The 53928-nt window shown below is 56.9% G+C and carries 50 protein-coding genes; 17 read left to right on the forward strand and 33 right to left on the reverse strand.

The features are described 5' to 3' along the window. Window positions 1-842: 842 nt before the first annotated feature. From ACT3TC_RS14540 to cbiE, 7 genes are all read right to left on the reverse strand, one after another. Window positions 843-1124 (reverse strand): BrnA antitoxin family protein, encoded by a 282-nt coding sequence (locus ACT3TC_RS14540; protein WP_444640516.1) that lies wholly within the window; start codon window positions 1122-1124, stop codon window positions 843-845. Then, entirely contained in the window at window positions 1045-1338 is a 294-nt protein-coding gene (locus tag ACT3TC_RS14545; protein ID WP_444640517.1) for a BrnT family toxin, read from the reverse strand. Before ACT3TC_RS14545 ends, ACT3TC_RS14540 begins: the two co-directional genes overlap by 80 nt. 161 nt (window positions 1339-1499) lie before the next feature. Next, window positions 1500-1940, reverse strand: coding sequence for a YtoQ family protein (locus ACT3TC_RS14550; RefSeq protein ID WP_444640519.1), 441 nt, complete (start codon window positions 1938-1940; stop codon window positions 1500-1502). Between the two features lie 70 nt (window positions 1941-2010). Next, window positions 2011-2775, reverse strand: a complete 765-nt coding sequence (gene cobF / locus ACT3TC_RS14555) for a precorrin-6A synthase (deacetylating) (RefSeq protein WP_444640521.1) — start codon at window positions 2773-2775, stop codon at window positions 2011-2013. Next, on the reverse strand, window positions 2772-3569 hold the full coding sequence (gene cobM, locus ACT3TC_RS14560) for a precorrin-4 C(11)-methyltransferase (protein ID WP_444640523.1): 798 nt from the start codon (window positions 3567-3569) through the stop codon (window positions 2772-2774). The genes cobF and cobM overlap by 4 nt, the downstream gene beginning before the upstream one ends. Beyond that, the gene (locus ACT3TC_RS14565; RefSeq protein ID WP_087106078.1) at window positions 3566-3973 is read right to left on the reverse strand and encodes a cobalamin biosynthesis protein; all 408 of its coding nucleotides are present in this window, start codon (window positions 3971-3973) and stop codon (window positions 3566-3568) included. Before ACT3TC_RS14565 ends, cobM begins: the two co-directional genes overlap by 4 nt. Next, window positions 3970-5178 (reverse strand): precorrin-6y C5,15-methyltransferase (decarboxylating) subunit CbiE, encoded by a 1209-nt coding sequence (gene cbiE / locus ACT3TC_RS14570; protein ID WP_444640525.1) that lies wholly within the window; start codon window positions 5176-5178, stop codon window positions 3970-3972. The genes ACT3TC_RS14565 and cbiE overlap by 4 nt, the downstream gene beginning before the upstream one ends. Here cbiE and ACT3TC_RS14575 point away from each other — a divergent pair. Continuing rightward, a complete protein-coding gene (locus tag ACT3TC_RS14575; RefSeq protein ID WP_444640527.1) occupies window positions 5177-5914 on the forward strand; it encodes a cobalt-precorrin-6A reductase in 738 nt (245 codons plus the stop codon). The genes cbiE and ACT3TC_RS14575 overlap by 2 nt on opposite strands. Here the strand turns inward: ACT3TC_RS14575 and cobJ are convergent, their stop codons facing one another. The 9 genes from cobJ to ACT3TC_RS14620 are packed head-to-tail and all read right to left on the reverse strand — an operon-like array spanning window position 5915 to window position 17847. Further along, window positions 5915-6664, reverse strand: a complete 750-nt coding sequence (gene cobJ, locus ACT3TC_RS14580; protein ID WP_444640528.1) for a precorrin-3B C(17)-methyltransferase — start codon at window positions 6662-6664, stop codon at window positions 5915-5917. It abuts the gene before it with no gap. Further along, window positions 6661-7422, reverse strand: a complete 762-nt coding sequence (locus tag ACT3TC_RS14585; protein WP_444640530.1) for a precorrin-2 C(20)-methyltransferase — start codon at window positions 7420-7422, stop codon at window positions 6661-6663. The genes cobJ and ACT3TC_RS14585 overlap by 4 nt, the downstream gene beginning before the upstream one ends. Further along, window positions 7419-8048 carry a precorrin-8X methylmutase gene (locus ACT3TC_RS14590; RefSeq protein WP_444640532.1) on the reverse strand — a complete coding sequence of 210 codons (630 nt, stop codon included), beginning with the start codon at window positions 8046-8048 and terminating at the stop codon, window positions 7419-7421. The genes ACT3TC_RS14585 and ACT3TC_RS14590 overlap by 4 nt, the downstream gene beginning before the upstream one ends. Next, the gene (locus tag ACT3TC_RS14595; protein WP_444640534.1) at window positions 8032-9207 is read right to left on the reverse strand and encodes a cobalamin biosynthesis protein CobG; all 1176 of its coding nucleotides are present in this window, start codon (window positions 9205-9207) and stop codon (window positions 8032-8034) included. The genes ACT3TC_RS14590 and ACT3TC_RS14595 overlap by 17 nt, the downstream gene beginning before the upstream one ends. Continuing rightward, a complete protein-coding gene (cobN, locus tag ACT3TC_RS14600) occupies window positions 9204-13049 on the reverse strand; it encodes a cobaltochelatase subunit CobN (protein WP_444640536.1) in 3846 nt (1281 codons plus the stop codon). The genes ACT3TC_RS14595 and cobN overlap by 4 nt, the downstream gene beginning before the upstream one ends. Next, window positions 13049-14161: a cobalamin biosynthesis protein CobW gene (cobW, locus tag ACT3TC_RS14605; RefSeq protein ID WP_444640538.1), complete on the reverse strand. Its 1113-nt coding sequence runs from the start codon at window positions 14159-14161 to the stop codon at window positions 13049-13051. The genes cobN and cobW overlap by 1 nt, the downstream gene beginning before the upstream one ends. After that, window positions 14148-15536, reverse strand: coding sequence for a cobyrinate a,c-diamide synthase (locus tag ACT3TC_RS14610; RefSeq protein ID WP_444640540.1), 1389 nt, complete (start codon window positions 15534-15536; stop codon window positions 14148-14150). Before ACT3TC_RS14610 ends, cobW begins: the two co-directional genes overlap by 14 nt. Next, window positions 15536-16129, reverse strand: a complete 594-nt coding sequence (gene cobO, locus ACT3TC_RS14615; RefSeq protein ID WP_444640542.1) for a cob(I)yrinic acid a,c-diamide adenosyltransferase — start codon at window positions 16127-16129, stop codon at window positions 15536-15538. The genes ACT3TC_RS14610 and cobO overlap by 1 nt, the downstream gene beginning before the upstream one ends. Further along, complete coding sequence (locus ACT3TC_RS14620) at window positions 16126-17847, reverse strand: AAA family ATPase (protein WP_444640544.1); 1722 nt, start codon at window positions 17845-17847, stop codon at window positions 16126-16128. Before ACT3TC_RS14620 ends, cobO begins: the two co-directional genes overlap by 4 nt. A 401-nt stretch (window positions 17848-18248) precedes the next feature. On the opposite strand from ACT3TC_RS14620, the gene ACT3TC_RS14625 reads away from it, so the two are divergent. Both ACT3TC_RS14625 and ACT3TC_RS14630 read left to right on the forward strand, forming a co-directional pair. Continuing rightward, entirely contained in the window at window positions 18249-19304 is a 1056-nt protein-coding gene (locus tag ACT3TC_RS14625; protein ID WP_444640545.1) for a FecCD family ABC transporter permease, read from the forward strand. Beyond that, window positions 19301-20065 (forward strand): ABC transporter ATP-binding protein, encoded by a 765-nt coding sequence (locus ACT3TC_RS14630; RefSeq protein ID WP_444640547.1) that lies wholly within the window; start codon window positions 19301-19303, stop codon window positions 20063-20065. Before ACT3TC_RS14625 ends, ACT3TC_RS14630 begins: the two co-directional genes overlap by 4 nt. Window positions 20066-20119: 54 nt before the next feature. On the opposite strand, the gene ACT3TC_RS14635 is transcribed toward ACT3TC_RS14630, so the two are convergent. Genes ACT3TC_RS14635 through cobT form a run of 7 tightly spaced genes read right to left on the reverse strand, consistent with a single transcriptional unit; the run spans window position 20120 to window position 25506 of the window. Further along, entirely contained in the window at window positions 20120-20551 is a 432-nt protein-coding gene (locus ACT3TC_RS14635; RefSeq protein WP_444640549.1) for a bifunctional adenosylcobinamide kinase/adenosylcobinamide-phosphate guanylyltransferase, read from the reverse strand. Then, on the reverse strand, window positions 20503-21156 hold the full coding sequence (locus tag ACT3TC_RS14640; RefSeq protein ID WP_444640551.1) for a histidine phosphatase family protein: 654 nt from the start codon (window positions 21154-21156) through the stop codon (window positions 20503-20505). Before ACT3TC_RS14640 ends, ACT3TC_RS14635 begins: the two co-directional genes overlap by 49 nt. Beyond that, window positions 21093-21863 carry an adenosylcobinamide-GDP ribazoletransferase gene (locus ACT3TC_RS14645; protein ID WP_444640553.1) on the reverse strand — a complete coding sequence of 257 codons (771 nt, stop codon included), beginning with the start codon at window positions 21861-21863 and terminating at the stop codon, window positions 21093-21095. Before ACT3TC_RS14645 ends, ACT3TC_RS14640 begins: the two co-directional genes overlap by 64 nt. Then, entirely contained in the window at window positions 21860-22396 is a 537-nt protein-coding gene (locus ACT3TC_RS14650; RefSeq protein WP_444640555.1) for a bifunctional adenosylcobinamide kinase/adenosylcobinamide-phosphate guanylyltransferase, read from the reverse strand. The genes ACT3TC_RS14645 and ACT3TC_RS14650 overlap by 4 nt, the downstream gene beginning before the upstream one ends. Next, window positions 22380-23501: a threonine-phosphate decarboxylase CobD gene (cobD, locus tag ACT3TC_RS14655; RefSeq protein ID WP_444640557.1), complete on the reverse strand. Its 1122-nt coding sequence runs from the start codon at window positions 23499-23501 to the stop codon at window positions 22380-22382. Before cobD ends, ACT3TC_RS14650 begins: the two co-directional genes overlap by 17 nt. Continuing rightward, window positions 23498-24463, reverse strand: coding sequence for an adenosylcobinamide-phosphate synthase CbiB (cbiB, locus tag ACT3TC_RS14660; RefSeq protein ID WP_444640559.1), 966 nt, complete (start codon window positions 24461-24463; stop codon window positions 23498-23500). The genes cobD and cbiB overlap by 4 nt, the downstream gene beginning before the upstream one ends. Further along, window positions 24460-25506 (reverse strand): nicotinate-nucleotide--dimethylbenzimidazole phosphoribosyltransferase, encoded by a 1047-nt coding sequence (cobT, locus tag ACT3TC_RS14665; RefSeq protein ID WP_444640561.1) that lies wholly within the window; start codon window positions 25504-25506, stop codon window positions 24460-24462. The genes cbiB and cobT overlap by 4 nt, the downstream gene beginning before the upstream one ends. Before the next feature lie 416 nt (window positions 25507-25922). On the opposite strand from cobT, the gene edd reads away from it, so the two are divergent. From edd to ACT3TC_RS14705, 8 genes are all read left to right on the forward strand, one after another. After that, window positions 25923-27815: a phosphogluconate dehydratase gene (gene edd / locus ACT3TC_RS14670; RefSeq protein ID WP_444640563.1), complete on the forward strand. Its 1893-nt coding sequence runs from the start codon at window positions 25923-25925 to the stop codon at window positions 27813-27815. 15 nt (window positions 27816-27830) lie between these two features. After that, window positions 27831-28745, forward strand: a complete 915-nt coding sequence (gene glk, locus ACT3TC_RS14675) for a glucokinase (protein WP_444640565.1) — start codon at window positions 27831-27833, stop codon at window positions 28743-28745. A gap of 41 nt (window positions 28746-28786) precedes the next feature. Beyond that, on the forward strand, window positions 28787-29749 hold the full coding sequence (locus ACT3TC_RS14680) for a carbohydrate kinase family protein (protein ID WP_444640567.1): 963 nt from the start codon (window positions 28787-28789) through the stop codon (window positions 29747-29749). A gap of 149 nt (window positions 29750-29898) precedes the next feature. Beyond that, window positions 29899-30615 (forward strand): FadR/GntR family transcriptional regulator, encoded by a 717-nt coding sequence (locus tag ACT3TC_RS14685; RefSeq protein ID WP_441679278.1) that lies wholly within the window; start codon window positions 29899-29901, stop codon window positions 30613-30615. Window positions 30616-30684: 69 nt separating this feature from the next. After that, window positions 30685-31833, forward strand: coding sequence for a galactonate dehydratase (gene dgoD, locus ACT3TC_RS14690; protein ID WP_193055084.1), 1149 nt, complete (start codon window positions 30685-30687; stop codon window positions 31831-31833). 51 nt (window positions 31834-31884) lie between these two features. Then, on the forward strand, window positions 31885-32877 hold the full coding sequence (locus ACT3TC_RS14695; protein WP_444640569.1) for a 2-dehydro-3-deoxygalactonokinase: 993 nt from the start codon (window positions 31885-31887) through the stop codon (window positions 32875-32877). Beyond that, entirely contained in the window at window positions 32874-33482 is a 609-nt protein-coding gene (locus ACT3TC_RS14700) for a 2-dehydro-3-deoxy-6-phosphogalactonate aldolase (RefSeq protein WP_444640571.1), read from the forward strand. Before ACT3TC_RS14695 ends, ACT3TC_RS14700 begins: the two co-directional genes overlap by 4 nt. Then, complete coding sequence (locus tag ACT3TC_RS14705; protein WP_444640573.1) at window positions 33482-34366, forward strand: SMP-30/gluconolactonase/LRE family protein; 885 nt, start codon at window positions 33482-33484, stop codon at window positions 34364-34366. Before ACT3TC_RS14700 ends, ACT3TC_RS14705 begins: the two co-directional genes overlap by 1 nt. Before the next feature lie 124 nt (window positions 34367-34490). On the opposite strand, the gene ACT3TC_RS14710 is transcribed toward ACT3TC_RS14705, so the two are convergent. The 8 genes from ACT3TC_RS14710 to gap all read right to left on the reverse strand — a co-directional run bounded on the left by ACT3TC_RS14710 (window position 34491) and on the right by gap (window position 42472). Continuing rightward, on the reverse strand, window positions 34491-36086 hold the full coding sequence (locus ACT3TC_RS14710) for a solute:sodium symporter family transporter (protein ID WP_444640575.1): 1596 nt from the start codon (window positions 36084-36086) through the stop codon (window positions 34491-34493). Window positions 36087-36367: 281 nt separating this feature from the next. Further along, complete coding sequence (locus tag ACT3TC_RS14715; RefSeq protein ID WP_172118281.1) at window positions 36368-37030, reverse strand: bifunctional 4-hydroxy-2-oxoglutarate aldolase/2-dehydro-3-deoxy-phosphogluconate aldolase; 663 nt, start codon at window positions 37028-37030, stop codon at window positions 36368-36370. Window positions 37031-37064: 34 nt separating this feature from the next. Further along, window positions 37065-37730, reverse strand: coding sequence for a 6-phosphogluconolactonase (pgl, locus tag ACT3TC_RS14720; RefSeq protein WP_444640577.1), 666 nt, complete (start codon window positions 37728-37730; stop codon window positions 37065-37067). A 1-nt stretch (window position 37731) separates the two neighbouring features. Next, window positions 37732-39237 carry a glucose-6-phosphate dehydrogenase gene (zwf, locus tag ACT3TC_RS14725; protein WP_172118283.1) on the reverse strand — a complete coding sequence of 502 codons (1506 nt, stop codon included), beginning with the start codon at window positions 39235-39237 and terminating at the stop codon, window positions 37732-37734. A gap of 393 nt (window positions 39238-39630) precedes the next feature. Continuing rightward, a complete protein-coding gene (locus tag ACT3TC_RS14730) occupies window positions 39631-40071 on the reverse strand; it encodes an anti-sigma factor (RefSeq protein WP_444640579.1) in 441 nt (146 codons plus the stop codon). Between the two features lie 19 nt (window positions 40072-40090). Then, window positions 40091-40654 (reverse strand): sigma-70 family RNA polymerase sigma factor, encoded by a 564-nt coding sequence (locus ACT3TC_RS14735; RefSeq protein ID WP_444640581.1) that lies wholly within the window; start codon window positions 40652-40654, stop codon window positions 40091-40093. A 112-nt stretch (window positions 40655-40766) separates the two neighbouring features. After that, complete coding sequence (locus ACT3TC_RS14740; RefSeq protein ID WP_444640583.1) at window positions 40767-41288, reverse strand: DUF3455 domain-containing protein; 522 nt, start codon at window positions 41286-41288, stop codon at window positions 40767-40769. Between the two features lie 179 nt (window positions 41289-41467). Beyond that, a complete protein-coding gene (gene gap, locus ACT3TC_RS14745; protein WP_444640585.1) occupies window positions 41468-42472 on the reverse strand; it encodes a type I glyceraldehyde-3-phosphate dehydrogenase in 1005 nt (334 codons plus the stop codon). A gap of 254 nt (window positions 42473-42726) precedes the next feature. On the opposite strand from gap, the gene pyk reads away from it, so the two are divergent. Together pyk and ACT3TC_RS14755 are read left to right on the forward strand one after the other, a co-directional pair. Then, a complete protein-coding gene (pyk, locus tag ACT3TC_RS14750) occupies window positions 42727-44205 on the forward strand; it encodes a pyruvate kinase (protein ID WP_193055091.1) in 1479 nt (492 codons plus the stop codon). A gap of 3 nt (window positions 44206-44208) precedes the next feature. Continuing rightward, the gene (locus ACT3TC_RS14755; protein ID WP_444640587.1) at window positions 44209-44682 is read left to right on the forward strand and encodes a methylglyoxal synthase; all 474 of its coding nucleotides are present in this window, start codon (window positions 44209-44211) and stop codon (window positions 44680-44682) included. An 18-nt stretch (window positions 44683-44700) separates the two neighbouring features. Here ACT3TC_RS14755 and cra read toward each other — a convergent pair whose 3' ends face one another. Next, window positions 44701-45681 carry a catabolite repressor/activator gene (gene cra / locus ACT3TC_RS14760; protein WP_444640589.1) on the reverse strand — a complete coding sequence of 327 codons (981 nt, stop codon included), beginning with the start codon at window positions 45679-45681 and terminating at the stop codon, window positions 44701-44703. A gap of 208 nt (window positions 45682-45889) precedes the next feature. Between cra and ptsP the strand changes: the two genes are divergently transcribed. The 4 genes from ptsP to pgi all read left to right on the forward strand — a co-directional run bounded on the left by ptsP (window position 45890) and on the right by pgi (window position 53366). Continuing rightward, window positions 45890-48784, forward strand: a complete 2895-nt coding sequence (gene ptsP / locus ACT3TC_RS14765) for a phosphoenolpyruvate--protein phosphotransferase (protein WP_444640591.1) — start codon at window positions 45890-45892, stop codon at window positions 48782-48784. Then, window positions 48784-49752 carry a 1-phosphofructokinase gene (gene pfkB, locus ACT3TC_RS14770; RefSeq protein WP_444640593.1) on the forward strand — a complete coding sequence of 323 codons (969 nt, stop codon included), beginning with the start codon at window positions 48784-48786 and terminating at the stop codon, window positions 49750-49752. The genes ptsP and pfkB overlap by 1 nt, the downstream gene beginning before the upstream one ends. Next, window positions 49749-51488 (forward strand): PTS fructose-like transporter subunit IIB, encoded by a 1740-nt coding sequence (locus ACT3TC_RS14775; RefSeq protein ID WP_444640594.1) that lies wholly within the window; start codon window positions 49749-49751, stop codon window positions 51486-51488. Before pfkB ends, ACT3TC_RS14775 begins: the two co-directional genes overlap by 4 nt. Window positions 51489-51701: 213 nt before the next feature. Further along, complete coding sequence (pgi, locus tag ACT3TC_RS14780) at window positions 51702-53366, forward strand: glucose-6-phosphate isomerase (protein ID WP_444640596.1); 1665 nt, start codon at window positions 51702-51704, stop codon at window positions 53364-53366. Window positions 53367-53683: 317 nt separating this feature from the next. Here pgi and ACT3TC_RS14785 read toward each other — a convergent pair. Beyond that, window positions 53684-53928: hypothetical protein (locus ACT3TC_RS14785; protein WP_444640598.1), on the reverse strand; the 245-nt coding region annotated here is incomplete at its 5' end.

Below are 53928 nucleotides of genomic sequence, written 5' to 3' on the forward strand. Positions count from 1 at the left end.
AGTTCCAACCCAGTACCTTTGAGTACGCGGTGTATTTTCTGATTGAGCACAAGCTAGACTTATCCGTTTTCCATGCTCAGAGCAGCAACGGTGAGACTGCTCGGCTGTCTATGATGATCTTACCCAGCAACAGTGGACACTAGTTTAAGCGATCATTTGTTCAGTTGGTGAAATTTAATTCACATAACAGTGGTTATACGCCCAGCCACATAACATCAATAAACGTGCCAGCACATTCCTTGATGTTATACTGCCTACACAGATATCATAACTCACTGTTTAATATAGCTTCTCAAAACTCTCAGGCAGCATATTCATTATTCGCGTGCTTGCTCATTTCAATCATACTCTATTCACAAATTTACCTTCGGTCACGTGGTAATTTTATGACAGCGGTCAGCAATAGGTCGTAGTGCAGCGAGGCCACTGGGAAGAATGGGCGCGGTGAGGAAAAGCTGATGTCAGTTTTTTGAGATAAAAGGGCTGCATTAGCGATGACATCGGGGCAGCTAGCGCTGCCCTTCGCGGGTGCCTTGGTGGCTCGTGCCTCGCCAAACGTTACGCCACGCTACTTGTGATGATTCTTGGGGCGGGGCTTTCGCGCGCTGAAGCGGGCTCCCACAAAAACAACCTTTAGCAGTGGCAAGAAAAGGAGTTACAGGCCCTTTTGATCTGCAGAGGGATGCCGCTTTCAGTATGCAGTTGAGGCTTTCGACGACCTGTGCAGTCGTGGCCCACCAAGCTTGGGCTTGGGCTTGAGCTTGAGCTGACCCACTCCTTTCAGCGGGTAAACGATACCTTTGGTGTGTTAGTGATGTAGAGCCTGGTCAGCACCGCGCCGATTATTGCCACTCAAGCTTAAGGTCTTTGTGGGACTGTGCGCAGTCGCGCAGGTAGAGATTAATCAAGCTTTGATAAGGCAGGTCTTTTTCTTCCGCCAGCTTCTTGAAATACGCAATGGTGTCTTCGTCCAGCCGGATAGTGACCTGCTTTTTAAGTTTCTTGGCGTATGGGTTTTTAACGGAATCTGAAAAATCATAATGATCACGCATATCTATGTCCTTCGTAAGCTTTTCTCTCTCGCTTATCTGCCTTACGCGCTGAAATAATGCGAATGGTCTCACCGTCTCTAATGCAGTGGCACACCACCAGCAAACGCGAATGAATGCTCGTCCCGAGAAGTATGAACCGATCCTCATCTTCAGAATGATCAGGATCTGATATCAGCCGGCCGAACTCATCTGTAAAAGCAGTTTTAGCTTCTTGAAACGAAACGTCATGCTTTTTGCGATTAGCGGCATCCTTACGTGGATCCCAGTCAAAGGTAACATGGCTCATAATTACATTGTAGTTATAGCATACGTATTATCAATGTGTTGGAAATGTTGATTATTGGGGCGGGGCCTTTCGCGCGCTAAAGCGGGCTCCCACATAACCTGGAAGCACAAGAGCGGGAGTTCTGCAGGCCGCTTTTTGGGCCTGCAGAATATTAGTCTGGCTTACGCTTTGAGCACGTACTTGAGGGTTTCCACAACCTGCTCGGTAGTGGTACACCAAGCCTGCGCCCCGGCATCCACTTCTTTCAGCGGGTGAACGATATCCTCAGAGTGCAAAGTGATATAGGGCTTGGCGAGTGCGGCGCAGTAGCCTGCATCAAAGGCAGCGTTCCACTGCTTGTACTTGTCGCCGAAGCGCACGACGACCAGATCGCTTTGCTCGATCAGCGTGCGGGTGCGGATGGCGTTTACTTTAGAGGATTGGTGGTCGCGCCAGAATTGGTTGCTTTGCTCGCCCAGATGGTCGCCTGCGGCGTCACTCGCGTCGTGATCGGTTACGGGGGCAGTAAAGACGATATCCAGGCCTGCGGCTTCAGCGCCACGTTGGATTTCTTCGCGCCAGTCGGTGTGGATCTCGCCGGAAAGGTAGACGTAAAAGCTCATGGTCATTCCTCAAAGGTTAGTTGGTCAGTAGCGCTATTTTATGGAAAATAATTCCATATTAATACCAGCACTATAGCAGAGGCTGTCTGGCCAGCAGATAAATATCCATAATCCAGCCATGCGCTTCACGCAGCGCGGCGCGGCGCTCAATGATCTCGTCGCTTACCTCGCTTAGCTGGCCTTTGATCAGGCACTGCTTATCCATGCCCAGGTAGGCGCCCCACCAAATGTAAGTATCATCTTGTGGCAACGTGGCGAACGCCCCGCCGCTGTCGAGCATCACAGCCACCGTAGCGGCATCGCTGGGCCAGCCGCGTTCACGCAGGCGGCGGCCGGTGGTGATTTGGATGGGTTCGGCGAGCGCGTTGAGCGGAATTTTATGCTCGGCGGTGAGCACTTGCAGGCTGGTGATGCCGGGTACCACGTTAACCTCAACCGCACGGCCGCTATCCGTCAGGCGCTTGGCGATGCGCAGGCTGCTGTCATATAGCGAGGAGTCGCCCCATACCAGCATGCCGACGCGCCCGCCGCTTGGCAGGTGCTTACCCATCAACTCTGCCCACACGCTGGCAATGGCGTTGTGCCATTCGTCTACTGCGCTTAGGTACTGGCGTTCGGCATCGCGGGTGGGTAAATCGAACTCGACGATGCGGGTACTGGCCGTGTCATTAAGAAGCTGTTCACACAGCACGCGGCGCAGATCGATCAGGTCTGATTTCGCTTCTCCCTTGCGCGGCAGCAGAATCACCTCGGCCTCGTTGAGTGCGCGCACCGCCGCGAGTGTTACGTGGTCAACGTTGCCGGTGCCAATGCCGATCAGCGAGAGCGTGATCATACACTGCCCTCTTCATCGCTACTGGCAAACGGCGAATCGGCGGACTGCGGGCGAAAACGGCGGTCGTAACCTACCGCGTACAGGCTACTTTCCTGAAAGTCATGGGATTCCAGCACCGGCCCTACCAGAATCAGCGCCGTGCGCTGCAGCGTGTGGTCAATCAGCGATTCCACCGTGGATAAGCGCCCGCGCACCACATGCTCATCCGGCCAGCTGGCTCGCCATACAATCGCTACCGGGCACTCTTCGCCGTAATGGGGCGCCAGGCTTTCCACCACCTGGGTCAGGTTGTGAATGGAGAGATGAATGGCAAGCGTGGCGCCTGTGCGGGCGAAGTTGGCCAGCGTCTCGTTTTCCGGCATGGCACTGGCCCGGCCCGGCGTGCGGGTCAGCACTACGGATTGCGCTACGCCGGGAAGTGTAAGCTCTTGGCCGAGCGTTGCCGCCGCCGCCGCAAAGGAAGGCACGCCGGGGGTAACACTGTAGGGAATATCAAGCTCGCGCAGGCGGCGCAGCTGTTCGCCCATCGCGGACCACACCGATAAATCGCCGGAGTGCAGCCGGGCGATATCCTGGCCTGCGGCGTGGGCGGTTTGAATTTCCTGCATAATCTCATCGAGTGACAGCGGCGCGGTGTTGATGATGCGGGCGCCTTCTGGGCAGTGCCCAAGAATTTGCTCGGGCACCAGTGAACCCGCATACAGGCACACCGGGCAGGCGGTAATTAAATCGCGCCCGCGCAGCGTCAAAAGATCCGGCGCGCCGGGACCTGCGCCAATAAAATGAACCGTCATAATCCAACTCCTTGCGCCGCTGTGGTTGCCACCGCGGCCGTGGCCTTTCTATCGTTTGAAACTGTGCGTGGGCCTAAAAGCCGCGCCCCGCTGCCTGCGGCCAACAGCGCTACGGCCTCCGCCACGCTGCCGGTGCCTTTTTCGCGCAGGCTGTAGGCGGAGTGGGTCAGCGTGGTAACGCTTGCCAGCGCTTCGTCCGCTACGCCTACTACCGGGATGTGGCGGGCACTGCCCAGCGCTTCAACCAGTGGCAGCATACTGTGCGCTGCCGCCAACTGGTCGATAGGGCCGTACTCGGCAATCAATTGATCCAGCGCCTGTTCCAGTGATTCAAGCGTTGCCTGCTGGCGAAAGCCGAACCCTGCGACTTTAAGCGCCTGCCTAGCCACTGTTTGCTTGGTCATCGAACGCCACGCCACTGCACAATTGGGTAGCTGGATTTCCAGCCCCGACGTGTGCCCATGGGTGCGGCGTGGGCCAGCTCTAGGCGCAGCAGTTCGCCGCCCGCCTGTTGCTGCCAGTGCACCAGCAACGCTTCGGATTCCAGCGTGACCGCGTTGGCCACTACGCGTGTGCCGCTAGGCAACACCTGCCATAAAGCGTCCAGCAGTTCCTGAGAAAGCCCGCCGCCGATAAACACCGCATCAGGCAGCGGCGCATTCTCAAGCACCTCCGGTGCGCGGCCTTCGTTTATCTCCAGCCAGTCAACGCCGAGGCTTTCTGCATTACGCCGCGCCCGGGCGGCGCGCTCCGGATGCTGCTCAAAGCCGATGGCCTGATTATCCGGGTGGGCCAGCAGCCACTCAATGGCGATAGAGCCAGAGCCGGTGCCGATATCCCACAACCGCTCCCCAAACCTGGGGGAAAGTGCCGAAAGCGTCAAGCTACGCACGGCCTGCTTGGTGATCTGCCCATCGTGCTCAAAAAAGCTATCGGCCAAGCCAGGCGTTAAGGGAATTGCGGGGCCGTTGCCCGCGACTTCAATACCTACCGCCACCGGATGGGCGATATCCTCGGGTAGCGCTTCATCCATGCGCAGCGTGCGGATGCGCTCACCTTCACCGCCCAGGGCTTCCAGCACGTTCAGTTGGGAACCCCCAAAGCCAAACGTTTTCACCAGCGCGGCCAATTCAGCCACAGCGGCGCCATCGCGTAACAGCACCAGCAAGCGCTGGCCGCTTTGTAGGTAAGGTCGAAGGCGGGTGAGCGGTTTGGCGTGCAGGCCCAGGCAGGTGCAGCGCTCAAGCGGCCAGCCCAACCGGGCCGCCGCCAGGCTAAAGGTCGAAGGCGATGACACGGCGATCCATTCGCTGGCCTCCAAGTGGCGCGCCACGCTAGTGCCCGCCCCGAACCAGAACGGGTCGCCGGAAACCAGCATGACTACTCGGCGGCCACGCTCATTGAGAAGTGCGGGGATGCCATCAAGAAACGGCACCGGCCATTCGCGAATATCCGCATTTAGCGGGGGAAGAAGGCGCAAATGGCGATGCGCACCAAACACGATTTCGGCACGCTCAAGCTGCTCGCAGCTTGCCGCTGTCAGGCCCGCTGTGCCACTCTCCCCCCAACCTAACAGTGTGAGCCACGGAGTCTTGTTAACCTCAGCCATGATAAACGTCCTGATTCTTGGGGGTACGAGTGAAGCCAGCGCCTTGGCCAGCGCCGTTAGCCAGCGCGGCATTCCAGCCATGTTCAGCTATGCAGGCCGCGTTAACGCGCCTAAAGCGCAGCCATTGCCCACCCGCGTGGGCGGTTTCGGCGGCGCCGACGGTTTAGCAGCTTTTATTACCCAACAGCGCATCACCCATATTATTGATGCAACTCACCCGTTTGCCACACAAATGAGCCGTAATGTGTTGGCCGCCGCCCAGCAAACTGACGTACCGGCGATTGCTCTGACCCGCCCCGCCTGGACGCCCACCACTCACGATAACTGGCAACACGTGGCAAGTGTCGAAGAGGCAGTTAGCGCCCTCGAAGGCCCGCCCCAGCGTGTGCTGCTCGCCATTGGCCGCATGCACCTGGCCGCGTTTGCCGCGCAGCCTCAACACCACTATGTGCTGCGTTTGGTCGACGAGCCAACCGCCCCGCCGCCGCTTGCCCACTTCACCACCACGGTGGATAGGGGCCCGTTCACGCTGGAAGGCGATTTAGCGCTACTTAAAACCCAGCGTATCGAGCGCATCGTGTGCAAAAACGCTGGTGGCGAAGGTGCTGTTTCCAAACTTGGCGCCGCCCGCGCGCTCGGCGTGCCAGTTATCATGATTGACCGCCCGGCGCTGCCCGCTCGCCATGAAGTGCATAGCGTTGATGAGGTGCTTGCCTGGCTTAATGATCGCTCTTGATCAAAGCGCTGAACGCGGCGTATACACCAACGGCTCACCATCTCGCTCAATTAACCGCGTCTGTTTTGAACCGACAATCACCAGCGTGCGCATATCGGCCATGTCCGGCGTGGCATCTTTTAAGGCCGTTACGCGGATCGATTCTTCCGGCGTCGAAACCGCGCGGGCGAAGATGATCAACCGTTCGGGTTCGCACGCCTCGCGCAACACCTCCAGGGTGCGCTCGAAACCTACCGGGCGCGATTTTGAGCGCGGGTTATAAAACGCCATCGCAAAATCGGCTTCAACGGCTAGGCGCAGGCGCTTTTCGATCAGCGCCCAAGGCTTCAAGTTGTCGGATAAATTGATGCAGCAGAAGTCGTGCCCCAGCGGCGCACCCACACGGGCGCTGGCCGCGAGCATAGCCGAAATACCCGGCAGCACCTGAATATCCAGTGCGCGCCACGCGGCATCGCCCGCTTCCAGCGCTTCAAACACCGCCGAGGCCATGGCGAATACACCGGGGTCGCCAGAGGAAACCACCACGACTCGTTGGCCTTCTAACGCCAGCTGCAAGGCCTGCTCGGCACGGCGAATCTCTTCGCGATTATCCGAGCCGTGGCGCACCAAGCCTGAGCGCGGCGCTACGCGGTTAACGTAAGGCACATAGCCGACAACGTCGGTGGCATCCAAAAGCGCGGCGGACACTTCGGGAGTAATCATCGCCTCGGCGCCTGGGCCCAAGCCGACAATTTTTAGCCAGCCGCTCATGGGCGCCTCCCATTACCGTGAATCAGCACTATCGAGAAGTAAGGCACGCTCTCGCCGACCTCCACCAGCGGCAACACACGCTGCTGCTCCATGGCGGCGTACTCAATGAGCAACGCCTGGTCTTCCCGACCCACGTGTTTAAGCGCGCGGCGCAGCTTGTTCAGGTTGCGCCCAATTTTCATGACCACCAGCGCGTCGGTATCGGCGATATGTTTGGCGAGCGTTTCTTCCGGCAGCGTGCCCATCAGCACGGTCAGGATATCGTCGCCCCAGGTGATGGGCTGCGCGGTCGCTGTCCAGGCGGCAGACATGCCGGTAATCCCCGGCACTACCGACACCGGCACTTGGCTCAGCAGGCGCGTATACAGGTGCATAAACGAGCCGTAGAAGAACGGGTCGCCTTCGCAGAGCACCACCACGTTGGAACCGGCGTTGGCTATCTCGATCAGCTGGGCCACGCATCGCGAATAGAACTGCGAGAGCAGCGCGTTGTACTGCGGGTCGTCGAAAGGAATCTCCGTGGTAACCGGATACTCCATGGGCAGCTCGATAGTGCCGGAGGCTAACAAGCCTTCAACAATGCTGCGCGCATGGCCCTTGCGGCCCTTTTTACGAAAATAGGCAACATGCGTGGCGCCACGAATCAGACGATCCGAACGTACACTCATCAAGTCCTGGCTGCCCGGCCCCAGGCCAACGCCGTAAACCGTGCCTTGCTTGGTACTTTGTATAGTTTCTTGCGTAGAGGCCTGAGTCATTCGACGCGATCCGCCATGGCGTTAATGGCCGCGACCGTCACCGCGCTTCCGCCCAAGCGGCCACGAACGATGCAGCTGGGAATGGCGGGCGTCGCCCATAGCGCTTCCTTGGATTCAGCGGCGCCTACAAAGCCTACCGGGCAGCCGATTACTGCCGCCGGGCGCGGGCAGCTTGGGTCTTCCAGCATATTTAAAAGATGAAACAGCGCGGTGGGCGCGTTGCCAATGGCCACCACGGCGCCTTCCAGATGCGGGCGCCATAGTTCTAGTGCTGAGGCCGAACGGGTGTTAGCCATTTCCTGAGCGAGGTGTGGCGTGCGCTCATCGTTCAGGGTGCAAATAATCTCGTTATTGGCCGGCAGCCGCTTGCGGGTGATGCCTTCAGAAACCATCCGCGCATCGCAGAGAATTGGCGCGCCACGTTCGAGTGCTGAACGCGCTTTATTGACCGCGTCATTTTGAAAGTGAATATGCGCGGCCAACTCGACAAGCCCGGCGGCGTGAATCATGCGCACGGCAACGGTTTCTTCCTCGGCAGAAAAGCGCGCAAGGTCGGCCTCGCTGCGGATAATCGCGAAGGATTCCCGGTAAATCGCCGGGCCGCTTGTTTCATACGTATAGGGCACCCAAACTCTCCAAATATTCGACGACCTCAGTCTCGGTGAGGCCTATCTTAACGGGCGTGCTCTGGGCATCACCCTTAACAATAAGATTAAATCGGCCTGCCTGACCGACCAGGCACACGTCGGCCGATGAACGGCGGGCGCACCCCTTGGCGCAACCGGATATATGAACGCTGTGTCTTTTAACGTCGGGCGCTAACCGTTTAGCCAGCGGCTGGGTAGCAACGCTTGCCTGAGCGCAGTAAGGCGCGCCGGGGCAGGCATCCATCAATAAGCGCGTATCCTGGTTATCGCTGATTAAGCCTTCAATCGGCTCACTTGCACCCTTGACCCATAAACGTCGCCACGGCGTTACTCGCACATGGCTCACCGCCGCAGGCGTAACCGCTGCCCGCAACGCAGCAGCGGCTGCGCGCCCAAACGGCAGCCCGTAAACCATCCCCGCTTGATACTCGCCAAGCGCCAGCGCCGCGCCCTGCGTTGCATTCTCCATGGCAGAAGCGCTCGCGGGGCGCATTTTAGCAGGTGACCACGCGGGAAGCGGCACTTTATGCCGCCTCATCCGCCCGGCGTCATTTCCGCCGCTTTCCACAAACCAGTGCGTCAGGCGTATTAAATGCTCGATGGCCGCCTCAATAGAGCCCACCGGCGTACCGCAGGCATGGCCTTCGGCGCGCACTATCAGCCCGCCTTCTATTGCGCGTTCAACTCGAAAATCAGCGGCGGCATCTCCCAATACCGCTAATTCACCTGCATCAATCACAATACCGACTTTGCTGGGCATCGCGGCCAACTCGCTGCCTCGCGCCTGTAACAAGCGGGCAAGTTGATGCGTGTCATCGCCCGCCTGCCAGCCGGGCGCTAGCAGACATTGGGGTTGCTGCTCGGTGGCGGGCTCCGCGCTGACCAATTCGTGCGCGACCAAAAAGTCCATTAACGGCGGCCATGTGCTTTCCGAGACGCCGCGCAGTTGAATATTGGCGCGGCTGGTTAACTCAATTAACCCATTGCCGAAGGTTTCCGCTGCGTCGCACAGCGCGAGCACCTGCGCTTTGGAAAGCTGGCCGAGCGGTGGGCGCACGCGCACTAGCCAGCCGTCGCCAGTTTCCATGGGCCGCCAGGCGCCGGGGCACCAGCCTTTGATCAGCGGACCAGTGCTCATAAACTGGCGGTTTCCCTGGCTTCGTCCATTTCCAGCAGCAGGTCTTGCAGCGCGTTACCGTGCTCGCCGGGTTCCTGCCACATGCCGCGCTGGGCAGCTTCCAGCAGCCGCTCGGCCATCTCTTCAAGGGCTGCCGGGTTGTGCTCATGTAAAAACTGCTGGTTGGCCTCATCCAGCACCAGAGCTTCACTCACCTGGGCGTACTGGTAATCCGCGACCAGGTCCGTGGTGGCGTCGTAAGCAAACAGGTAGTCGACCGTGGCGGCCATCTCAAACGCGCCCTTGTAGCCGTGTTCGCGCATGGCGTTGATCCACTTGGGGTTCAACACGCGCGAGCGAATGACCCGGGCAAGCTCCTCTTTGAGTGTGCGTATTTTGGGTACGGCGGGGTTGGCGTGGTCGGCGTGATAGACCTCAGGCGCCTGGCCGGCAAGCGCGCGGGTAGCGTTGGCCATACCGCCCTGAAAGGCGTAGTAGCTGTTGGAATCGAGAATATCGTGCTCGCGGTTATCCTGATTCTGTATTACCGCATCCAGCCCTTTGATCTGCTGCTCAAAAGCGCTGCGTGCAGCGGTGCCGGAATCCGCAAACTGCCCGTAAGCATAGGCACCGGTGCCCAGGTAGGCCTCAGCCAGGTCATCGGCATCGCCCCAGCTACGGTTTTCAATCAGCCGGTTCAGGCCTGCGCCATACTCGCCAGGCTTGCTGCCAAAAATACGGTAGCTCGCTTCCTGGGCGGCCATTTCGGCACTTAACCCTTGCGCTTCAAGGGCGTGCTGGCGTTCAAGCACAGCGGCGCGAATGGTGTTGCTATCGCCCGGTTCTGCATAGCTGGCAACCGCTTGCACGGCGGCATCAAACAGGCGAATCACGTTCGGAAAGGCATCGCGAAAAAATCCGGATACGCGCAGCGTGACATCCACCCGTGGCCGGTTAAGCAACATTGAAGGGATTACTTCAAAATCGATCACCCGCTGAGAGCCCAACGACCATTTGGGCCGCACACCCATCAGCGCAAACGCTTGCGCGATATCGTCGCCGCCGGTGCGCATGGTCGCGGTCCCCCAGATGGAGAGCCCCAAGCGTCGTGGATAGTCGCCGTGATCCTGCAGGTAGCGTTCGACAAATGCCTGAGCGGACTTTTCCCCCAGCGTCCAGGCAGCAGGCGAAGGAATCGAGCGGTTATCCACGCTGAAAAAGTTGCGCCCGGTGGGCAGCGTATCCAACCGCCCCCGGCTCGGCGCACCGCTCGGTCCGGCGGGCACGAAAATCCCCTCAAGCCCATCCAGCAGCGAGCCAACCTCCATCTTTACGCCCTGCTGCATGGCGGCCCACAGCTGCTCGCGGGCAAATTTAAGCTGCTCGGCCGTGGCCGGATAATGTTGCGAGAGCGTTGTAAGGCAACCTTGAGCCAACACATAGTCGGCCACCAGCTCTTCGCCGAGCAGCTCCAGCCGCTCGCGGGTATCAGCGCCGGTTCGCCAGGCAGCGGTTAGTTTGCCTGCCAGCACGGCCGGTTTAGGGCCAAGCCAAGGCTCGCTGCCCGCCGCCAGCGGGTCGAAGTCCTCACCCAGCACCAAGTCAGCGGCCAGATTGTGCAGCAAACCGCGGCTTGCCACCGCTTCACCACGCGGCAGCCTTAACAGGGCTACCAGCGTGGCCGCCCGTTTCTCCTCGGGCGGTAGCGTGCCCAGTATGTGCAGGCCGTGGCGAATCTGGGCTTCCTTGATATCGCACAGAAACGTGTCCAGCTCGTTGAGAATTTCGCTGTCACAGCTGCTATTCACCGCGTGGGCAAGCTCCTGACCGATGCCGGTTGCCCGCAGATGCAAAAGTATCTGCTCGCGAATTAGCGCTTCACGGCGTGGGTCCATGTCCAGCGCCTGATAATACTCATCGGTAAGCGCTTCAAGCTCAGCCATGGGGCCGTAAAGTTCAGCGCGCGCCAGCGGCGGCATCAGGTGGTCGATAATTACCGCCTGGCTTCTGCGCTTGGCCTGGGCGCCTTCGCCGGGGTCATTCACAATAAACGGGTAGAAATGCGGCATCGGACCCAAGGCGATATCCGGCCAGCATTCGGCGCTTAGCGCGGTGCTTTTGCCCGGCAGCCACTCAAGATTACCGTGCTTGCCCACGTGAATAACTGCCTCGACCTGATAGTGCTCGCGCAGCCAGAGGTAAAACGCCAGGTAGCTGTGCGGCGGCGCCAGCTCCATATCGTGATAGGACTGGGTCAGGTCTTCAATAAAGTCGCGCTCGGGTTGGATGCCCACGAAGGTTTCGCCCAAGCGGATACCCGAAATCATCAGCCGCCCCTGGCGGCATTTTGGGTCATCTTGCGGCGCGCCCCAGCGGGTCCATATCGTTTTCTGAAGCGCGGCGGGCAGGGTTTGAAACCAGGCCAGATAATCCTCAACGCTGATGCTTTGCCAGCAAGCGCGTTGATCCAGACTGTCATGATCGTTAGTAACGGCGCCCTGGAGCAGGCGAATCAGCGCATCGCCGCTTTCCGGCAATTCGCTTAGCGGATAACCGGCACCTTTCAGGGCATTTAAAATGTGCAGCGTAGAGGCCGGTGTATCCAGCCCCACGCCGTTACCGATACGCCCATCGCGGTTGGGGTAGTTGGCCATAATCAGCGCGACGCGCTTTTGGGCATTGGGCGTTTGGCACAGCGCGCAAAACCGCCGGGCCAGTTTGGCCACAAAGGCAGCGCGTTCTGGGTGCAGCGTGTGGTGCGTGACTGAGAGCTGGGCGCGAGCGTTATAGTGCGCCTCAGCTTTAAATCCAACGGCACGGGTGATAATCCGCCCGTCCATTTCGGGTAGCACTACCTGCATGGCGACATCACGACTATGCAGGCCTGCGGCCATGCCCTGCCAGTCATCCGCCGTACTGCTGGCGAGTATCGCCTGAAGCACCACCGGCCGCCCGATAAAAAGGCTCTCATGAAGATTGCTGCCCAGCTCATCTGCTGCATTGGCGTCATCGGCGGTACGGTTTACCGAAAAGCCGGTGGTATTGACCACCAGCATGGCGCCGGTTTGCTCAATGAGGTGATTGGCGAACGCGATGCAGGGGCCTTCTTTTAAAGAGGCCACCGCGACGGCTAACGGCTCAAGCCCTTCGGCTTTCAGCGCGTCGATCATGCCGTCGAGCACAGCGGTATTCGCGCCTTGCAGGTGGCTGCGATAAAACAGCAGCAGGCACACCGGGCGCTCTGCAATACGCTGGTCACGCCACTCGCTTAGGCTGACCGCTTGCTGGCCGTTGGCTTGGGGTGCGTAAATTATCGCCGCCGGAATCACTTTAGGCTCTTGCCACGAGTACTTATGTGCTAGGTACTCATGCGCCAAGCATTCACTTCCGATAAAGCGCAGCAGCTGCTCGGCGTTATCCACGCCGCCTTCGCGCAAGTAGCGCCATACGCGGTAGGCATCGTCAAAGGCAATGCTGGAGTCTTCCAGCAGGGCATCGTCCGGGGCGTCGCAGCCGGGCACCAGAATCAGTTGGCGCCCGGGCTTGGCAGCCGCCCAAGCCAGAAGCCGCTCGTAACCGTATTGCCAGTACCCTTTGCCGCCCAGCAGTGACACCACCACCAAGCGGGCTTTTTCCAGCACGCGGTCTTCGTAAAGATCAAACGCCGCTGGTTTCACCAGGTTCATCCAGTTCGCCAGCCGCACCGAGGGGTAGTCATCGCCCAGGCGATCAACCGCTTGGGCCAACGCCGACAAGTTACTGTCAGCGGCGGACATAATCACAACCTCGGCAGGGCTTTGCTGTAGGTCGATGATGCCTTCATCATCAACAAAGCCCCCCGGTTTGGCAGCGAAAAGATGCATTAGGCGCTTACCGGCTTCTCAGCGCTGGCAAGCGCCTTATGAATTTCATCGCTGTTCAGCGTTTTGCCAATAATCACCAGTTGGGTCTGGCGCGGCTCGTCCTGGCGCCATAAGCGATCAAAATAACCGTCCAGGCGCTCGCCCACTGCCTGGATGACTCGGCGCATGGGCTTACCGGGAATGGCCGCAAAACCCTTGGCGCGATAGATCTCCTGGGTTTTCAGCAGATGTTGAAGCTTGGCCGCCAGCTCATCGCCATCGACTTCGCCCAGCGTAATCACGCAGGAGTCAAAGTTATCATGGGCGTGATCATGGTGGGTGCCTTCGGCATGGTGCTTGTCGTGATGATTGGTAATCTTGTCGATATGCTCTTCACTGGCCGCGCCTATGCCCATCAGGGCCTCCAGCTGGGCCGTGTCAGTCGCTAGCGTTTGGTCGATAAACAGCGTTTTGACCGATGCGGGCACCCGCGCCTGTACCAGCGCTTCAACGCGGGCTTTTTCGTCGGCGCTCAGCAGGTCGGTTTTACTGACCAGCACTAAATCCGCCGCACTTAGCTGGTCATCCAGCAGTTCGCGCAGGCTGGGGTCGTGATCAAGGCTGTCATCGGCCAGCCGCTGAGCGGCAACTTTTTCTTCGTCGTTGGCAAACCGGCCCGCAGCGACGGCAGGCCCGTCGATCACCGTGATAATGGCATCCACGGTGCAGTGCTGACGCACTTCCGGCCAGTTAAACGCCTGCACCAGCGGCTTGGGCAAGGCCAGCCCGCTGGTTTCGATCAGGATGTGGTCGATATCATCACGCCGCGCCACCAGTTGTTTCATCACCGGCAAAAACTCTTCTTCCACCGTGCAGCAGATGCAGCCATTGGCCAGCTCGTAAATGCTGCCGTCTTCACCGGAGGCGATTTGCTCACCCTCGTCACTTTCTGCGTCACAATCCAGCGCACAGCTACGCAGCAGGCTTGAGTCGATATCCTGCTCGCCAAACTCATTGACGATAACCGCAATCCGCTTGCCGGTAATCTGGCGCAGAATATTGGCCAGCAAGGTGGTCTTGCCGCTGCCCAGAAAACCGGTCACAACCGTGGCGGGAATTTTATTTAACTGCATGCGAGGATTCCTTAATTTGGGAGCTTGCGGCCGTGGCCCGCGCTGAATCGTTGCCAAGAGCGTGGCTAAACAGACGCGCTACCGCCGCAGGATTATTCGGGAAAAACAGGTGTAAGTAGGTCGCCGTCAGGCGCCCGGCCCGGTAGATCGGCTCACCCGGCGCTGGGTGGCGCTGGCGGCACCCGTAAGCAATCGGCTCAGGCGTTTGCTCGGCCATCGAGCGATGGTGCGCATGGCCGCGAACCGGCCCTTCGGGTAGCTCGGCAGTCTGCATGCCTTGGCAGCCGCGACGCCCGCGCATGGCACCGTGCCCCGGCAGTAAACCGAGCATAGAGTGAGAGTTCTCAGCATAGTCGGTTAGCGTTTCCAAGCTATACAGCATGCCACCACACTCGGCGAGGATGGGTTTGCCCGCGCTAAAGAAGCCTTTAATGGCATCGCGCATGGCGCTGTTCGCCGCAAGTGCCTGCGCGTGAAGCTCCGGGTAGCCGCCGGGTAGCCAAAGGGCATCGCACTCGGGCAGTTCGGCATCGCTCAGCGGAGAGAAAAAGCGCACCTGCGCGCCCATCTGCGCCAGCAGATCCAGGTTGGCCTGATAAATAAAGCTGAACGCCGCATCGCGGGCTACGCCTATCGTCTGCCCTGTTAGCACTTGCGGCACAGCGGGAAGCGCCTCAGTAGAAGCACTAAAGCTGACCGGCGCAAGCGTGGCGAGCGCATCCAGCAGGCCTGCGGCTTCCAGCGCCTGCGCGGCGGCTTCAAAGCGAATTTCCAGGTCGTCGCGGATCTCTTCCGCCTGCACCAAGCCCAGATGGCGCTCGGGAAGTGCAAGTTCAGGGTCGCGTGGTACGGCAGCTAAAAACGGTATGGCTTCAGGCAGCGCGCCTTCAATCAGCTCGCGATGGCGCTGCGAGCCACAGTTATTGGCAATCAGCCCGGCAAAATGAATATCGTCGCGAAAGCCAGCCAGCCCTGTTACCAGCGCAGCGGCGGTTTGGGCCATGCCTTTTACATCCATTACGATGGCCATGGGAATGCCGAACAGCGCGGCTAAATCGGCACTGGAAGGCTCGCCGTCAAACATCCCCATGGCGCCTTCCACCAGAATCAAATCGGCTTCAACAGCGGCTTCATAAAAGCGCTGGCGGCAGTAGGCTTCGCCTGCCATCCATAAGTCGAGCTGATCAACCGGCTGGCCCGAGGCCTGAGCGAGTATTTGCGGGTCCAGGTAGTCCGGGCCGGTTTTAAATACCCGCACCACCTTGCCCTGATTACGCAGCAGCCGCGCAAGCCCAGCGGTTACCGTGGTTTTACCCTGGCCCGAGGCGGGTGCCGAGATAAACAACGCGGGGCAGCGGGCAGAAGGTGTACTCATCAGTACTCGATCCCCGCCTGAGCTTTAACGCCGCCGCGAAACGCGTGACGCTCATCCTGAACGGTGCTGATAGTGTCTGCTACTTCCTGAAGCGGCTGGGCCATGGTGCGCCCGGTAATAATCACGCTTTGATGCGCCGGGCGGCGTTTGAGTGCCTCGACCACCGGCACCGGGTCCAGGTAGCCGTACTTGAACATATAGCTCATTTCGTCCAGCACGATGATGTTGTAGGCCGAGTCTTCCAACAGGCCCTTGGCGATTTCCCAGGCGGCTTCGGCGGCTTGGATATCGCGCTCGCGGTCCTGGGTTTCCCAGGTAAACCCTTGGCCCATGATGTGCCAGTCAAGCCTTGGGTGGTCACGAAAGAACAGGTATTCGCCGGTTTCGCGCCGCCCTTTAATGAACTGAATGACCGCGCCTTTCTGACCATGCCCCAGCGAGCGCGCCAATGTACCGAGCGCCGAGCTGCTTTTACCCTTGCCGTTGCCTTTGAGCAGGATTAACACCCCGCGCTCATCAATAGCGCGGCTGATGCGCTCATCGACCACCTCTTTTTTGCGCTGCATGCGGTTTTGGTGATTGCTATCGCTCATGCTGACTCCTGGGTGGGCAGGGCCCAATAGTGGGCGCCCAGCTGCTGGGCAAGGCGCGCGGCCTGGCCACGTTTTACAAATGAGTATTCGGTATCCATCACCACGCAGTCGCCCAGTTTTGGCAGGTCTGCAACGGATTCGCGGGTGCGTCCGTCGGTGATCAAGTAAGTGCGTATATGCAGGCCAGGCTCACGGCGCTGCCACTGGCGAATCAACCGCCCAGCCTCCTCTACCACTTTACGCAGCGGCGTACCGCCCCCGCCATCGGCACTGTTCAGCGTAGCTTCCAGGCTTTTGGGGGCACGTTGGCGGGTGAATAACGGTGTCACCGCATCGTTGCCAAAGCCCAATACGGCCATCTGCTCGCGCGCGCTGTACGCCTGGCGGGTCAGGCTATCGACCCAGCCCTTGGCTTGGCCCAACAAGCGCTTACCCAACGTCGAGCCGGAGGTATCCAGCAGTACCAAATGCAGCACCGGCTGCCCGGTGCGCGCTTTTTGATAACGCAACTGCCGCCAAGGCCATTGGCCGCGATTGGCGATCAGCGTAGCAAACCAATCCGGCCGCGAGGTCAGCGCAGCCCTGGTTCGCCCTTGGCCCGCTTCATCGCCCTTGCGCCTACCGCCCAGTGATAGCGGCTGCTTAGCCACAGGCCGGTGGGAAGAAGGAGCCAAGCGTAGCGCAGGGAGATCAAGCGGCTGGCTATCCCGCATATTCTGCGCCACGGGCGGCATGGCGCCCCACTGCCCTTGCTCGCCAGAATGTCCACTGGCAGACGGCTGACCGCCAGAAGGTTTTTCATTTGGCGTAGACGAAGGCGGCGGAGAAGACGGCGGTGTGGAAGATTCACGCGTACGCCGATGGGCCAATACCCAAGGCTCAACGGTATCGACATCGTCCTGGGTGATCGTATCGCTTCCCCGCCAGGCGGCGTGGGCCTGGGCGGCGCGGTGCCAGGTAACATCGGCACGCAGGCCTTCAACGCCGGCCTCTTCACAGCGCCTAGCGATGTGCGCATAAACCCAGTCAGGTGCGGTAACGGCAGCAAGCGTGCGGCGCGCCTGCTCGATACGTTCACGCAGGGCTGACTGCTCATCAGCGTAGTCGGCGATAAAGCGCTCGGGGTCACGGTCAAAAGCATCGCGCTGCTGCACGATGGCGATGCGTTCTTCGATACGGATGGAGGCAGGCTGTTCCAGACAGAGGCCAAAGCGGTCGAGCAACTGCGGGCGCAGTTCCCCTTCATCCGGGTTCATGGTGCCAATCAGGCTAAAGCGTGCCGCGTGGGAGTGACTGATACCGTCGCGTTCGACGATATTGACCCCACTGGCAGCGACATCCAGCAGCAGGTCAACCAGCGTGTCAGCGAGCAGATTGACTTCATCGACGTACAAAACGCCGCCATGGGCTTTGGCCAACAGCCCTTCGTGAAAGGTGGCTTCGCGCTCGTTCAATACCTTTTGCAGGTCCAGGCTACCGGTCAGGCGGTCTTCGCTGGCGCCCAGCGGCAGCGTAACAAACGGCGACGTGTCGCCCTGACCTGATTCTGGAAGTAGTGCGGCCAACGCGCGGGCGAGAGTCGATTTTGCGCTGCCTCGCGGGCCGCTAATCAGCACCCCGCCAATGCGCGGGTTAATCACGTTCAGAAGCAGCGCTTTTTTAAGCGATGCCTGGCCGACGACGGCGGTAAAGGGAAACTCAACCACAGGCATCACCATGGGCAGAAGGAACATTAACTTGATTTAACAAGAAGATATTGGGCTACTCAGCGCCCTAACAAGCGAGTAAAGCGCCTACTTTACAAGCGGGTAAACCTAATACATTAAGCGACGCATGGACACTGCAACACACGTGAAAGTTATTCATCACTGACAAGAGAATAACGATAGAGCCAAACGCCGATAAAATGACTACAATAACCGCGCATTATAGAGGATGGCACCAGGGTGTAGCCACCTCCCCGCTTAAGCAAGTCATCAATCGCAAAGGTTTTTCGTGCTTTATCGTCACGTCTTCGGCAGTCTGTCGAGTTTTATATCCATCGGCACCCGGAACACCATCCCATGAAGCCCTTCCCCGCCCTACCTGCTACCTCGTTTACGCTATGAAAGCGGTTGCGATGCAAAGTACCCAAGCACTGCGCGCTCAGGCGCACTGGTTTTGGCTTGCCCCCCTGGTATTGCTGGTAGCACTGCTCGCCGGTACGGCAATTGGTGAAACCTCGATTCCTGTGGATACGATTCTCAAGGTATTGGCTAACCATCTTCTGGGCGCTAACTACGCCGTTGATCGCATTGATGCCGGTATTATCTGGAACTACCGCTTAAGCCGCGCCATTGTGGCTGCGTGTTGTGGCGCCGCGCTGGCGCTGGCCGGAGTGGTGCTTCAAGCGTTGCTGCGTAACCCCTTGGCGGACCCGTACTTGATGGGTATTTCTGCAGGCGCCTCAACCGGTGCCGTAGCCGTTACCGTAGCAGGGCTTGGTGCGGGTGCTTTCACTTTATCTGCCGGAGCGTTTGCCGGGGCAGTACTTGCCTTTGGCCTGGTGGTACTGCTTGCCCATGCAGCCAGCAGCGGGACTGGCGGCGGGCGCAGCACCCAAGCCGCCGGGGCTATTATTCTGGCGGGCATTGCAGGCTCTCAACTGTTTAATGCGCTGACCGCCTTCATCATTACCAAGTCGGCCAGTGCCGAGCAGGCTCGCGGCATCATGTTCTGGCTACTGGGCAATCTTTCCGGTGTGCGCTGGAGCGATGTCGTGATCGCTTTACCTGCCGCCTTGGGCGGCTTGCTGATTTGCCTTTGGCACCGCCGCGCACTGGATGCCTTTACCTTCGGCGCCGACAGCGCGGCGTCCATGGGCATCGCCGTGCGCCCAACACGAGGGCTGTTAATTATTGCGGTAGCGCTGGTGACAGCCATTATGGTGTCGATGGTGGGCGCTATTGGCTTTGTCGGTTTGGTCATTCCGCATGCCATGCGTTTTATCGTGGGCACCCAGCACACGCGCCTGGTGCCCGCTTCGGCACTTGCTGGCGCCGTGTTTTTGATTGGCTCGGATATTCTTTCGCGCGTTCTGGTGCCCGGCCAGGTCCTGCCCATTGGGGTTATTACCTCGCTGATCGGCGCGCCAGCTTTTGCGTTGATTCTTGTTCGCGGCACGAGGAACCGATGAAATTAACCGCTGAACAGCTGGGCTGGAGCGTGCATGGACGCACGCTTTTAAAGGACGTTTGCCTGGACGTTGCGCCCGGCCAAACCTTTGGCTTGATTGGCCCCAACGGCTCCGGCAAGACCACGCTGCTTCGCCTGCTGGCAGGTTTAAACAAACCCAAAACAGGTCATGTACACATGGGCGGTCAGCCGATCGCCAAAATGCGCCAACGCCATATTGCGCAGTCTATCGCGATGGTTGAACAGCAGGCGGAAACCACCGATAGAATTCATGTGCGTCAGGTGGTTGCACTGGGACGTACGCCGTTTCTCACTGCGCTTCGCCCCTGGTCCGCCGAGGATGATGCGATTGTCGGCCAGGCACTGGATGACGTGGATATGGCGCACATGGCGGACCGCCTCTGGCATACCCTTTCGGGCGGTGAGCGCCAGCGCGTTCATATTGCCCGGGCACTGGCCCAGCAACCCAAAATTCTCCTGCTGGACGAGCCCACCAACCATTTGGATATCCGCCATCAGCTCTCCATTCTTGAGCTGGTCAGGCAGTTGCCGATTACCGTTGTGATCACCCTGCACGACCTTAACCAGGCCATGGAGTGCGACCGCATTGGCGTGATGGATGGCGGACGACTGATCGTCAGCGGCCAACCACATGACGTGCTAACCGCCCAGTGCTTACAAGAGACGTTCGGCGTGCACGCCCACGTGCTGGATGATCCCATTGACGGCAAACGGATCATGCGTTTTAGAAGCGCGGTTTAAAAGGCATGCCAGCCACTCTCTGCGTACACGCCAGACAATAAAACAGCACTAATTCTATGCTGGCATCGGCATAACCAACCCATGGCGCACATACCAAACGTGCTCAGCACGTTCCGCTACGTCTTGGCTAAACCAGCCGTTTAAATCACGCAGGCGGCGTTGATGACGCTCGATGGGCACAACGCCTCGGCCGATATCGCTGGCGATAATAACCAGCGCTGTTTGCTGCGTCTTGGCAGATTGCAGAAGCTCGTTTAAATCATCGCACCATTGTGACCGCCAGCCATCGCTTCCTGCATCGGAGTCCATGGAGGCTGAGAGCCATTCCAGTACGCCATGCAGTATTAATGGTGTGCTGGGCAGCATTATCCCGGCGCACTCACGTAAGCGCTGCCCAGGCGCTAATCGCCACCAGACAGCACTTGGAAAACGTGTTTTTACAAGGCTTCGCTTACCGGCACAGGCACCGCCGATGAATAGTTGCATAGCCACTCTCCTTTTTCACAATCGCCGGGGTGATACGTCAATTGCCAGCGTCTTCCCTGGGCCTGGGTCACCGCGCCATCCCAAAACTCAATCGTTTCAAAACGGCGGCGAAGCTCGCGGATAACGCCGCCATGCGTCACGACCAGAATCTTGTGATACCCATGCGCCAAGGCATCTTTCGCTACATCGGCAAGCCAAAGCGCCAAGCGCTCACGTAGCTGAGCCGCGGACTCGCCACCTGGGATCTGTAGCTCGCCGACGCTATCCACCCAAGCACGATAATGCGGCAAGTCCTTAAGTTCATCGTAAACCTTGCCTTCATAATCGCCAAAATTGAGTTCTTGTAGGCGTGGCTCCAAACGTAGCGGCACCCCCGGTTTGGCCGCTTGAATCCATTCAAGCGTTTGTTGACAGCGGTGAAGGTCACTTGAATAGATCGCGTCAAAACGCTCGCTTGCTAGCGCTTCGCGAAGTGCTAAAAGCCCCTCTTCAGCATCAGGAAATAACAACGGAATATCGCGCTGTCCCTGATAGCGGCGCTCTACATTCCAGGCGGTGATGCCATGGCGTACCACCACCAGCTCAACATTAACCCCATCAGCCACAACTCACCCCCTTCTATCGTCGCGCCCACCATATCACCATTAATACCCTGGAACAGTGTCATCAGCGCCCATCGGCTGGCGACTACAAATAAGCCCGTCGCAAGACACATTGCCATAATGCCCGGCCAAAAAAGCGCGAGCAGCAGCAAAGGTACCAGCGCCAGCAGTACATCACGCAGGCCAAGCGACTGTTTCCAGGCCCAGGCCAGCCCTGTTTGTTGAGCACATGGCGTGAACACCAGTAGCATCGCGCCCCCCCACCGCCCCAGCGCGGGGAGTACCACCAACCACCAGAGCGGGGCGTCGTATTGCAGCAATGCCCAAAGCAGGACGCCTTTCCAGGCAAGCAAAAAAAGCAGCGCCAGGATGCCGAAACTGCCAATTTGGGGGTCTTTCATGATTTCCCAGCGGCGCGCCAGCGGTTGGTTGCTGCCCAGTGCATCGGCTAAATCCATTACCCCATCCAGGTGCAAGCCACCGCTCAAGCCCACCCATAGGCTGAGCAGCGCAAGTGCGGCAATTGCCGTGGGTGCGTTTTGAAGCAACAGTGCCAGCAGCGCTAACAAACCACCCAACAACACCCCCACCAGGGGATAGGCACGGATAGCCCAGCGGCGGGTTTTAGGTGTCCAAGGGCAAGCAATCGGTACCGGTAAGCGAGTTAAGAACTGCAGGGCAAGCGCACCACCATAAAAAGCATTTTTCATGAAGGGTCACTCTTGGGTTTCCACTCAATGGCATGCCCAGCCACCACTTCAAGCACCGAGTTTGCCTCAGCCGCCAGCCAGCAATGCAGTGACTGTAAAAATGTCAGGAAACTCCAGAGCTCTTTATCAGGTGAAGGCAGATCCTCATTGAGGTCGTTGGACACCAGCACCAGGTGAATGCCTCGCGAGCGCGCATCTTGTACGCTCTTAGCTAACAGCGCCTTGCCTTGGGAGTCAGTTAAACCACCCGCGTAACGCACCTGACTGGCCCAGAGTGTCAGGCAGTCCAACAATACAGCGGCGCCATCGGGCACTTGTGCGATCGCCTGGTCAATGGCAATGGGCGCCTCTATCGTGATCCAACGCGTATCCCGTGTACTTTGATGGCGTGCCACTCGCGCCGCCATCTCTGCGTCATAAACCTCCGCAGTAGCAATGTAGTAGCAACTGCTCCCCTTGGCGGCTTTTATTACCTGCTGCTCGGCCACTGCGCTTTTCCCCGAGCGAGCGCCGCCACTAACAAAGACAATCATTCAGTACCTTTAGTAATCGTTGGTTCGCTGTTGCGCCACGCAGGGCAATGCGCACCCAATCGCCGTCCAGACCTGCAAAGTTATGCGTATGACGAACCAGTATGCCGTTTCGCAACAGATGCTCAAAAAGTACGTTACTGGTAAGCCCCCTTTCACGCAAAGTGTTATTAGGCCTTACCAGAAAAAAATTCGTCGTGCTGGTGACGACATCAAGTCCTTTTGTAGGCAGAGATGCCGCCATCAGCGGATGCTGCTGGCTTAGCCAGCTGCGAGTTTGCTCAGCAAACACCGCATCCCGAAGAAGCGGCGCCACCAACGCAGCCGCCATCTGATTTACGCTCCAGGGAGGTTGATGCACCGCCAGCGTTTGGATGACCACCGAAGACGCCAGCACGTAGCCTACGCGTAACCCCGGCAACGTATAAAACTTGGTCATTGAGCGTAGCAGTAGTAAATGCGGATACTCGGTCAACAGGGGCGTTAACGACGCTCTCTCCCCCTCCTCCACGGTCATATCAACAAACGCTTCATCAACCACCACATCGCAACCTATCGCTGCCGTGCGGGCCAATAACTCCTGCATGGTACTCAGTGGAATCAACGTAGCGGTAGGGTTATTGGGGCGGCATAAAAATAGTACGCTGATGCCTTTTAGTGATGCCATTAATGCGTCGAGATCAAGCTCAAACGTTGGAGCGGATAACGCAATATAAGTAATTGACAAACGGTGTGCGCGGCAGGCGCGCGCATACTCTCCAAAGCCAGGCGTCACGATGGCGGCGCGCTTGCCCGCATACCGGGCTGCCGCTAAAAAAATCGCCTCGGCGCCCCCGTTGGTCAGCAGTACCTGCTCGGGCGTAACGCCGTGGTAGGCGGCTATCGCCTCTCGAGCCACGCGATAATCAGGTGCCGGATAATGGGCAAGCGACGCAATCGACGTAGTGAGCGCGTTTGCCACCCACTCAGGCGGGCCAAGCGGATTAAGGTTGGCACTAAAGTCTTCTATCGGGTGCGCATCGGGTAGCCCAAAGCGCTTCAAAAGTGCGGCTGGCTGGCCACCATGGCCTGGCCAGTGAGAGGCGCACTGATCTGCTTTATAGCTCACCTTACCCCCACCCATAGCAACCCCATCAGCCCCATAAACAGCAGCCACCCTACATGCATTAGTTGAATGGTCGCCCCGATGTGCGTCACGTTTAGTGGCGCCAGAGGCTCGCCAAGCGTTGCGCGCCGAGAAATAGCGCCTTGATAGGTATTAAGCCCACCCAGCTGCACACCCAATAGCCTGGCAACCATGGCCTCTGGCCAACCGGCATTGGGGCTTGGGTGACGCGGGGCCTCTTGGCAAGTGGCACGTAGCGCGCCTCGCCAGCGTAGCGGCTTATTGGCCACCAAGGCCAATAAAATGCCGCCTAACCAAAGGCAACACGCGGTGATTCGGGCAGGCAACCAGTTGGCTATATCGTCCAGTTTGGCCGAGGCAAAGCCAAAATTCTCAAAGCGCTCGTTACGGTACCCAACCATGGAGTCCAGCGTATTAATCGCCTTATACGCCAAAGCTAACGGCGCCCCGCCTATCACGGCAAAAAACAGCGGTGCGGTAATACCATCCACGGTATTTTCAGCCACGGTTTCCACCGTCGCCCGAGTGATTTCAGCTTCATCGAGCGCTGCCGTATCGCGCCCTACAATCATGGAAAGTGCTTGGCGTGCGCCCGGCAAATCGCCGTTAGCCAGCGGTACCGCGACGGCGCGACCTGCATCCGCCAGCCCTTTAATGGCAAGCGTTGTAGCCAGCAGCCAGAGCTCCGCAGCTAACCCAAGCCAAACGTTAATCGCCGTTAACAGCGCAAGCACTGACCAGCTTACGCCCCATACGCTAATGACGACGGTTGCAGCGAGTAGAAATCCTCGGCGCTTTCGCTGTGAATCAGCGCCTCGATTCCAGCTCTTTTCTAAAAAGCTGATCATGCGGCCAATGAAAACGACCGGGTGCGGCAACGAGCGAGGGTCGCCTAGTAGTAAATCCAACCCGATAGCGAGGGTAATAAGCAGTAGCAGGGTCACGCTGTTTTATCCGCGATACCGGCGGAGGTAAACGTCGCCATTTCAGCCATCATGGCGGTAGCCGCCTGGAGCAAAGGAAAAGCCAGCGCGGCACCGCTGCCTTCCCCCAAGCGCATGCCCAGCGCGAGTAACGGTGTTGCCTCAAGCGCTTCCAGCGCTACCCCGTGGCCTGGCTCTTCAGAGCGATGACCGAATACAAGATAGCCGCTTACAGCGGGGCAAATTCGGCAGGCAGTCAGTGCGGCCACGCTCGCAATAAAACCATCGACAATGACGGGCAGGCGATAAGCGGCTGCAGCCAAATAGGCGCCGACCATCGCGGCTATTTCAAGCCCACCCAAGGCGGTCAGTACGCTTAGCGGTTGATCCGCCTCAAAATGCCGCGCCGCAAGCGCCCGTTCAATAACATTCACCTTATGGGTTTGCTGCTGGCTGTTAAGCCCTGTGCCTGCGCCCACCACCTGAGCCACCGGCGTACCGGTCAAGGCCGCTAACATGGCGCTACTTGCGGTGGTGTTGGCAATGCCCATCTCGCCTACTATCACACTACGACAACCCGCCTGGTGAGCGCGCGTCACGGCATTAATGCCTGCCTCAATTGCTGCTTGGGCTTGCTCAGGGAGCATGGCATTTTCAATAGCAATATTTCCCGAGGCGCGACGTATCTTATTGACGACCACGCCCGGCATATCAATATCGCTTACGACCCCCACATCGACGATTTCAAGCCTGGCGTTCACCTGCCGGGCAAACACGTTGATTGCCGCACCTCCGCTGGCGAAATTGGCGACCATCTGTGCCGTAACCGCTTGGGGAAAGGCAGAAACGCCTTCGGCGACAACGCCATGGTCCGCGGCAAACACCACGACCCCAGGCGGCGTAAGAGTAGGCGCACGTTCACCGCTAATTTCGCTAAGCTGAATCGCCAACTGCTCTAGCATCCCAAGGCTTCCAGGCGGCTTGGTCAGCGTGTCCAGATACGCCCTTGCCCTATCACCAGCAGCGTAATCAACAGGTTGTATCTGGGCAATAAGGGAATGCATAGCGGGCTCCAGTAGCGTAAAAGAAAACAGACAGTTAAGCCTTAAATAGTAACAAACGTTGGGGCTTTAACGTTGCTCTTTCATCGCCGCGCATCCGGCTTTTTAACCGCTAACAGTAACGATGAGCAGCCAGTCATCCAGGAAGGGTTGTGCGCCAGCTCAATAATGATGGAGCCGCCCATCCAGCCTGGCAGGCGGAACTCGATAGAGGCAATTGAATTATACTAGGCTTGTGTCTATAAGCCTCTGAGCGGCTTGAGCGTTGCATGGAGGCAAGGAAGCAAAAGACGCAAGACCTTGGATATAGTAATAAAACCAAATGAATAACCTGTTTTATTATTTATTTACTTTAAATAGTATAAAAATATGTAAAATAACTACACAAACCGTGCCGTTTCTATCATGCAGAGGTCATTATGCCGAGCCCAACACCTGCTACGTTAAACCCTACCGTTGCCAAGGTTACTCAACGTATCCGTGAACGTTCTCGGCAGCGGCGTGCGCTCTACGAAGCGCATATGGCGGACCAACATAAGCAAGGCGTTCATCGTGGCGAGCTTTCCTGCGGGAATCTGGCGCACGGCTTTGCCGGCTGCGATGTGCCTGTCGACAAGGGCCGACTCAAGCTAACCAATAGCGCCAACGTGGGCATCGTATCGTCCTATAACGATATGCTTTCTGCTCACCGGCCTTTTGAAGACTACCCTGCGGTTATTAAAGAAGCCGCGCGGGGCATGGGCTCAACCGCCCAGTTCGCAGGCGGCGTACCCGCCATGTGCGACGGCGTGACCCAAGGGCAGCCCGGCATGGAGCTGTCGCTGTTCTCCCGCGATGTGATTGCCATGGCGACGGCGGTCGCACTTTCTCACAACATGTTTGATGCAACGCTGTACTTGGGTATCTGCGATAAAATTGTGCCGGGGCTATTTATTGGCGCCGCACGCTTTGGCCATCTACCGGCCATGTTTGTGCCTGGCGGCCCCATGACCACCGGCCTTCCTAATGACGAAAAAGCCCGCGTTCGCCAGCTTTATGCGGAGGGCAAGGTTGGCCGAGACGAGCTGCTGGAATCCGAATCCCAGTCCTATCATAGCCCTGGCACCTGCACGTTTTACGGTACCGCCAATTCCAACCAGTTAATGATGGAAATGATGGGGCTCCATCTGCCCGGTGCCTCCTTTGTTAACCCCGGCACCCCGCTGCGTGAAGCGCTCACCCGCTACGCCACTGAACAGGCCATTCGCAATACCGAACAAAGCGGCAACTACCGCCCGTTCTATAAGCAAATTGATGAGCGAGCAATTGTTAACGCAATTGTCGGCCTACTGGCCTCCGGCGGCTCAACCAACCACACGCTGCACCTGGTGGCCATGGCAGCCGCGGCGGGCATTACCATTAACTGGGACGACTTCACCGAGCTTTCCGCTGTGGTACCCAGCATGACCCGCATTTACCCCAACGGCCAGGCGGATGTTAACCACTTCCAGGCGGCGGGCGGTATGAGTCTGCTGATTCGTGAATTGCTCCAAGCGGGTCTTATGCATGGAGACATTCCTACCGTTTTTGGTACGGACATGACCGCCTACACGCAAGAGCCTTTCCTTGAAGATGGCAAACTCACTTGGCGCGAAGGCCCTGAATCCAGCCTCGATTCAGAGGTACTCCGTCCGGTCAGCAATCCTTTCTCGCCAACTGGCGGACTTACCGTACTCGACGGCAATCTGGGCCGCGGCGTGATTAAAATTTCCGCAGTGAAGCAGGCACACCGCATCGTTGAGGCGCCTGTTCAGCTATTTGATGATCAAAACCAGGTAAAAGCGGCGTTTGAATCGGGTCAGTTGGATCGCGATGTCATCGTAGTGGTGCGCTTCCAGGGCCCTAAAGCCAATGGCATGCCCGAACTGCACAAGCTCACGCCGTTTTTAGGCGTGTTACAAGACCGTGGCTTTAAAGTGGCCTTGGTGACCGACGGCCGTATGTCGGGCGCTTCAGGCAAAGTGCCTGCCGCTATCCATGTCACGCCTGAAGCCATTGACCGCGGCCCTCTATCCAAACTGCAGGATGGTGACATTGTGCGCTTGGATGCCGAAACCGGCGAACTTAACGTACTGATGGATGCCGCCACGTTTGATGCCAGACCGTGCGCGCAGGCCAATCTTGAGCAGAACCACTTTGGTATGGGTCGCGAGCTTTTCGGTGGCTTCCGCCACTTGGCCACCAAAGCCGAAGCAGGCGCAGGCGTGTTTGGCGGCTTTGAAGCTGACGTTCTTTCCCGAGAGCTGGAAAAAATAGAGCAGGAGGACCAATGAGCCGACCTGCTCTCATTGGCGACATCGGGGGAGAAAACGCCCCAACACATTCTCAACCTACCCTGCGCCGACTACCCGGGGGTGGTGGAAGCCGCCCAGGACTATTTGAGCCAAGTGGGCGCGACCGGCAGTAACGCGCCTACTGAGGCCTGCTTAGCGTTTGCCTGCCCGGTGCATGCCGAGCAGGTCAAAATGACCAACAACCACTGGCAGTTTTTAAAAAGCGAGGTTCAGCAGACGCTGAACCTTTCGCTGTTTAAAGTTATTAATGATTTCACCGCTCAGGCATTGGGCATCCCCCACGTGCCAGATCACGACCTGGTGGAAGTGAAGCCCGGCACGCCTCAAGCACATGCAGCGCACCTGGTAATTGGCCCGGGCACGGGGCTGGGCGTGGCGGGCGTTTTCCCTGGCCTGCACGCATGGATTCCGCTGCCCACCGAAGGCGGCCATGTTACGTTTGCCCCCACCGATATTCGAGAGCGTGAACTGCTGGATGAGCTACACAAGCACTACCCGCGCGTCAGCGTAGAGCGCCTATTGTGTGGCCAGGGCATTGTTGACCTGTATACGGCTGACTGCGCCCTTGAGGGCATAGCGCCAGCGTTTACCACTGCTGCCGAGGTGACTCAGGCTGCCCAGCAGGGTGATGAAATAGCCAGCCGCACGCTGCTGCGGTTTCTAAAAATCCTGGGGGATGTGTGTGGCGACGCAACACTGACGATGGGCGCTCGTGGGGGCGTTTATCTATGTGGCGGTATTGTTCCACGCCTACTGGACTGGCTGCCCAACAGCGAGCTACATACGGCCTTTATCAATAAAGGGCGTATGCACACCTATAATGCGGATATTCCTATCTGGGTCGTTACTCACCCATGGACAGGCCTGCTAGGCGCTGCCGAAGCGCTACATAACGAAGAAGTGTTTTAACGCGCAGGGCGGCAGCAACCTCAAAACAACAAGGACAACCCATGATTTCTGTTATTGCGTTTGGCGAAGCGCTGGTGGATATGCTTTCAAGTCGCTTAGGCGATGCTAACGACCGCCAGGAAACCTTTACTCCTTATGCTGGCGGTGCGCCCGCTAATGTTGCCGTCGCTTGTGCTCGGCTTGGGGTGCCTAGTCACTTTTTAGGTATGGTCGGCGATGACACATTTGGCCATTTTTTGATTCGGGAACTGAATAGCCACGGTGTTAATACCGATGGCGTTATGCGGACTAAAATGGCCCGTACGGCACTCGCGTTTGTCTCCCGAGATGCCCTCGGCGAACGCACCTTTGACTTCTACCGCCCACCGGCCGCTGACCTGCTCTATCGCATTCACCATTTGCCCCAAGGAGTATTTGAAACGCCAGCCATCGTGCATCTGTGCAGCAATAGCCTAACCGATCCTGACATTGCCGAAACCACCCTCGCCTTGGCAAACATGGCCAAGCAGTCTGGCTGTCTGGTGAGCGTTGACGCCAATCTGCGACATAATTTGTGGGCAGATGCCGCCGCCGATATTGGCCTGGTGATGCAGCTTTTAGACACTGCCGAGCTGCTCAAGATATCGCTTGAGGAGCTGGATTACCTGCGCGGCGAGCAGTCCCAGGACACCTGGCTTAACCAGCGTTTGGCCGCAGGCGTCAACGTCATTTTGATTACTGACGGCCCTAACGATGTGGTGCTTAAAAGTGCTGCCATGGCACAGCACATTGCGCCGCCCAGTGTACAAGCGGTGGACACGACAGCGGGTGGCGATGCGTTTATTGGTGGCCTGCTGGCAGAGCTTTCTCGCCACGGTATTGCCCCAGGTTGGCACGAGGATAACGCCTTCTTAAGCGCTGCCGTGGAGACTGCCTGCCGCTGCGGGGCTCATGCCATTACTCGGCCTGGCGCGTACGCCGCGCTACCCACTCAGGATGATATTGCCGCACTACGGGCGCGTTAAAAGCGATTTCCAAGACTCGTCCTTTTAAAACGGTACTTTACAAACAGTCCTTTTAAAAAAGGCCCCCCTAAAACCAACTTTCGTCTGGTTGTTAAAATGTCTGACATTTAATATGCTCACGCTATTACCGTCATTCATAGAGACATTCCATGACGCTGGATACCCTGCCCGCCCACCACGGTGGCGCTGAACACTTGGCACGCTTACTGGCCAGGGCGCTATTAACCGGCCACTGGCAGCCCGGTGACGTCTTTCCCAAGGAGCTGGATATCGGCAAGCACTTTGCCGTCAGCCGCAATCAGGTACGCAATGCATTGGCAAGCCTAACGGCCGCCGGGCTTATAGAGCGCACGGCGGGCCGGGGCACGCTGGTTCGTGAAATGAGTGAATGGCACCTGCTTGACCCATTGATGAGCGAATGGATGACGGGGCTCGTCAACCTGGACCCTCAGCTCGTGCGCGCAATTTACGCTTTTCGATTCTCAGCAGAGCCCACGGTTGCGAGATTGGCGGCCCAAGCGGCCACCGGTGATGACATTACACGTCTGGAAGCGGCGTTTGAAGGTATGCGCTGTTCGGCAGGCAATCCTGACGCGCGCGCCCAGCACATTGAGTTCGATGTTGCCTTTCACGATGTGATCTACCAAGCGACACATAACCTGGTGTGGCGGCAAATGGGCCATTTATTACGCCCTTCAATCATGGCGCTGGTATATCGCTCGCAACACGATATTAAAACACTCGACGACAGTTTGACCCGGCACCGCCACGTACTGGATGCGATTAAAGCCGGCGACATTAACGCGGCCGACACCGCTGCGCGCGAGGTATTGCGGCGCACCGCTATCGACCTGGGCATCGTCTAGCTGGGCTGAAACCAACTTCTGCAATAACGTTTGCCGTACCCACTCGGCTAACCGTGAGGATTACATCGTATGAAAATTACGCGTCTTAAAACATGGCAAGTCCCTCCCCGCTGGCTGTTTCTTAAAATCGAAACCGATGAAGGCTGTTATGGCTGGGGCGAGCCGGTCATCGAAGGCCGTGCCGCAACGGTAGAAGCGGCTGTTCACGAACTTTCCGACTACCTGATTGGCCAGGACCCTCATCGGATCGAACACCTTTGGAACACGCTCTATCGTGCCGGGTTTTATCGCGGCGGCCCCATTTTGATGAGCGCTATTGCGGGTATTGACCAGGCACTGTGGGATCTTAAAGGGCGTGATTTGGGTGTTCCCGTTCACCAACTCTTGGGGGGAGCGGTGCGCGATAAAATGCGCATGTATGCCTGGACCGGGGGCGACCGCCCAAGCGATGTGGGCGCTGGTGCCAAGGCACTGGTCGAAAAAGGCTTTACCGCGTTCAAGATGAACGGCACGCCCGAAATGCAAATCGTCGACTCTCATCGCAAGGTCGATGAAGCCGTGGCCCGAGTGCGTGAGGCGCGCGAGGCCGTTGGGCCGGATGTGGGTATCGGTATCGACTTTCATGGCCGCGTCCATCGCCCCATGGCCAAAGCATTACTGCGTGAGCTTGAGCCTTACCATCCCATGTTTGTTGAAGAGCCCGTTGCACCGGAACACTTGCCTTGCTTGAAAGATATTGCGGGCGGGTTGAGCTACCCCTTGGCGACCGGCGAACGCTTACATACCCGCTTTCAGTTCCGCGATCTGCTGGCCGATGGCATGATCGACATTATCCAGCCGGATATTTCCCACTGTGGCGGCATTAGCGAAGGGCTGAAAATCGCCACCCTCGCCTCTGCCTACGATGTGGCTCTGGCGCCCCACTGCCCGCTTGGGCCGTTAACCCTGGCCGCTTCACTTCAGCTGGATGCTGTCTGCCATAACGCCTTCATTCAAGAACAAAGCATGGGGATTCACTACAACCAGGGCAATGACGTGCTGGACTACCTGGTAGACAAAACAGCCCTAAGTATCACCGACGGTTTTTGCGCTATCCCCCAAGGCCCCGGCCTGGGCGTAGAAATTGATGAAGCCTATGTTGAAGAGCGCGCCAAAACAGGCCACCGCTGGCGCAACCCGGTATGGACGCACGACGACGGCTCTATCGCTGAGTGGTAAGCCCTGCTTTCTTAATCGTGGAGAACCTTATTCGTGGGGAGATATCGTCACATGCGTACCGATTCTGATGCGTTACCGCAAACGCTCGCCTGGATCGCGGTAGACTGGGGCTCAAGCAACCTGCGTGCTTGGGGGCTCGATAAGCAAGACCAGGTGATCGCCAACGCCAGCAGCGATAAGGGCATGCTTTCGCTCACGCCAAATGAATACGAGGCTGAACTGTTGCGCCTGGTGGGCGATTGGCTACCTGCTAACGGCCACATAGCGGTAATGGTGTGCGGCATGGCAGGTGCTCGACAAGGCTGGCTGGAAGCCGCTTACCTGCCGGTGCCTATCTCGCTTGACCAGCTTAGCCATGGCGCGGTGATGCCTCGGCTGGTAGGTGGCCAGCTGCGTGTACATCTGCTGCCCGGCCTGAGCCAAACCCACAGCGCGGCTCAGCATTTTGATGTCATGCGCGGAGAAGAGACCCAGCTTGCTGGCCTGGCGGCCGAAGCGCCCGATTTTTCAGGTCGGGTCTGCCTGCCGGGCACCCACTCCAAATGGGCGAGCATTGAGTCAGGCGCGGTAACACAGTTCACCACCTATCTAACAGGCGAGCTTTATCAGCTACTGGCGAATCAGTCGGTTCTAAAGCACTCCATTGGCAGCGATGCGCTAAACGAGCCCGCCTGCCGTGATGCGTTCATCGCCGCCGTCAGCGAGATAAGCGCAGCCCCAGAGACATTTAGCAGCCGCCTGTTCGGCCTGCGGGCGCAGGATTTACTGGATAGCCGCCTGCCCATGGGTAACACCCGGGCAAGCGTGCTCTCGGCACGGCTTTCTGGCCTTGCGATTGGCCTTGAGCTAGCGGGCGCCTGCCAATCATTATCCACCGATGAAACGGTTACCTTGATTGGTAATCCAGCGCTTTGTCATCGTTATCACTTGGCCCTTAACGCGCTCGGCTTTCAGACCCATCACGTTGAGGGCGACACCGCCGTACTGGCAGGTCTTCGACTCGCCCACCAGGCGCTAACAAATAATGCAGAGAGAGCTCTATGACGTTACCCCTGATCGGAATTTTGCGAGGCGTAACGCCCGATGACGTTATCGACGTTGCTGATGCGGTGCTTAACGCAGGCATCACCCAGATTGAAGTGCCGCTTAACTCGCCGGAGCCACTAGAGAGCATTCGCCGCTTAGTTAACGCCTTTGGCGAGCAGGCGGTCATTGGCGCGGGCACCGTGCTTACCCCCGCACAAGTCCGAGACGTTCATGCCGCTGGAGGGCGTTTAATTGTCTCGCCTAATTGTCGTCCCAGCGTGATTGAAGAAACGCATCGTCTTAAGATGGCGAGCTGGCCAGGCATTGTTACCCCTTCCGAAGCATTCGATGCACTTGACGCTGGCGCGACAGGGCTTAAGCTTTTTCCTGCCGTCCAAGTCGGGCTGGAAGGTATGAAAGCCGTACGCGCTGTACTGCCTGAAGGCACTCGTTTGTACGCCGTAGGCGGTGTTGGTATCGATAATTTCGCCGCTTGGCGAGCAGCCGGTGTAGATGGTGCTGGCCTGGGCAGCGCACTTTATAAACCCGGGCAAAATGCCAAGGCGGTTGCCCAACAGGCGATTGCGTTAGTTAACGCCTGGAAAAAAGCCGGAGAAAAATAATGTCATTACCCACATGGCAGGCAACTGTCGCAGTAGATAGTGGTTGCCTGATTGGAGAAGGCCCGCAGTGGCAAGCCAGCAGCGGACGGCTTTACTGGTGCGATATTATTGGCAAGCGCTTGCACTGGCTCTCTCACACCAGCCAGCAGCATGATCATGTAGCGCTAGACGATATGGTTTCTCTGGCCGCGCCGCTTGAGGATAGCCGCCTGCTACTAGTGGGTGAGCGCTCATTGAGCCACTTCGACCCTGAAAGCGGCAACATTACCCACTTTGCCGATGTTGAAGCCGATAACCCTGTTACGCGCAGCAATGACGCACGTGTGGACAGGCATGGCAGCCTGTGGTTTTCAAGCATGGGAAAACAGGCTGAGCACCAGGCGGGCAGCCTCTACCGACTGCATCGCGGCAAGCTAAGCCAGCTGCGTACCGGGCTTAGCATTCCTAATGCGCTGTGCTTTTCACCCGATGGCACCACCGCTTACTTTACGGATACACCAACCGGCGTTGTGATGCGCTGGGCGCTGGATGACCAAGGCTGGCCGCTCGGAGAACCCGAGCCTTTTGCGGATTTTTCCGGTCATATTGGCAGCCCCGACGGCGCCGTGATGGATAACCAGGGCTGCCTATGGCTAGCGCTTTGGGGTGCTGGTGAGGTTGTGCGCTTAAACACTGACGGTGAGATTATTGGCCGAGTGCATCTATCAGCCAGCCAACCCTCTTGCCCGGTGTTTGCAGGCCCAGAGCTTAAAACGCTGTATATCACGACGGCTCAAGAGGGTTTCACTTCAGAGCAGCTTGCTAAAGAGCCGAACGCTGGCGCGCTATTTTCCGTGCAAATCGACATAGCCGGGCTCGCCGAACCGCCGCTACGGCTTGCATAAACCCAACAATAGCCGCTAAAACGACAAGGCCCCGCTAGTTGATACTAACGGGGCCTTTCTGTTACTGGGCTATTGATGACAGCGCTATTGCTAACAGGGCTAGCTTTCAGCGCCTAATCGACAATTATCCAGCAAAGCTTATATAAATAATGATCACTAAAATGATCAGCGCGACACCTGAGGGTAGTGCACCTTTCCAGGGCGTTAGATCAACACCGCCGACATGCTCCTGTACCCAGTCCGTTTCGCGCGGACGTAGCTTGCCAACAATCAGCATCATCACCACTAACAAGGCAAACACCAATGCGACGAAGTGGAACTCATTCATAATCTCAGGCAAGAGATTAAATGGCGGCACAAAGTAACCAGCAGCGATCAATAAACAGCCGCCCACCAGCGTTATTTTGGCGGCCATGGGAGGTACCCGTTTGGTCAGTAGCCCCACCAGCACAACAGCCAGAATAGGAATAAAGTAAATGGCGTTCATCTTCTGCAGGTAGCCGAATAGACTATCCTGCCCGGCCAGAAGTGGCGCGATAATCATGGTAATAATCGCCATGATCCAACCAAAGATCTTGCCCGATTTAACAACCTCCTGCTCAGTAGCGTCTTTATTCAGCACGCCTTTATAAATACCCAAGCTGAAAATGGTGGTGGTACTGTTAAGCGCGGAGTTAAACGAGGACAGAATCGCCCCGACCATAACCGCCGCAAAGAAACCCGTTAAATAAGGCGGTAGAACGTTAAACACCAAGTGCCCATAGGCTTCATCAGCCTGCACACCCTGATCAGCATACAGGTTATAGGCAATAATACCTGGTAGCACGAGATACAACGGGCCAAGCAGTTTAAAAAGCCCTGTCAGCAGCACGCCCTTTTGGCCTTCGGCCAGGTTTTTGGCGGCAAGCGTTCGCTGGATAATCTGCTGATTCGTGCTCCAATAAAACAAGTTAATCAGAAAGACCCCGGTAAACAGCGTGAAGAACGGCACCTGCTGCTCTGAGCCACCAATCGAGTTGAGCTTATCCGGGTCGCTCTGCTTAAGAATGCTCCAGCCTTCCATGATGCCCGTACCGCCACTCACCGCTTGAAGGCCAAAATAGACGACCACAAAACCGCCCACTAACAGCCCAATACCGTTCAGCGTGTCGGAAACGGCAACCGTACGTAGCCCGCCAAACAGGGCATAGATCGCACCAATAATGCCCACGATCCATACGGTTAGCCAAAGCAGTGTGCTTGATGACTGAATACCGGTTAGTCCTTGCAGGTCCAGCATCCCCTGCAAGCCAATCGCACCAGAATAGAGAATGATCGGCAGCAAAATAACGGCATAGGCAATAAGGAAAATAACGTTGGTGATCAGCTGGGTGCCTTTATCAAAGCGGATTTCCAGCAATTGCGGCAGTGTAGTAATACCGCTTTTTAAAAAGCGCGGCAGGAAAAACAGCGCCAGCGCGACCAACGCGATAACTGCAACGACTTCCCATGCCATAACGCTTAGCCCATCGGCAAACGCAGCCCCGTTTAGGCCTACCATCTGCTCAGTAGAGAGGTTGGTCATTAGCAACGAACCCGCAATCAGCGGGAAGGTCAGCGAGCGCCCTGCCAGGAAATAACCAGTGGTACTGGAGTGATCATCCCGGCGTGTGATACGCCACGTAATAAAAGCGACCAGCCCTGTAAAAAACAGGAAAGACGCCAGGGTCAGCATATGCATGTTGGCTTGCTCCATTATTTAGTCATCGTATTGTACATGCGCAGTGCGAATAAATGTCTGACATATCTCCGCAGAGATTCTAACGGAGCGGTGGATTAACGTTTATCCCCCTTTGGTCTTACCTAACGTGTTATTTTGCATAAAAAAACCGGGCAACATGACGTTGCCCGGCGGTAGAACAGGAAGACCTTTAGAAATCGCCTAGACCTGTGGATAGCCCTTGAAATAGTCTTTGCAATAGCTCTTGAAATAGCCTTGGGCGCACAAATCCAGGCGCTCCATTAATGATGAAAACGTTCGGCGGCTTCCTGAGCCAATTTGCGAATGCCTTCCCAATCTTCGGCTTCAACCAACCTGGCGGGCGTGAGCCAGGAGCCACCTACGCACATGACGTTGGGCAGTGACAGGTAGGATGCCGCATTCTCGACCGTGATGCCGCCCGTGGGGCAGAATTTCGCGCCAGGGATCGGAGCACCAAAGGCCTTGAGTGCTTTAACGCCACCGCTGGACTCCGCCGGGAAGAACTTGAAGCGGCGATAACCGAACTGCCAGCCGGTCATCAGCTCTGATATGGTCGAAACACCCGGCAGCATGGGTACTGAGCTTTCGATACCGTAACGATAAAGTGCCTCGGTCGTGCCCGGCGTTACGACAAAATCAGCACCTACTTCTTCGGCCTGGCGATATTGAGCAGGGGTGAGTACGGTACCCACACCAATGCTTGCTCCGGGTAACGCTTCACGCATGCGCTTAATGGCTTCCAGCGCACAGTCGGTACGCAAGGTGACTTCGAGAACTGTTAAACCACCCTCTACCAGGGCCTTTCCAAGCGGCACGGCATCTTCAAGGCGGTCAATGGTGATCACCGGAATCACTTCCGCTTTAAGGCAAATGCTGTCAAGTTCAGCGGTGCGCGTTGAAGGTAACTGTTTATCTATCGACATCGTAAGTCTCCGGAAATCTATTATTAATTGATTGTTAAGGTGCCCAGTAAATAGCCAAGGGGCATGACAAAAAGGCACGTATTGGCAGTTGCCGCACATCATCGCCGTTCAAGGCATTGGCCAGTACGGCACGCTTATCGTCACCGGTAATATGTAAAATATGCCGATGTGCCTGGTGTAGCCGGGACGCTGAAAAGGTAATCCGCGGCTGTGGTTGACTAGGGGTTCTCACCGCCACCAACGGCTCATCCGTAGAAAGCGCTAACCCGAGTTCCTGGCTATCCGGGAACAGCGAGGCTGTATGGCCATCCCCGCCCATACCAAGTATCACCACACTGGCTGGCCAGCTAAGCGATGCGGTCTGTTCGGCTACCGCCACGACGCCCTCTTCCGGCGTTGAAGCTTCTGCGGTTAGGGGCACGAAACGCGCCGCGGCGGCAGCGCCTTGCAGCAGGTTTTCACGCACCAGCCTGGCGTTGCTGTCGCTGCTTTGTTCATCCACCCAGCGCTCATCTGCCAGCATGATATCGATACGCGACCAGGCTAGCGGCTTGGCAGCCAGGGCTTTAAAAAAAGGCACCGGGGTCGAGCCACCGGACACGACCAGAAGCACGCGCTCCTGGCGGTCTAGATCTTCACTCAAGGCCTGCGCGACCGCTTCGGCTAGCTGTTCCGCCAGCTTTTGACGTTGTTGACTCATGTTAATAATCCTCGTACCAGCTGCGACCATCCTGGGTAATCATCGCAATGGAGGCAACCGGCCCCCAGGAGCCCGCCGGATAACGCCGCGGTGGGGTCTCACGACTCTGCCAACCGGCAATTAACTGATCGCACCAGCGCCAAGCGTGCTCCACCTCATCACGGCGTACAAACAGATACTGTTGGCCTTTCATGACTTCAAGCAAGAGGCGCTCATAAGCATCGGGAATACGTGATTTAGGGAAGGCACTATTAAAATCAAGATGTAAGGGCCCTGGGCGCAAACGCATGCCTTTATCCAGGCCACTATCTTTGGTAAGTACTTGTAGGGCAATCCCCTCTTCCGGCTGAAGGCGAATAATTAACTTGTTGGAAGCAATATCGCGCTGGTCCGGATCAAAGATATAGTGCGGCTGCTGGCGGAAATGGATCACAATTTGCGACAGCTTTTCGGGCATCCGCTTACCGGTGCGAAGATAAAAAGGCACACCCGCCCAACGCCAGTTAGACACCTCGGTTTTCATCGCAACAAAGGTTTCCGTCTGGCTCTGGGTATTAGCGCCCTCTTCCTCCAGGTAACCAGGCACCGCTTGGCCATCGCTGGTGCCAGCAATATATTGCCCGCGTACCACATCGCGCCCTAACGCCTCCCCTGTAAAAGGTTTCAGCGCTTTCAACACTTTTACCTTTTCATCACGAATGGCATCCGCATCCAGGTTAGAGGGCGGGTCCATGGCGATCAGACATAACAGCTGCAGCAGGTGGTTCTGCACCATGTCTCGCAGTTGGCCTGCATCATCAAAATAGCCCCAACGCCCCTCAATACCGACCTTTTCGGCCACGGTAATCTCAACGTGGGAAATATGATTCTGGTTCCACTGAGTGCCGAAGAGCGGATTGGCAAAGCGCAGCGCAATCAGGTTCTGAACCGTTTCTTTACCCAAGTAGTGGTCAATGCGGTATACCCGTGACTCAGGAAATACGGCACCAATGGCATTGTTGATCTGTTCAGACGATGCCAGATCGTAGCCAATTGGTTTTTCAACAACAACGCGGGAGTCTTCGTCCAGACTTCCACTGGCTTGAAGATGGTGGCAAATATCGCCATAAATACGCGCGGCAACAGAAAGGTACACCACCATCGGTTGTTTTGAGCCTTCTCGCCATTCGCGAATGGCTTCAAAGCCCTCTGCTGTTGAAAAGTCGAGCTGACGATAATCCAGACGATTTAGAAAGCGCTCAAAGCTTGAGTCCTCTAGCTCGCTGCTTTTGAGCCGTTTACGCAATGCGCCGCCAACCAGTTGCCTGAACGACGCCACATCATGCTCCTGACGCGCCAGCCCCATAATGCGGGTGCTTTCAGGCATCAGGCCTTCACGGTCAAGATGATATAAAGCAGGAAACAGCTTGCGCATGGCGAGGTCGCCCAACGCCCCGAAAAGCGCTAGATCAATGGCATGGTCACGTTCACCTAATGGGGCGCCTGGGGAGGCATATGACTGGCTCATCTCTGCTCCTATTTATTATCCACGACCGTCTACGTGGTTAGATTACCTAAAATCTATCTAAAAAAAGGCATCATGCGCAATATTTAATGTAATTTTACTACAATAAAATATTTTTGGAGCGGTTCGACGCGCTTTTATTTCGCTATAAACACACTCTACGTGCTTGATAGCACCTGCCGCTACCACTGGATACCCCCACTGATGCCGCCACCCGATGGAGAATGAACTCTAAAGCCCGGGGCGCTTGGGCTGGGTTTGATCGCCGCCCTGTCGGGTGCTGTTATCGCGGTGGCTCACGCGAGGCCGGGGCTTGGAGATGCTGCCCAATAATTGATAGGTAGCGGCATGCTGATGGGCGCATGCTTTCGCCGGAGCCCCATCACGCAGTTCTTATTAAATCTCCACTGCCCGGCCAATGAACTCGATAGGGCCGGTGGGCAGGCCTGTTGCCGAGCCTGTTTCTTCTTCCAGGGTTAGCTCGAACAGCTGATTATCTTGAAGAGGCGGCAGCTCGTTCAGATTGACGTTAATGGGCTCACCCGGGGTTACCAAACCCAATGATACCGGTGCTTGCCAATCGTCCGCTTTGGTCCAAAACTCCAGCGCCTTACCTTCTGGTACTTCAAACGTGCCCAGCGGTATCAGTTGAATGCTTTGCCGTGTGGAAGCTTGAACCACCCAGCCAGCCGACTGATTTTGCGGCGCCATGAGCACCACCATGTATTCGGGAGTTGTTGGTACTGGGGTATCAGTGGCGAGCAAAACGCCCATCACCAATGCCGCCGCAAGCCCAAGCCCGGCAGCACCACGCCAAACAGGCAAACTGTTGATCACTGACCTGCGTGGGTACGGGTCATGCCATACACTCCCGCAGGCGAAGCAGGCTGCGCTTAATCCAGGCTTTCACCGTGCCGAGTGGCGCACCCGTGTGGGCGGCAATTTCCGCATGGCTTAGGCCGTCCACATAGGCGTGGAGTACGCAGTTGCGCCGTTCTGTTTCAAGCTGTTCGAGGCATTCATCCATGCGCTGGCCTGTTTGCCAGTCATAGGCCTCCTCAGCAGGTGACGCCAGTTGGAACGCTTCATCATACTCCCACTCGGCGGGGTCATTATGATCGACATTGGTTTCACGCCCCCGGTAGCGAATCGCGTTAAGGGCAAGATGCCGTGCGATACTAAAAATCCATGTCTGGGGCGACCCCTTGGTAGGGTCAAAGCTATCGGCACGCTGCCAGATATTCAGGCAGGCATCGTGGACAATATCTTCGGCCATGCCACGATCCTTGACGATTCGAATCACAACTCCTAATAGTGCGGCGCCCTCGTGCAAATAGAGCTGGTGAAGAGCGTCCTGGTCACCGCGGGCACAACGTGCAAGCACGGCAACATGGTCAAATTCGCTGGTTACGTCTGTCACACCTGGGCTCCCTGGTGACGCGTCAATTCCACTTGTCGCACATCCAGACAGCATAGCCGCCAAGGGCATAACAAACGAGCCCTTGGCGTAACTTGAATTAACCTGTTACTGCTTATTCAGCCTTCCAGAAAACATAGTCAGCCTGGTAAGTAACGACTGCAGTAGCGCCGTCGTGGTCGCTATTACAAGCAACATCTGGCGCCACGCCACCTTCAGTATTCAAGCGCTGGATGTAGCTAACATCCTTCATCGCGCCTTCACCTTCAGCAGGGTTGGCCTCTACCAGTTGTAGAGGAATATTGTCGTCACCGTTGGGTGCGGTCGCTAATTGGGTGCCAGTGATTTTAGAGCCATCCAGTGCTTCCCATGTAGCGGGGGGGCCGTAGTAGCTACCTACCTGGCTACCATCGGTAGCATTTAGCGCGGCATGAGGACCTTTAAAGACCCACGCCATATCGCCGGAATCATTGGTTTCACACATATAGGTAATCGCGCCCACACCTATAGTTTCAAGTGCTACGGTATTACCGTCCGGAACCTGGACATCCGCTGGCGTTTCGGCCAAAGCGGCATGACTGAAGGATGCGATCAGCGCTGCGCCTAGTGCGGTACGCGTGAAATGATGAATGGTCATTTTCAGTCTCCTTGAGGATTATTATCAACCGCCGTAAATGGTGGCTGTATAGGGGATACACGCGAGAAGACGTTTTGGATGCAGTCCTATTAAAAAAAAGATTCTTTTTATTAAAAATAAAGGCCGAAAATAAATTTTCGGCCTTTAAATCAAACATTAACAGCGCACTTCAAAAATAACTATTTTGCGGTTGCCTGCATCGCAATGGCGGTATCCAGCATACGGTTGGAGAAACCCCACTCGTTGTCGTACCACGCCATTACTTTTACCAAGCGACCATTCACACGGGTGTGATTGGCATCAAACGTTGATGAATGCGCATCATGGTTAAAGTCGATGGATACCAGCGGCTGAGCATTGACAGCCAGTACGCTCGAGTTGGCAGCGGCCTTTTCGAGGATCTGGTTGATCTCTTCCTTGCTGGTATCGCGCCCTGCGTTAAAGGTTAGATCCACCAGCGACACGTTAATCACCGGTACGCGCACGGCCAGCCCATCCAGTTTACCTTCCAGCTCAGGCAGAACCAAACCCACCGCAGCTGCGGCTCCGGTTTTGGTCGGGATCATGGAGTGATTGGCGCTGCGTGCGCGGTACGGGTCGGTATGATAAACATCCGAAAGATTCTGGTCATTGGTATAGGCGTGAACGGTCGTCATCAGGCCGTTTTCGATACCTATAGTGTCGTTCAGCGCTTTGGCGACCGGTGCCAGGCAGTTAGTCGTGCAGGAGGCATTGGAGACAACCTTATGCTCAGCAGTCAGCACGTCATCATTAACACCGACAACAATCGTTGCATCCGCATCCGGGCTGGGTGCCGAAATCAGTACTCGTTTAGCGCCCGCTTCCAAATGCTTGGCAGCGGCTTCACGTTTGGTAAACAGCCCCGTGCACTCCATGACCAAATCGATATTCATGGATGCCCAAGGGAGGCTGGCAGGGTCGCGCTCGGAAGAGATCGCAATCCGGTCGCCGTCAACGCTGATACTTTCTGCGTCGTGCTCTACAGTGAAGGGGAAATGCCCATGCACCGTATCGTGGCGTAGTAAATGCGAATTTAGCGAAGGATCGCCAAGGTCATTAATCGCCACTACCTGAATTTTGTCACGGTAATCGTTTTCATACAGGGCGCGTAAGACGTTACGGCCGATCCGTCCAAACCCATTAATAGCAACTCTGATCGTCATGCTGACACCTCATGCTCGGTGGTGGATGGCTTCATTCAAGTAAAAAAATTACCAAAAAGACACGCAAAAGCGTTTTAAAAAGAACAAAATCGCTTACAACGCTGCTTTACTGGCTATTGAATAACCTATTTGTAGTAAAATTACTATATTATCACTATGGTCGTCTACACTTCACGCCGACAATTAAGCAGTCACCTTGCCGTCTGACAACACTGGTTTTTTGCTTTTTTTTAATATTTAAGGAGAGCCTGCTCATGAGCCTATCGAATTCACCTTTGCCGCTTCGCCGTACCAAAATTGTTGCCACACTAGGCCCTGCCAGCGACCAGCCAGGTATTCTTGAGGCGATGATCACGGCAGGCGTCGATGTCGTTCGACTTAACTTCTCCCACGGCTCTGCCGATGATCATCGCCGACGCCTACAGGATGTTCGCGATATCGCCCAGCGCTTAGGTAAATGTGTTGCTGCACTAGGCGATTTACAAGGTCCTAAAATTCGCATCGCGCGTTTTGCTGAAGGCCCTATTCATTTATCAGTAGGCGAAGCGTTTATTCTAGACATGGCGCTGGATACCAATGCGGGCAACAGTGAACGCGTTGGTTGTGACTACCCATCACTTATTGATGATGTAGCCCCCGGCGACCGGTTACTGCTGGATGACGGCCGCGTTGTTCTGGATGTGACCTCCATTGCGGGCCAGGAAATACACACGAGTGTTCATGTGGGTGGCAAGCTCTCCAACAACAAGGGCATCAACAAACAGGGCGGTGGCCTTTCTGCTCCCGCCTTAACCGACAAAGACAAGGCCGATTTAAAAACGGCAGTGGAAATCGGCGTGGATTATCTGGCGGTCTCCTTTCCGCGTTCAGCAGACGATATGCGGGAAGCACGCGCACTGCTGGGCGAAGAAGGCAAAGAGATTGGCCTGGTCGCCAAGCTGGAGCGTGCCGAGGCAGTGGCGGATGATGAAACGCTGGACGGCATCATTATTGCCTCTGAAGCCGTTATGGTGGCGCGTGGCGACCTGGGTGTAGAAATTGGTGATGAAGCACTCATAGGCACCCAAAAGCGCATCATCAAACATGCCCGCTCGCTTAACCGCGCCGTGATTACCGCCACCCAAATGATGGAGTCGATGATCGAATCCCCGCTGCCCACACGCGCCGAGGTGTTCGATGTGGCCAATGCGGTGCTGGATGCGACCGACGCCGTTATGCTTTCAGCAGAAACGGCAGCCGGTGAATTTCCGGTAGAAACCGTTGAAGCCATGGACCGCGTTTGCTTAGGCGCCGAGCGCGAGCGGCTGGCACAGTCGTCTGGCCACCGCATGCATGAAGGCTTTGAGCGCATGGATGAAACCATCGCCCTTTCGGCCATGTACGCCGCGAACCATTTAACCGGCGTTAGCGCGATTGCCTGCATGACATCGACCGGTTACACACCGCTGATTGCCTCGCGCATTCGTTCTGGCCTGCCAATTGTTGGCCTGGCGCATAGTCCCGTTGCCCAGCGCCGCATGGCACTTTACCGTGGCGTGGTATCGCTCCCCTTCAACACCACCCAAATGGAGCCCACTGAAGTAAACCAGCAGGCGCTGAAATTGCTTAAAGCCTATGGCCTGGCGCGCCCGGGTGGGCATATTATTCTGACTCGCGGCGATCATATGAACGCTCATGGCGGCACCAACACCATGAAGATTATCGCTATTGAGCAGGAAACATCAGGAGAATAAACAATGAACGATGCCCGACCGCCTCGCCAAGCGCTACGTACCTTACCCGCTCAAAAGCGTATTGCGCTTATCGCCCACGATGGCAAAAAGAGTGAACTACTGGAGTGGGCGGAACGTTGGCAGGAGACGCTGCGCCAGCATCACTTAATGGGTACGGGCACCACCGCAGGCCGGTTAACTCAGCAACTGGGCTTGACCGTTGAAGGATTAATGAGCGGGCCGCTAGGCGGCGACCAGCAGATAGGCGCACGCATCGCCGAGCAAGAGCTCGATATATTGGTGTTCTTCTGGGACCCGTTTGCGCCACAGCCCCACGACCCCGATGTTAAAGCACTGCTACGCCTTGCCACGCTGTGGAATGTACCTGTCGCCAACAACGCAGCCAGCGCGGACTTCCTGCTCTCATCGCCCTATCTAAGTGAGCGCTACGATATGTCGATACCCGATGCTAACGCTTGGGCCAGCGCCAGGGTTTAACTTAAGGATTTAGCGCCCTTACCCACGCTGAAAAAGATGCCGCTTAACGACCTGCTGCCCGACGCCCCCCTGGCCTCGGGCAGCTTTTAGCGCACTGTTAAGCGTCAATTCTGCTATCCGATCATAATCCTGGTGCACCGAATTAATCGGCTGAGGCAAAAAATCCAGCAGGCGGTGATCACCAAAAGTGGCAAGCCGGATATGCCTGGAAAGCCCTCCACGTTCTAAAAACGCATCTAAAACGCCCTCCATCAAGGTATACGATGCGGTCACCAGTGCATCCAGCCCCTTGGGCTCGCTAAGCAGCTGTTGGGCAAGTTCCATCGCCTCACTACGCTCGTAGCGCTCAGCACTCAAATACACTTCCTCGATGTCGCGATCTTTTAACGCGGCCTCAAAACCGGCCCGGCGCTCACGACTAATAGACAGCTCAGGCATGGCATCAAGCCAGGCAACTCGCCGCGTATCCTGGTTAAGTACCGAGAGCGTTAAACGCTCAGCGGCGTCGTGATCATCACTAACGACACTGGAAAAGTAGTGGCTATCCAGCCCTCGGTCCATGCCCACCACGGCCCAGCCGTCACTCACCAATTCCCTATAAAATGGGTCAACGTCGGCCAGGCAGCTGGCAGTAATCAGTACTTCACAGCGCTGAGCGCGCAGGGCAAGCGCCAGAGCGCGCTCACTTTCGGCACAGTCATCCGAGCTTACAATCAGCAGCCGATATCCTTGCTCGCGCGCACCACGCTCCAAGCGCTTCGCCAAGCGTGCATAGCTGATATTTTCAAGGTCAGGCACGATTAAACCAATCAGCCGACTGGCACCTCGGCGCAGCGCCGCCGCCTGTGGATCAATCTGATATTGATGCTCACGAACAACGCTCATGACCTTTTCAATCGTGGCGGTACTGATACGACGCTGTTCAGCCTGCCCATTAATGACATAACTGGCTGTGGTGCGTGAAACACCTGCAAGCCGCGCAATATCGGCTAATGTCATGTTTTTTCTCCTTATAAGCCTGCAAAGTGTAACAGCGCCTTGACGAGACCCCCACCAAAGTCTAAAAACACACCCCTTGCGCCTTTAGCTGAATCGTTTCAGCATTATCATCATAGACGGTAGGCATCGATCAATACCGTTACTCGGCATTTGTGTCCTTTACGTCGCCGTCGAGCCGTTACCGGACTCGTCCTTATAGGAGAATTGCATGCTCACACTCGGTCCTAATGACATCTTGCTTGACCGCCACGCCAACAATTGGCAAGCGGCGCTGGATGAGGCCGCCCGGGTACTGGCTGACGCGGGGCTGGTTGATCCTGCCTATCGCGAGGGCCTGCATGCCCGTGAGGCGCAGTCATCTACCTATCTGGGTAATGCTATCGCCATTCCCCACGGCACGCCCGAAAGCCGCCAGCATGTTAAGCGGACTGGCGTTCGAGTACTGCAATTTCCAGAAGGCATCGAATGGCACGATGGCAACCGCGTCTATGTACTGGTGACGATTGCCGCACAAAATGATGAACATTTGGATATTTTGCGCGCCCTAACGCACGTACTGGACCGTGACGGCGTTGCTGAAGCGCTTGCCACAGCCCGCTCCACCGAGGACGTCGCTCGCCTGCTGTCTAAACCTGCCCCCGCGCCCAGACTGGATAGCGACACGCTTTGCCTGCAGTTTCCCGCACAGAGTGTTCAGGAACTGGCCCTGGCAGCGGCCGCCCGCTTACGCCAGAGTGGCTGCGTAGATAACCACTTTATTGCCGATATTGCGGCGAAACCGCCGGTTTGGCTGGGCGACGGTTTTTGGCTTGCCAGCAGCGCCAGCGGCGTCCAACAGCCTGCGCTGGGCGTGGCGACACCGGTCGAAGCACACATGGAAGAGAACGGCCATGCTGTTCACGGCCTGTTTTGCCTGGCAGCACAGGGAAGCGCGCACACCTCCCTGTTGGAGCAACTTCAGAAGGTGCTCGAAAACACCCCAAGCCGCGCGTTACTAAAGGCAGATGCCGCCCAAGTGCTGGCTCAGCTTGCAGGTGAAACAGCCAATACGCATACCCAGCGCGTGCGGGTATTAAATCCCCACGGCCTGCACGCCCGTCCGGCTAAACAGTTGGTGCAGGTAGCTCGAGCACAGGCCGTTGCGATTAACGTTCGCCTGGAAGAAGGCAGCCCCGCCAGCGTTTCCGCAGCGAGCCTGACCAAAGTCATCGGCTTGGGCGCACGCCGTGGCCAGTGGCTGGTACTTTCTGGCGAAGGCAGTGAAGCGCCACAGGCACTGGCCAACGTCGCGGATGCAATTGAAGGCGGCTTGGGTGAAAAGGTAGCGCCTTTTGACAGCGGCCGAGAGCAGCTGGCGACCCACCCTGCTCACGAGGAAACCGTTACGCCTTTGACAGCCGATACACCGCATACGGCGATTGCGGCCTCCCCCGGGCTTGCGATTGCGCCGGTGTTTGTTATTCGCCCTCAGCACTTTGATTACCCGGAACAGGCTGACAATCCCGACCGCGAACTGACCCGGCTGCACAATGCCATCCAGGAGGGCATTGCCCAGCTGGAAGCCCTGGTGCGCAATGCGCCGGGTGGCGAAGTGGCCGATATCCTCTCCATGCATGAAGAGATGCTGGATGACCCCGAGCTGCACCGCGCCGCCGAAGATGCCATTCGTGAAGGCCGTTCAGCAGAGGCGGCCTGGTGGGAAGCGATTGAAACCGCCGCCCACGCGCAAGAAATGCTTGCCGACCGCCTGCTTGCTGAGCGTGCCGCCGACCTGCGTGATGTGGGTCGCCGCGTGCTGAGTGTTTTGTGCGACACCCAACTTCCCGAGCCACCCAACCACCCCTACATTCTGGTGATGGACGATATCGGTCCTTCCGACGTAGCGCGCCTGGATACCTCCCGCGTGCGCGGTCTTTTGACCGAGCGTGGCGGCGCCACTGCCCACAGCGCTATTTTGGCCCGTGCGCTGGGCATACCCGCGGTGGTGGGCGCCGGCAAAGCGGTAATGGCCTTAGCCAATGCCAGCATGATGATTCTTGATGGTGAAAGAGGCCGCGTCATTCCTTCGCCTTCTGAGCAGCGCTTACGCCGCGCCGAGCAGCAGTTGCTTGATTTACAGACGCGTGAAGCCGATGCTTGGGAGCGGCGTTATGAACGCGCCCAAACCCGCGACGGCCACTACGTGGAGGTGGCTGCTAACCTGGGCAACACCGCTCATGCAGAAGATGCGGTTGAACGTGGTGCCGAGGGCGTTGGCCTGCTGCGCACTGAGTTCCTGTTTATGGCCCACTCAAGCGCCCCCGACCTTGCCACGCAAACCGCCGAGTATCGGCAGGCCATCGACGCCCTGAACGGCCGCCCGCTAGTGGCGCGCACCCTGGATGTGGGTGGCGACAAGCCCCTGCCCTACTGGCCAGTCCCCCAGGAAGACAACCCGTTTTTGGGTCTGCGTGGCATTCGCCTGGCGTTAACCGAGCCCGGCGTACTCGAAACCCAACTGCGCGCGCTTCTAATAGCAGCCGCCCCGGTAGCGGGTTCAGAAGAGACGCCCAGGCCGCTGCGGATTATGCTGCCAATGGTCAAGGACGTGGCTGAATTTCACGCCGCCAAAGCCATTTTTGACCGTTTGCTTGCGGAAATTCCCGCGGATGAGCGCGCAAACGACGTGCAGCTAGGCGTGATGATCGAGATCCCTTCCAGCGCATTGCTGGCACCAACGCTTGCCGCCGAGGTGGACTTCTTCTCGGTTGGCACCAACGACTTAACCCAGTACACGCTGGCGATTGACCGCGGTCATCCAGAGCTCTCTGCCCAGGCAGATGGCCTACACCCGGCGGTTCTGCGTTTGATCCAGATGACCGTTGACGCCGCTCATGCCCAAGGCAAATGGGTCGGCGTTTGCGGTGAGCTGGCCTCGGATACGGCGGCTATTCCCGTATTGGTTGGGTTAGGCGTTGATGAGCTTTCAGTTAGCGCCCGGCAAATTCCGCTGGTGAAAGCTCGCCTGCGTGAGTTCGATCTGGCCGATGCCCAAGCCAGTGCGCAACTGGCCCTAAGCCAGGCGACCAGCGCCGCTGTGCGCGACGCGCTGGAGGCACACTAATGGCCCGGGTTATTACCGTTACGCTCAACCCGGCGCTGGATTTGGCGTTTGATCTTGAAGAGTTAACGCTGGGCACGGTTAACCGCCCCAGGAACGCGCAGCTGGAAGCCGCGGGCAAAGGCGTTAACGTTGCACGAGTGCTGGCCTCGCTGGGCCATCACGTGGTGGTGAGCGGATTTCTCGGGCGCGATAACGATGGCCCCTTCCAACGGGCGTTTACCCAGCTGGGCGTTACGGATGCCTTTGTCCGCGTGCCGGGGGAAACCCGTATTAATGCCAAGCTGGCGGAAAAAAGCGGCCGGGTGACCGACATTAACGGCCCCGGTATCGGCGTAGACGCCACGCAAGTCGCCGCGCTTCTGAACCGCATTAAACAGCAGCTAAACGCTGAGCCTGCCGATGCCATTCTTGTGGCAGGTAGCCTACCCCCTGGCTTAAGCCTGACAAGTTTTGCCACGTTGCTGACTGAGCTAAAAGCCACCGGCGTGCCGTTATGGGTGGATACCAGTGGCGACGCCCTGCTGTGCGCTATTGAGGTAACCCCCGAAGCCGTTAAACCCAATGAATTGGAACTTGCCCACTGGGCCGGTGAGGCACTGGATGATCACGCCAAGCGAGTAAGCGCCACCTGCCGCCTTTATCAGGCAGGTATTGGCCAAGCGCTACTTTCTGCCGGGGCCGACGGCGTTATTTGGGTAAACGCCAAGGGCACCTGGCAGTCAACGCCGCCCCGCGTTCAGGCAGCCAATACCGTGGGTGCCGGCGATACCTTTGTGGCTGGCATGCTCCACGGCGTGCTCAGCCAGCAAAGTGACGAAGAAACACTGCGTTTTGCCACGGCACTTTCCGCCGAATCTGTTCGCCATGTTGGCGTGGGCAATGCCCACGCGGACGACTTTGCCGTACTCCTACAACATACTCAGGTCCAGCGCCTGCACGCCAGCCGCACCGAGGGAACGTCACAATGAATATTATTCTAATTACCGCCTGCCCCAGCGGCATGGCAACGACTTTTTTGGCTGCCCGACGCCTTGAACAAGCCGCTCAGCGCTTGGGTTGGAAAGTCCATGTAGAAATGCACGGAGAACTGGCACCGGTCGAGACCGCCAATGCCGAACAAATTGCCCATGCCGATTTAATTGTCGTAGCCGCCGAGCATGTACCCGCACCGGAGCGATTTGAAGGCAAACGCCTTTACCAGGCACCGATTGCTCAAGCGCTGCCTGACCCGGACGCGTTTTTAACCACCGCTAAACGCGAAGCGCCATTATATAGCACCCCGGTTGCTACCCCTCAAACAAAAGCGCCAGCCGCTGCAGGCGGCCAAACCATTGTGGCCGTTACCGCCTGCCCCACCGGTGTTGCTCACACCTTTATGGCCGCAGAAGCGCTGGCTGAGGCGGGCAACGCCATGGGCCACTCAATTCGAGTGGAAACCCAAGGCTCAGTCGGCGCCCAGGACAAGCTAACGGAAGACGAAATCGCCGCCGCCGACGTTGTCATTCTGGCCTGCGATATTGAAGTTGATCCAACGCGTTTTTCCGGTAAACGCGTGTACCGCACCTCGACCGGTACGGCGCTTAAAAAATCCCAGGCAACGATTGAAAACGCCCTAACCCAGGCCAGTGTGGAAAGTGCAGGCACGGCTAATACGGCTTCAAACGATGGCAAAAGCCTGAAAGAGAAAGGCGTGTATAAACACCTGCTCACCGGCGTGTCGTTTATGCTGCCCATGGTAGTGGCGGGCGGGCTACTAATCGCCCTGTCGTTTATGTTCGGCATCGAGGCGTTCGAGCAGGAAGGCACCCTGGCCGCTGCGTTAATGCAGATTGGCGGCGGCACCGCGTTTGCGTTGATGATTCCGGTATTAGCAGGCTATATCGCTTACTCAATTGCCGACCGCCCTGGTATTGCGCCGGGTATGATTGGCGGCATGCTGGCGGCGGACATTGGCTCGGGGTTTATTGGCGGTATTCTGGCAGGCTTTCTAGCCGGTTACGTAGCCCTTGCGGTCACTCGCCATGTGAAGCTGCCTTCGAGCATCGAGTCACTTAAGCCCATCCTGATTATTCCGCTGATCGCGAGCCTTGTGACAGGCCTGGTCATGATTTACATCGTGGGCGAACCGGTTGCCGCGCTGCTTAATGCGTTAACCAACTTCCTGGCGTCGATGGACTCCACCAATGCTGTATTACTGGGTATTTTGCTGGGCACCATGATGTGCTTTGACTTGGGCGGCCCGGTTAACAAGGCGGCCTACACCTTTGGTGTGGGCCTCTTGGCCTCAGGCACCTACGGCCCCATGGCCGCGATTATGGCGGCAGGCATGGTACCGGCCATTGGCATGGGTATCGCAAGCTTCGTGGCACGCAATAAGTTCTCCGAGCCGGAACGTGAAGCCGGCAAGGCTTCGTTCGTACTGGGGTTGTGCTTTATTAGTGAAGGCGCGATTCCGTTCGCGGCCAAAGATCCGCTGCGCGTTATTCCCGCTTGTATCGCTGGGGGCGCCGTTACGGGTGCACTTTCGATGCTGGTGGGTGCCCAATTAATGGCCCCGCACGGGGGTATTTTCGTCCTGCTGATTCCTAATGCAATCACCCCGCCACTGCTCTACCTGGGCGCCATTGTGGCAGGCTCACTCATCACTGGCCTGAGCTACGCCTTTATTAAACGCGGCGCCGCTCAAGTGGCCGTCGCCAGCTAAGTGTTAGCTCAACACGAGCAGGCGCAATGCCTGCTCGTGTTGAGCCCTGTATAAAAGCTGCTGACGTCATTGCTGTTTTATTACCTGTTTTATCGCCACGCTCAACGGATAGTTGCCCTTATCGCTTTTTTATGTAGTATTTTTACATAATCGATATCACCGCCATTTACCCCAGTTAATATTTGCTACTCAACAACAACGGACACGCGCTCTATGTTTCAACTCACCCGTAGCGTTACGTGGCAGGCGCTTGAACGCCTGCGCGACAAAACCCATAACGACCGCATCCGGGACTACTTCACTAACGACCCGAAGCGCTTTGAGAAGATGAACCTCAAGGTAGGCGGCCTGTTTCTGGACTATTCAAAGCATCATGTTTCCGACGAAGTGCTCGCCAAACTGATAGAGCTTGCTGACCATTCCGCGCTGGTGCAGCGCCGGGCACAAATGTTTTCTGGCGATATTATCAACGTTACCGAAAACCGTCCGGTACTACATACCGCACTGCGTAACCTTAGTGATGAACCGGTGTACGTCGATGGCGAAGACGTCATGCCGGAAATTACCCGCACCCGCGAACAGATCAAACAGTTTTCTGAAACGGTACGCAGCGGCGAATGGAAAGGTTACAGCGGCCAGCCGATCAAGGATGTCGTTAATATCGGGATTGGCGGCTCGGACCTTGGCCCTAACATGGCGGTGCGCGCGCTGCTTAAATATCGCCACCCAGAGATGCACTTTCACTTTGTATCCAACGTGGACGGCACGCATATCCAGAAGGTGCTTTCGCGCCTGGACCCGGCCACCACGCTGTTTATCGTCTCGACCAAAACGTTCTCCACCCAGGAAACGCTGCTCAATGCAAAAACAGCGCGGCGCTGGTTCCTGGAGAACGCCGGAAGCGACGCGGATGTAGGTGCCCACTTTGTAGCCGCTTCTACCAACCGCAAAGCGGCTATGGAATTCGGCATTCGTGAAGAGAACGTGTTCGAGTTCTGGGCGTGGGTGGGTGGGCGCTACTCCATGTGGTCCTCAATCGGCTTACCGATTGCGTTATCTATCGGTTTTGAAGGGTTTATTGAGCTGCTGGAAGGTGCCCACGAGATGGACCGCCACTTTATTGAGGCGCCTTTCTCCGAGAACATGCCGGTACTCATGGCACTTATCGGCATCTGGTATATCAATTTTATTGGCGCAGAAACCCAAGCCATCGTGCCTTACGACCAGGCACTTAACCAGCTGCCCTCCTTCCTGCAACAGCTGGATATGGAGTCCAACGGCAAATCGGTGGATATTTTCGGCCACCCGGTCAACTATAAAACCGGCCCGATTGTATGGGGGCAAACCGGCTCCAATGGTCAACACGCCTTCTTCCAGCTGCTGCACCAGGGCACGCGTTACGTACCTATCGACTTTATCGCCTCGCTCAAGCCGGAGCCTGGCATGGAAGACCACCACTTTGCGCTATTAACCAACATGCTCGCCCAGGCCAACGCTTTTATGGAAGGCAGTCAGGGCGACGGTAAAGAGTTAAGCCAGCACGACCCCTACAGCTGTCCCGGCAACCGTCCATCCAGTACATTACTGTTGGATGAACTCACTCCCCGCAATCTCGGCGCGCTAATCGCACTCTACGAGCACAAGGTCTTTGTTCAAGGCGTGATCTGGAACATCAACTCGTTTGATCAATGGGGTGTTCAGCTAGGCAAGCGCATTGCCGGTGAAATCAGCGAACGCATCGACACTAACGCAGCCGACTTTGATGCCTCGACCCAAGGGTTGTTAGAGTTGGTGCGGGCGCATTTTCCGGGTGGTGGTGCTGCTAAAGATAATAGCCAAGCTGAAAGTAGTAAAAAGGCGGCCAAGAAGAAGGATTGATTGATAAAGCCGTTTTAAATTCTTAAATATTGCTATTAAAAATGCCTTGGTAAAAGCCCAAGGCATTTTTTATTACTTCAACCCTATATTAGAACTGTTTAAATCTGATAAGCAGCATAGTGTCCTAACAATGGTTACAGAGCGTGAAGCACACAGACCACTTCGCGCTTTCTCCTGATTCTACTAAATATCGGGCATAAGCATAAATTTTAAAAGCCCACACCTAAATAAAAGGCTAAAAAATTTTAGCTGAAACCATGAGCTCATAGAATCATAAACACACATCTATTATGCTTGCGCCTTCTTATAGTTGATGTTTATTCGTATATTTTTTTATTTCTTTTTTCCAACGCTGTTTCTAAAACATCAAATACAGCTTTAAAACGTGGTATCCAATCTAAGTTATCCGCCTCCTCAGTCTTACTCTTAAGATAATTTCGAAGCTGCTCTTTATTTGCATTTGATTTAACCGTAAATGGCTTCAGCTTTCCTTCAACATCAGTATCAAAACCAACAAACCAGTTTGGATGTTCTTCATAGGCTTCAACTATCCAGCTATGGG

The sequence above is a fragment of the Halomonas sp. AOP27-A1-41 genome (assembly GCF_052378605.1).
Lineage (GTDB): Bacteria > Pseudomonadota > Gammaproteobacteria > Pseudomonadales > Halomonadaceae > Vreelandella > Vreelandella citrativorans.

Coding starts and splice junctions, on each gene's coding strand:
- dgoD (WP_193055084.1), top strand. CDS start 30,685: ATGAAAATTACGCGTCTTAAAACATGGCAAGTCCCTCCCCGCTGGCTG.
- ACT3TC_RS14630 (WP_444640547.1), top strand. CDS start 19,301: ATGAAATTAACCGCTGAACAGCTGGGCTGGAGCGTGCATGGACGCACG.
- ACT3TC_RS14575 (WP_444640527.1), top strand. CDS start 5,177: ATGATAAACGTCCTGATTCTTGGGGGTACGAGTGAAGCCAGCGCCTTG.
- ACT3TC_RS14710 (WP_444640575.1), bottom strand. CDS start 36,086: ATGCATATGCTGACCCTGGCGTCTTTCCTGTTTTTTACAGGGCTGGTC.
- ACT3TC_RS14620 (WP_444640544.1), bottom strand. CDS start 17,847: ATGGTGATGCCTGTGGTTGAGTTTCCCTTTACCGCCGTCGTCGGCCAG.
- zwf (WP_172118283.1), bottom strand. CDS start 39,237: ATGAGCCAGTCATATGCCTCCCCAGGCGCCCCATTAGGTGAACGTGAC.
- cobO (WP_444640542.1), bottom strand. CDS start 16,129: ATGAGCGATAGCAATCACCAAAACCGCATGCAGCGCAAAAAAGAGGTG.
- ACT3TC_RS14755 (WP_444640587.1), top strand. CDS start 44,209: ATGAACGATGCCCGACCGCCTCGCCAAGCGCTACGTACCTTACCCGCT.
- ACT3TC_RS14595 (WP_444640534.1), bottom strand. CDS start 9,207: ATGAGCACTGGTCCGCTGATCAAAGGCTGGTGCCCCGGCGCCTGGCGG.
- ACT3TC_RS14715 (WP_172118281.1), bottom strand. CDS start 37,030: ATGTCGATAGATAAACAGTTACCTTCAACGCGCACCGCTGAACTTGAC.
- ACT3TC_RS14680 (WP_444640567.1), top strand. CDS start 28,787: ATGATTTCTGTTATTGCGTTTGGCGAAGCGCTGGTGGATATGCTTTCA.
- cbiE (WP_444640525.1), bottom strand. CDS start 5,178: ATGGCTGAGGTTAACAAGACTCCGTGGCTCACACTGTTAGGTTGGGGG.
- ACT3TC_RS14550 (WP_444640519.1), bottom strand. CDS start 1,940: ATGAGCTTTTACGTCTACCTTTCCGGCGAGATCCACACCGACTGGCGC.
- gap (WP_444640585.1), bottom strand. CDS start 42,472: ATGACGATCAGAGTTGCTATTAATGGGTTTGGACGGATCGGCCGTAAC.
- pfkB (WP_444640593.1), top strand. CDS start 48,784: ATGGCCCGGGTTATTACCGTTACGCTCAACCCGGCGCTGGATTTGGCG.
- cobM (WP_444640523.1), bottom strand. CDS start 3,569: ATGACGGTTCATTTTATTGGCGCAGGTCCCGGCGCGCCGGATCTTTTG.
- cobF (WP_444640521.1), bottom strand. CDS start 2,775: ATGATCACGCTCTCGCTGATCGGCATTGGCACCGGCAACGTTGACCAC.
- ACT3TC_RS14700 (WP_444640571.1), top strand. CDS start 32,874: ATGACGTTACCCCTGATCGGAATTTTGCGAGGCGTAACGCCCGATGAC.
- pgl (WP_444640577.1), bottom strand. CDS start 37,730: ATGAGTCAACAACGTCAAAAGCTGGCGGAACAGCTAGCCGAAGCGGTC.
- cobT (WP_444640561.1), bottom strand. CDS start 25,506: ATGCATTCCCTTATTGCCCAGATACAACCTGTTGATTACGCTGCTGGT.
- ACT3TC_RS14610 (WP_444640540.1), bottom strand. CDS start 15,536: ATGAGTACACCTTCTGCCCGCTGCCCCGCGTTGTTTATCTCGGCACCC.
- cra (WP_444640589.1), bottom strand. CDS start 45,681: ATGACATTAGCCGATATTGCGCGGCTTGCAGGTGTTTCACGCACCACA.
- ACT3TC_RS14585 (WP_444640530.1), bottom strand. CDS start 7,422: ATGACTCAGGCCTCTACGCAAGAAACTATACAAAGTACCAAGCAAGGC.
- edd (WP_444640563.1), top strand. CDS start 25,923: ATGCCGAGCCCAACACCTGCTACGTTAAACCCTACCGTTGCCAAGGTT.
- ACT3TC_RS14625 (WP_444640545.1), top strand. CDS start 18,249: ATGCAAAGTACCCAAGCACTGCGCGCTCAGGCGCACTGGTTTTGGCTT.
- ACT3TC_RS14565 (WP_087106078.1), bottom strand. CDS start 3,973: ATGACCAAGCAAACAGTGGCTAGGCAGGCGCTTAAAGTCGCAGGGTTC.
- pgi (WP_444640596.1), top strand. CDS start 51,702: ATGTTTCAACTCACCCGTAGCGTTACGTGGCAGGCGCTTGAACGCCTG.
- ACT3TC_RS14740 (WP_444640583.1), bottom strand. CDS start 41,288: ATGACCATTCATCATTTCACGCGTACCGCACTAGGCGCAGCGCTGATC.
- pyk (WP_193055091.1), top strand. CDS start 42,727: ATGAGCCTATCGAATTCACCTTTGCCGCTTCGCCGTACCAAAATTGTT.
- ACT3TC_RS14775 (WP_444640594.1), top strand. CDS start 49,749: ATGAATATTATTCTAATTACCGCCTGCCCCAGCGGCATGGCAACGACT.
- ACT3TC_RS14705 (WP_444640573.1), top strand. CDS start 33,482: ATGTCATTACCCACATGGCAGGCAACTGTCGCAGTAGATAGTGGTTGC.
- ACT3TC_RS14545 (WP_444640517.1), bottom strand. CDS start 1,338: ATGAGCCATGTTACCTTTGACTGGGATCCACGTAAGGATGCCGCTAAT.
- ACT3TC_RS14685 (WP_441679278.1), top strand. CDS start 29,899: ATGACGCTGGATACCCTGCCCGCCCACCACGGTGGCGCTGAACACTTG.
- ACT3TC_RS14645 (WP_444640553.1), bottom strand. CDS start 21,863: ATGAAAAATGCTTTTTATGGTGGTGCGCTTGCCCTGCAGTTCTTAACT.
- cobJ (WP_444640528.1), bottom strand. CDS start 6,664: ATGAGCGGCTGGCTAAAAATTGTCGGCTTGGGCCCAGGCGCCGAGGCG.
- cobN (WP_444640536.1), bottom strand. CDS start 13,049: ATGCATCTTTTCGCTGCCAAACCGGGGGGCTTTGTTGATGATGAAGGC.
- ACT3TC_RS14695 (WP_444640569.1), top strand. CDS start 31,885: ATGCGTACCGATTCTGATGCGTTACCGCAAACGCTCGCCTGGATCGCG.
- ACT3TC_RS14650 (WP_444640555.1), bottom strand. CDS start 22,396: ATGATTGTCTTTGTTAGTGGCGGCGCTCGCTCGGGGAAAAGCGCAGTG.
- ACT3TC_RS14635 (WP_444640549.1), bottom strand. CDS start 20,551: ATGCAACTATTCATCGGCGGTGCCTGTGCCGGTAAGCGAAGCCTTGTA.
- cobW (WP_444640538.1), bottom strand. CDS start 14,161: ATGCAGTTAAATAAAATTCCCGCCACGGTTGTGACCGGTTTTCTGGGC.
- ptsP (WP_444640591.1), top strand. CDS start 45,890: ATGCTCACACTCGGTCCTAATGACATCTTGCTTGACCGCCACGCCAAC.